Raw genomic sequence first — 57150 nt, 5'->3', positions numbered from 1 at the left:
GGTTGCGAGGCCGAGGTGGTCGGGGTGGTGGTGGGTGACGATCACCCTGCGCACCGGGCGCGGGTCGGCAGCGAAGATCGCCGTCCATGCGGCACGCGTGTCGTCCTGTCCGTAGCCGCAGTCGATGACGGTGAGCGCGTCGCCGTCATCGAGCAGCCACAGGTTGATATGATCGAGGGCGAAGGGCAGCTTCATGCGTACCCAGCGCACGCCGGGTGCAATTTCGAGCGTGTGGCCGGCGTCGGGAAGTTGGTCGATCGGGTAGCTAAGCATGGTTCGCGTTCTTGCGCTCAGGTTGTGGTCGGGGGCGTGGCCGGTGGGTGCCGATTGAAGAATGGCCCGGAATCTGTTTAACTTTTGCGATTGTGTTGTTATTTTCAGACAAAACAAGGGTTTGATGTCGGTCTGCGCAGCTGTTGCCTGCGCCGCGGGCATAACTGAACATGGGTAACGAAGAAACCTATTCCATCACCGAACTTGCGCGCGAGTTCGACATCACCCCGCGTGCCATCCGATTCTACGAGGATCAGGGTTTGTTGACCCCGGCTCGCGCAGGCCGGGCGCGCGTCTATACAAAGGCCGATCGCACCCGCCTCAAGCTCACCTTGCGCGGCAAGCGGCTCGGCCTCTCGCTTGCCGAGATCCGCGAACTGCTCGACATGTACGGCGGCGTGCGCAACTCGAGCACGCAGTTGCAGCGCTTTCTGGGCGTACTTACTGTGCGCCGCGCTGCACTCGAGCAGCAGCGCAAGGACATCGAGGCAGTGCTGGACGAAATCGACATGCTTGAGCAGCAGTGCCAGGCATTGCTCGGCGACAACGCGGAGGGCGCCGCCGCTGCACGCGCCGAACTCGCGCGTCGCATCCAGCGGGCAAGCGTGAGCTGAAAGCGCTCGCCCGCTTTTTTTGCGCTGGAGTTTACGTTAACGTAAACGTCAAGCTCGGGAAAGAGCCCCCAATCGACTGAAGAGGTGACGCATGAGACCGGAGATGCCCCAGTTCCAGCCCAAGGACCCGGGCTACGCCGCGCGTGTGCGTGCCAGCTTTGGCCTGCAGCAGGCAATGCAGCTGATCGGTGCAGAACTGGCGATCGTCGAGCCCGGCTACACCGAGATCCATCTGCCGTTCAAGGCCGAGATCTCGCAGCAGCACGGCTATATCCATGGCGGGGTGGTCGGCATGATCGCCGATTCGGCCGCGGGCTATGCCGCCAACACACTGACCCCCGCTGATACCAGCGTGCTCACCGTTGAGTACAAGCTCAACCTCGTTGCCCCTGCAGACGGCCAGCGCCTGGTAGCACGCGGTGAGGTGATCAAGCCGGGCCGCACGCTGATCATCACGCGTGCCGAGGTGTTCGCCATCCGTGACGAGCAATGGACCTTGTGCGCGATCATGCAGCAGACCATCATGGCCATGCAGGGCAAGAGCGAGCGATCCGGCTGAGGGCAGCCGGGCGTAGCGCCGCCTGAAGAAACCCAGGGGGAAAGTTGAATGAGCAGTCGCATCATCGCACTCGGCGCGTCGGATACCGTCGAAATCGGCCATGTCCGCCAGTTTTTCCGCAACTATGCGGCGTGGCTGGGCGTTGACCTGAGCTACCAGGGCTTTGCTGACGAGGTTGCCAACCTGCCCGGGGCGTATGGAGAAGCCGATGGCCGGCTGTTCTACGCCGAGCTCGATGGCCGGCCGGCCGGTTGCGTAGGCGTTCGCCGCTTCTCGGAGGGCGTGTGCGAGATGAAGCGGCTCTATGTCGATCCCGATGCGCGTGGTCATGGCCTTGGCCGCCAGCTCGCGATGGAGGCGATCAAGGCGGCCCAATCCTTGGGCTACCGGCGCATCCTGCTCGACACCCAGCCGGCGATGCGCATTGCGCTGAAGCTTTACCGCGAGCTCGGCTTCACCGAGGCGCCTGCCTATTACCCCTCACCGATCGAAGGCACGATCTTTCTCGCCCTCGACCTTGCCACCTGGTCCGAGGACGAGGTCCGCAACGAGAACCTGTTCCACCTCTTCGACTACAACCAGGCCTGGTCACGTCAGGTACAGCAACTCGACCCTGGCTTCTTCGAGAAGCTGTCGCATCTGCAGACGCCGGACTATCTGTGGATCGGCTGTTCCGATTCGCGTGTGCCGGCAAACCAGATCGTCGGCTTGCTGCCGGGCGAGGTCTTCGTCCATCGCAATGTAGCCAATGTGGTGGTGCATACCGACCTCAACTGCCTTGCCGTGGTCCAGTACGCGGTCGATGTGCTCAAGGTCAAGCACATCATGGTCGTCGGCCACTATGGCTGCGGCGGCGTCAAGGCCGCGCTCGAGCGTGCCCGCGTCGGCCTCGTCGACCTCTGGCTGCGGCACGTGCAGGACGTCCACGTCCGCCATCTGGACGAGGTCAACGCCTTGCCGCCCGAACTGCGCCACGACCGCCTGTGCGAGCTCAACGTGCTCGAGCAGGTGCTCAACGTTGCCCAGACCGTGGTGGTGCAGGACGCCTGGCAACGCGGCCAGCCACTCACCGTCCACGGCTGGATCTACGGCCTCAAGGACGGCCTGATCCGAGACCTCGGCCTCAACGTCAGTCGTCGCGAAGACCTGCTGCCGCGCTACATGGCAGCGCTCGAGACGCTCGGTAGCTGAGCCTATCCACACTTCATTCGAACAGCCTCAACAGGAGAACTGCATGTCCGATCCCGTCGTCATCGTGTCCGTCGCCCGCACGCCGCTGGGCGGCTTCCAGGGCGAGCTGTCCAGCCTGACCACGCCGCAGCTCGGCGCTATCGCCATCAAGGCGGCGGTGGAGCGCGCCCGCCTGGCACCCGAGCAGGTACAGGAAGTGATCATGGGTTGCGTGCTGCCTGCCGGCCTAGGTCAGGCGCCCGCCCGCCAGGCCGTGCTCGGTGCAGGGCTGCCGCTGTCGGCCGGCTGCACCACCATCAACAAGGTGTGCGGTTCGGGCATGAAGGCCACCATGCTGGCACACGATCTCATCCTCGCCGGCAGCAACGAGGTGATGGTCGCCGGCGGCATGGAGTCGATGTCCAACGCCCCCTACCTGCTGCCGAAGGCGCGTGGCGGCTACCGCCTCGGCCATGGCCAGATGTTCGACCACATGTTCCTCGACGGTCTGGAAGACAGCTACTCGAAGGAAAACAAGGGGCGCCTGATGGGCACCTTTGCAGAGGACTGCGCCAGCCACTTCAGCTTCAGCCGTCAGGCCCAGGACGAGTTCGCAATCGCCTCGACCACCCGTGCCCAGGCAGCAATCAACAACGGAGACTTCACCTGGGAGGTGGCACCGGTCACCGTGCCAGGCCGCAAGGGCGATGTCCTCGTCGACAAGGACGAGCAGCCGCTGAAGGCGCAGATCGACAAGATCCCGGGCCTCAAGCCCGCATTCAAGAAGGACGGCACGGTGACCCCGGCCAACTCGAGCTCGATCTCCGACGGCGCCGCCGCCCTCGTGCTGATGCGGCGGTCCACCGCCGACAAGCTCGGCCTCAAGCCGGTCGCCACCATCGTTGGCCATGCCACTCATGCGCAGGAGCCGCAGTGGTTCACCACCGCGCCGGTGGGCGCGATGCAGAAGGTGCTGGCGAAGGCCGGCTGGAGCACCGACGACGTCGACCTGTGGGAAATCAACGAAGCCTTCGCGGTCGTCACCATGGCCGCGATGCACGAGATGAAGCTGCCGCACGACAAGGTCAACGTGAACGGCGGCGCCTGCTCGCTCGGTCACCCGATCGGCGCCTCGGGTGCGCGCATCCTGGTCACGCTGATCGGCGCGCTGCGCAAGCGCGGCCTCAAGCGCGGTGTGGCCAGCCTGTGCATCGGCGGTGGCGAGGCCACGGCGATGGCGATCGAGGTCGATACCGCGGTGGCCTGCGGCTGATTCCGAACGGCGGCAGTGGGGACGCCCACGAGGTGGCCCTGCTGCGCTCCCAGCAGAGATTTCTACAAGGACAGCAGTGCAATGATTCTTACCCCGGAACAGGAACTCATCCGCGACTCGATGCGCGCCTTTGCGCAGGAGCGCCTGGCCCCCTTCGCCGCCGAATGGGACCGCAACCACACCTTCCCGCGCGAGGCGCTGAATGAGCTCGCTGAACTCGGCGCGCTCGGCATGGTGGTGCCCGAAGAGTGGGGCGGCGCCGGCATGGACTACATGAGCCTGGTGCTGACGCTGGAAGAGATCGCGGCTGGCGACGGCGCCACCTCGACCATCGTCAGCGTGCAGAACTCGCTGCCCTGCGGGATCATCAACCGCTTCGGCAACGATGCGCAGAAGGAGGCCTGGTTGAAGCCGCTCGCCCGTGGCGAGAAGCTCGGCTGCTTCTGCCTTACCGAGCCGCATGTCGGCTCCGATGCCTCGGCGATCCGCACCAGCGCGGTCCGCGAAGGCAACGAATGGGTGCTCAACGGCGTCAAGCAGTTCATCACCACCGGCAAGCATGCCGATGTCGCCATCGTGTTCGCGGTGACCGACAAGAGCGCCGGCAAGAAGGGCATCACCTGCTTCCTGGTGCCGGCTGATGCGCCTGGCTACCAGGTCGGCCGCATCGAGGAGAAGATGGGCCAGAAGGCTTCCGACACCACCCAGATCCTGTTCGAGAACTGCCGCGTCCCGGCCGACTCGGTGATCGGTGCCGAAGGCGAGGGCTACAAGATTGCGCTCTCCAACCTAGAGGCCGGCCGCATCGGCATCGCCGCGCAGTGCCTGGGCATGGCGCGCGCCGCGCTCGAGGCGGCGGTCAAGTATGCGCAGGAGCGCGAGAGCTTCGGCAAGCCGATCTTCGAGCACCAGGCGGTCAACTTCCGCCTCGCCGACATGGCGACTCAGCTCGAAGCCGCGCGCCAGCTCGTGTGGCACGCCGCCACCCTCAAGGACGCCGGTCGCCCCTGCCTCAAGGAGGCTTCGATGGCCAAGCTGTTCGCCTCCGAGATGGCCGAGCGCGTCTGCTCGGATGCCATCCAGGTGCACGGCGGCTATGGCTACGTCACCGACTTCCCGGTCGAGCGCATCTACCGCGACGTGCGCGTGTGCCAGATCTACGAAGGTGCGAGCGACATCCAGAAGCTGGTGATCGGGCGCGCGCTGACGAGCTGATCGCGGCGCCGTCGGCGGCGCGGAGCGGGGGGGGCGGGCAGGCCTGGCCCGGAGGGACTCGGCTGCCCCCTCCCCATTCCAGCTAGAGCACCACCTGCAAGCGGTCGGGCTGACCGATCGCGATCTTGCGGTATGCGCATTGACCGTGTTGGCGCATGAAGAGCGAGTTCGCGATCAGCCAGATCCTGACGACGCGGGTGGCCTGGCCACCGACCAGACGCTGATAGTCGCGGAACAGGTCGCAGCGCTCGTGTAGTTCCTGTCCCAGCGTGTCCGTCCCGCTGCGCTGCACGACGTGCGTCTCGATGGCGTTCCAGCCCGGGATCGGGCAACGGAAGGCCGTGCCGACCGGCAGGGTCGAGCTCCACATGTAGGTGATGTCCTGGCCGTCGTCGAACTCGACGGCGATCGACAGATAGTCGTGGTTCAGCAACGCGTCCTCGGGCAGGGCCGAAGGCAGGCGGTCGACCACCCAGGTCCATTCCAGCTGCAGCCCGGGGCGTAAAGGCTGGTCGGCGAGCGGGTACTGCAGGATGCCGACGTTCTTGTGTGTTTCGCATGCGATGTCGCCCCTTGGCGCCTCGCTGAAGATTCCGCCATCGCCAAAGGCGAAGAAGTTGTGCCAGCCCTTGGGCATCAGGCGTTCCTGGCGCATGCGCTGCAATTCGGAACGAATCATGCCATGCGCGTCGCCGCGCGCAGACAGGGCGAGCAGGCCTTCATGCGCGTCGCCGCTCCATACGATGGCGACGCCTTCCACCTGGCCTTGAGCCGCGAGGTACTGTTCGAGCGGCACCCACAGTTCGCCCTGCGGGCTTGCAAACTCGCCGACGGAGCGCGCGATCTGCAAGGTTCCGGCCCTGTCCGCGGTCAGTGTTCCGGTGTTCTGCATGCAGTTGTGGATGGCGCTGTTGCCCGTTGTTCCAGCTACGCGGGCGAAGAACACGAAGCCCGGCTCCAGCCAGCGTCCATGATCCTTGCTGAACCACCACAGCCCATCGAGGAAAAAGGACACCTGTTGCCCGGCATCAAGCAGCCCCAAGGCCTGCGTCCAAGGCAGATCGGTTGGCGTGATGGTGAACGGCTCGATGCGTGCTACGGCGGAAAGGCCCTCGGCGAGGCTGGTGAAGCGGGCCGCCATCGCCGCTGCGCTCAAGGCGGGCCCCTCTTGAGGCTCGAGACTGCCAGCATAGGCTTGCACGCAGGGCCCGGCCAGGAGTGGCGCGGCGACCAGCCCCTTCGCCCATTGGCGGCGGCTCGCACTGACGAGGCCGTGGCGGGCATGGTCGTGAGTGCAGGGCTCATGCGCGCGCCCATGTGTCTGGGCGGCTGACGGCGGGGCGGTGTTCGCGTGCAGTGGCATCATGTGTCTCCTGGGCGTGGGCTCGGTCCTAGTCGATATGCATCCGAGGTGGCGCTGATCATAGCGTCGGGCCGGTGGGCCGTGCCCCGCACGGCCTGCGGGCGGGCAATTTGCCTGTGCTGCGCCGGTAGCATTGGGCGCCGATGCCGATCAGGGGGAAAATGACGCACCATGCCGCCCGAAGCCGAATCCACGAATCGACTCGATAGGACACCGCCGCCTGCGCCGGATGCGGCCAGGCCGCTTGTCGGCCCCACCCGGGCGGCCCTCGATCTGCAGCGCAGCCTGCTGCAACGGCTACTGGCCTTCGCCTGCCTTTTGACGCTGCTGTTGCTGGCAGCGCACGGCTGGCAGATCCGGCAACAGGCGCTGGCGGACACGCCCGACACTGCAGCCGTCATCCAGCAATTGCTGAACCAGGATCAGCCCCGCCAGGCCGACGTGTTCAACCGAGAATCCATCCGGGTGGATCTTGCCGTGCTGGAACCCCTCGCACGTCGGCTGGCGTTTTGTGTGCAAGTGGAAGACCTCTGGTCGCGGCAGATTGGTGCTGCCTGCGTGCGCCCCGCGCCCCCTCGCTCAGGCGCCGGGGTCGTTGCCCGCTGGCTGGAGGCCCTGCACACACCAGCTGACACCAGCGTCCGCCCCTTGCTGCGTGCGCCCGGCGTCGCGGTGGGCCATATCCATGTCCGCCCGGACTGGCACACCGAAGCCTCACACTGGCTGTCGTCGATGTATCTGGTGCTGGTCGGCTGGGCCGCATTGGCGATGCTGGCAGCGGTGATCGTGCGCCCCGTCCGCCGCGCCTTGCGCCCCGCCGACCAGATCCTTGCCGCCATCGGCCGGCTCGAGGGCGGCGACACCACGGTGCGCCTGCCCGCCTTCGAGCTGGATGAATTCCGCCGGATCGCAAACGAGTTCAACAGTCTTGCCGCCCAACTGGCCACGACCCGAGCCGCCGAGCGCAGGCTTGCAACACATCTGCTCGATGTCCGCGAGGACGAGCGCCACTACCTGGCCCGCGAACTGCATGACGACATGGGGCAACACCTGACCTCGCTGCGTGCCGACGCCGCCTACCTCAGACAGTCGCTAGCCGCGTCGACCGCTCACGCGCCGCTGACGTCCGTGCTGGACAGCCTGTGCGAAACCCTCGCCCGCATGCACGAGAGCATCCAGAACATTGTTCACCGTCTGCGCCCGCCAAGGCTGGAGGCCTTCGGTCTGATCGCCGGACTGGAGCAACTGATTGCCGACTGCAAGCGCATGCACAGTGGCGCGCCCAGCATTCAATTCCATCATCAGGGCCTGCTCGACACGCTCGAGCCAACGCTGATCATCCACCTGTACCGCATCGTTCAGGAAGGGCTGACCAACGCCCTTCGTCACGCCGATGCCAGTCAGATCGAGATCGATCTTCAACGCAATGGCGACCGCTTCCGCCTGTCCATCCGCGATGACGGCAAAGGCGACACCGCCGGTCCGGTACTGGAAGGGCTCGGGCGACTGGGTATCCGCGAACGGGCTTCCGCGCTGGGTGGCACGGTGGAATGGATCAGCGCGCCGGGACGAGGCACGCAGTTACGGGTCGAACTCCTGGCAGGCACGCGGGGCGCCACATGATCCAGTTGCTGCTGATCGACGACCATGCCGTCGTCCGGCAAGGGTATCGCCGCTTGCTGGAACTGCAAGGCACGATGACGGTGATTGGTGAGGCGGGTACCGGCGAAGACGGCATGCGCCTGTGGCGTGAGCGCCAGCCCGACCTCTGTATCGTCGACCTGGCGCTGCCCGATCTTGGCGGATTGGAAGTGATTGCGCGTATCCGCCAGCGCGACCACACCGCCCGCCTGCTTGGCTTCAGCATGCATCGTGATGCACTGTGGGCACTCCGTGCGCTGGAGGCCGGCGCTCTGGGTTATGTCACCAAAAGCAGTCCGCCAGAGGTATTGCTACAGGCCGTCAACACCGTGGCCGGACGGCGCACCTTTATCAGCCCCGACCTTGCGCAGGAAGTTCGCCAACTGCGCGGAGAGGGCGAACGCGGTCCTTCCGACCAACTGACACCACGCGAAAGCGAGATCCTGCGCCTGCTGCTGGACGGCCGGTCGGTTGCCGACATCGCCACCACCTTGTCACTCAGCCCCAAGACCGTGCATAACACCCACTATCAGATCAAGACCAAGCTCGGCGCTGCCAACGACTTCGAACTGGTCCGCCTCGCCCGTCGCATCGGCTTTGGCAACTGACGGGCAGATCACGCGGATACCGATCCGACCGCGCTCAATCCGCTTCGCCCCAGCGCAGCAGGGCGTCTGCGGCCAATACATCGCCCTCGTCCGCGGCGCGCTGCAGCCAATGTCTTGCGCGTGCCGGGTCGGCATCCACGCCTCGTCCCTGCGCCAATGCCATCCCCCAGTGATAGCGCGCCAGGGTCGCATAGCCACCCACCTCATCGCTCATGGCCCCGCGCTCCATGAGCCGCGCGGCACGGGCTTCGTCGCGCGCGACCCCTACGCCCGATTCCAGCATCTGTGCCAGCCAGATCATCGAATACACATCGTTCCAGCGCGCAATGCAGTCCTCGAAAATCCTGACTGCAGATACGTGGTCGCCCGTTTTTTCAGCGACGTAGCCATACAGACACTTGATCCGACGTGGGCTGTCCACAAAGTGGCGGTAGCTGAGATCCCCTTCATCCTCGGCCAGTGCGACGGGCGCCTGCAGCAACAGCAACCACGCAAGCACGCCACGCAGGGCAACGGTTTTCATGGCCGCAGCTCTACGAAATCCGGGTCACGGAACAGGCGTCCATCGATGCGTCGCCACGCTGAATGCGTGCCGGTTCGCAGAAACTCGTCCGCCGCACTGTCACCAAGACTTGCAGCCGTCTGGAACAAGGCCAGCGCGCGGGGCCGATCCACCGGCACGCCAACACCAAAATACAAGGCCGTGGCGTACAGCGTCTTGGCACTGATGTGATACTCGGTATTGTCCGCCGAGGCCGCCCGCGCCAGAAAATGCGTCGCACGTTCCGCGCGCCGGGGCACGGCGGCACCGATCTCGTATAGCTGGGAAATGCGCACCAGACCACCTGCATGATTCTGATGCGAACACAGGCTGAGCAGCTTCAGCGTGGTCTCATGATCGCCACATTTCTCCAGTTCGAGCAATGCGGACGAAAAATTGCCAGTGCTCAGCCCGCAATCGGTCGCGGCCTCGAGGCTCGGTTCCGGCACCTCGTCATGACGCGGATCGGGCTGCAGACCACGACAGTAGCGGTTACGCTGCACCTGCTCCAGCGCGACCCGCTCAACCCCCTCGACCCACCGCCGGAATCCGTCGGAATCTGCGGACTCCCCCATCCCCGCCAGGCGCGTGCCTCCGTCCACCTCATCCCAATCCACCGATACGCTCACTGGCAAGGCGTCGTCCAGCACAATGGTCGCCTCAAAACGCTCATGATCGACCGCCAGCACGGGCACCCCGCTGCCCAGGACGGCAGTCCACACACGCGCCGGTCCGGCGCTCAGCGTACGCTCCACCGTTGCCGCGCCAACCGCCTGCGTCAGCATGGACAACATCGCACCCAGCACCCCTGCCACCCTGATTGCCTTCATCGCCACCTCCCTGGATCGACGCACCGATTCTAGGAAGCCGCACCGCGTCACGTCCCGGGCAAATCGCCTGCACAATACCTCCCGGCTTCTGGCCCCGCTTCATGGTGTGGATAGATCATGGCCGAGATGATCCGGCTGCCATGCAGGCACCGTCCTGCCTCCGTCCGCAACTCCCGCACGGAACATCACATGGCTTACGACAACAACAATGTATTCGCCCGCATCCTGCGCGGAGAACTGCCCTGCGTCCATTGCCCAAACGGCTGCGCCAGATCGATGCGGAACACCTCGTCTATGAAGGCCACTAACCGGGACCGGGCGGGCGCGTCAGCCAGATCCTGACGCCGCTCGAACTCATGGACCGTCTCACTGCGCTGATCCCGCCGCCCCGGCGACACCGACACCGCTACTACGGTGTGCTGGCCCCGAGTTCACCGCTTCGACCGGCGGTCACGGCCCTGGCAGCGGCGCCCAAGCCGCCACCGGCCGAGGTAGATGCCGTGGCGCAGGAAAGTCCCCTCAGCCGGGCGGCAAGGATCGTATGGGCGACGCTGCTGGCGCGCACCTACGAAGTGTTCCCGCTGACGTGTCCGAAGTGCTTTGGGAGGCGGCCGGGCAGGATGGGGACGATGGGGTCCAGCTCACTCCGGCGTTCGAATTCGATCGGTGGATCGCGAGGTAGCGGAAGGCTTCTGAAGTTGCGCGAGGAGATCGTGCATGCCCGCGGCCAGCAAGACGCCTGATAGACGACATCTTACGGGCAGCGGGCACGCAATGGCGACGGGTTCTGCGGAGTGCCGCGGAAATTCCGATGGCGATGTCCGATTTACGATGAGCGACAAGCGCCGGGGTACTCACGGGATAGCGGTTGAATTTCCTATCCTTTTGAAGGCCGCGGCGGCCAAGCGACCACCGCAGCCAACCTACTTACTTCTTCGGTCGCACCGCGTCCGCTGTGCCGAGAATGAAGGCCTTGATCTTCTCCACTTCTCCGGGGGTCAGCTTGCCGGTGAAATCCGGCATGCCGCGCGATACGAACGGTCCTTCGAAGACGAACCGATCGAGATGTTCGATGGTTGTCGCTGCGGAATACCCCAGGTTGGGAATGGCGCCACCTTTGTCCACGCCCGGGACGCCGTGGCAGAAGGCGCAATTCATCACATAGAGCGCAGTTCCTTCGGACACGTCGTCAGGCTTGTATTTGACGCCAGAAACCAAGTTGTTGACCTGATACTCGACGAAGGGAGGCATTTTCGCATTGCCGCCCAGGGCGAAGGTATATACCGTACCCGGCGTGCGACGCTCGGAGGCACGGGCCGACAGGCCATATACCCCACCCCAGCCGACTGCAATGGATACGTACTGCCTGCCGTCGACTTCGTAGGTTACTGGTGCGGCGATGACACCGGTGCCCATTGGTGCCGACCATAGCTCCTTGCCGTCACGTGCGTCGAAGGCCATCAGGCGTGCGTCTGCCGTACCCTGAAACACCACGTTGCTGGCGGTGACCAGGGTGCCACCGTTCCAGGGCGAGACGTGCTCTTTACGCCAGACCTCCTTCTGTGCAACCGGATCCCACGCGATCAGACGGCCAAAAGGCTGACTGGTGGGGGGCCGGGTATTGACCAGCATTCCGAGGTTCCAGCCGATGCCGGACATCGCCTGCCCGGGCTTGGCTTTGTTGTATGCCCAGCTCTTGTCCTCCTGAAGCACCAGTGGAATGTTTTGCGCCGGGAAGTAGGCCAGACCTGTCTGCGGGCTGTAGGACATCGAATGCCAGTTGTGTGCGCCGAAGGGCCCGGGCGTCGCGTCGAAGGGCTTGTCTGGATCGCGTGCGGCAGGATTCTCGATGGGACGGCCATTGGCGTCGTATCCAGTCGCCCAGTTCACCGGGACAAAGTTCTGTGCCGAGATGAACTTGCCATTGGTGCGGTCGATGACGAAGAAGAAGCCGTTCTTTGGCGCATGCAGGATGACCTTGCGCGGTTTGCCCTCCAGTTTGATGTCGGCCAGGATCAGGTCCTGTGTCGAGGTGTAGTCCCAGTTGTCTGCAGGCGTTTGCTGATAATGCCAGACGTATTCGCCAGTGTCAGGTTTGAGTGCGACGATGGACGCGGTGTACAGGTTGTCACCACCGGCCGGGCTGCGTTTGCGGTGTGACCATGGCGAAGGGTTGCCGGTGCCGATGTACATCAGATCAAGCTCGGCGTCATACACCATCGAGTTCCACACCGTGCCACCTCCTCCGGCCTCCCAGTACTTGCCCGCTGGGTCCCAGGTCTTGGCCGCCGCCGCCATGGACGCGTCTTCGAAGGGCTGATCCGGATCTCCCGGCACCGTGAACCAGCGCCAGGCCTGCCTGCCGGTGTCGGTGTCGTAGGCAGTGATATAGCCACGTACGCCATACTCCGCGCCGCCGTTGCCGATGATGACTTTGCCCTTGATCACGCGCGGTGCGCCGGTAATGGTGTAAGGTCTGCTGCTATCGATCAGCGTGTTCTGCTCCCACAGCTTCCTGCCGGTTTTTGCGTCGATTGCGAGCAGCCTGCCGTCCAGCGAACCGACGAAGACCTTGCCGCCATACACCGCCACGCCCCTGTTTACTACGTCACAACACGCGTCCTTACCTTTTTCACGCGGGACTCCCGGGTCGTAGGTCCAGATGTTCCGTCCGCTTCGGACGTCCACTGCATGTACGATGCTCCATGGTGCCGTCACGTACATCACACCATCGACCACGATAGGCGTGGCTTCAACGCCACGCGTCGACTCGAGGTCGTAAGACCAGACAAGGCCCATTTCCTTGACATTGTCCGGGGTGATCTGGGAAAGCGGGCTGAAGCGTGTGCCCGCATCATCATAGCCGTGGCTGGGCCATTCTCCGCCCGCCGCGAACGCGGCGGAACTCAGCATCAGGCAGCCCAGACCAAATGCTGTTTGCTGCAGGCGCTTGCGCACGGGGGCGATGCCACTGCGCGGCTGCACAAATACCGTCGTCAACATAGTGTCTCCTTTCTTCTCTCTTGTAATGGGGGCGCGACACCCCTGATCCCTTGCCAGCGGACGGCTCCGCTCAGAACACCTTGAGTACGCGCAGGTTCAGGCGATCGTTTTCGCGGAAGCCGTTATGTACCGATATGTCACGACCGTAGCTGGCCAATAGCTGCACGTCTGGCGCAATGAACCAGCCGGTGCCGATACTGACCTTGGTCGTACGCAGACGGTCGCCTTGATTGACTCCGGCGATCTCGGTCTCGCCGCCGAAGGTATGGGAGACTCCTGCGCGCAGATCCCAGGCATCGGATATGTGATACCGCAGATAGCTTTGGAACTGCATTGAGGGCTTCTGCTTCATCGTTACCTTGGCGGCACCGAACTTGTCGTTCTTGCCGTACAAGGTGATATCGCCCGCAAGATCGAGCGAAACCCTGTCCGATAGCTTGGTGATGAACCCTGCTTGCAGAGCGAACTTCCAGCGGTTTTCACCCAGGTTCAAGGCATCATCATTGTCGTAGTTGCCGGTCGGTGCGTAGATGAAGGGGGTGATGCCAAAATAGGTACCTGTTTGCGGGCGGTTTACCAGCCACACCGTTGCTGCCAGGATCAGGTCACCCACTCCACTGGTACTGCCCAGCGCCGACAGGTCGTCCTTGCCTTCCAGCCTCCCGAATGGAAGCAGAAACTGTGGATCGACGATATAGCCGCCGATCTCGGTGAAATGTACGCCGCGCAGGATGCCGACCTGCGAATCCAGTCGCATGTCGCCCGGGGTCTTGTGCCCCTTCGCATAGAGTGCATCGCGGGTGGCATATTGGTAATACAGCATCGCCAGGTTGGTACCGGCGGGCAAGGCCGTGTAATCGCCTGCGTCAACGTCAACCGCGTGTGCTTGCGGTATCGTCAGCGCCATGCACAGCGCCGCTGCGCCCCCAAGACCGCACCAACTGTTCTGGTACGTCCTCGCTGTCCACTTGAGTGGCTTCATTCCATTGTCTCCATTAGTAGTAATATTCGGCGGCCGCTTTCCAATGTCGTGGAGCTGGCCCTTCGGCTTCTTGCAGAAGCCGTGCCAATGAAAATAACTACAACAAAAACAGTTGGTTAATGGATTACGAGAACGGCCCTGAACAATAACGGGGTAGCTGCGCTGTATCGTTTCAAGTCAGGCTGTTCCGGCTGTTGGATCGATACACGCCACCCCCGACACAGGAGGAGACATGAGACCCGTCCGGACGGAATTCGACCGCAAGGTGCTGCACGCACGCCAGTTGCTGCGCGAGGCCCGTGACATTCCCGCCAGCTTGGTGGCAGATGAGGTGCAACGCTCGTGGTCACGCTCCATCCGGCATGGCTTGAGCGAACGCGACCGCGTATTGTTCAATCCGGTTTCGGCGGCACAACTGCGCCGAATCAACGAAGTACATCGCACCTTGCTTGGTCACGCCGAACCCGAGATGGAGCGCTTGTTTTCTGCGCTGGACAATGCCCATTGGGTGCTTGCCTGTCTGGAGGTGGGGGGCAACATCATCAAGACTTTGGGCGGACAGAGCGCCGAGTTGCGCGATATCGCCACGGTCTTGCGTCCGGGGTTGAACCTGAGTGAGCGCGTGGCTGGCACCAATGCGCCCGGCTTTGCCCTGGAGGAGAGGCGGGCCATTGCCGTGCGTGGTAGCGAGCATTTTCTCGAAGAGGCCCAAATGTGTGCCTGTGCCGCAGTGCCGATCTTCGAGCCCTCCGGTGCATTGGCCGGGGTGCTGAACGCGTCACGCCATCACCGCAGCGCATCCATTGGCATTATGGAGCCGCTTGCACTTGCTGCCCGCGCAGTCGAGAACCGCATGGTTGCCGCTCTGTCCGCGCCCTTGCGCCTGCGCTTGCATTTCAGCGCCGAGTTGGTCAACTCGCCGATGTGCGGTCTGCTGGCGGTTTCCCGCGACGGCCAGATTCTTGGCGCGAACCCTTTGGCACGCCAACTGCTTGAGTTGGATACACTGATTGAATCGGATCCGTGCATGGAGACGGTATTCCAGCAGAAGGTTGGCCTGTTGCTCGACACGTTGCGTAGGCACGGTAGCACTCCCACGCCGATTCACTGCCACAACGGCGTGCGCATTCATGCTTGTCTGGCTGACGCTGCGCCCACGCGCGTGGTGTCAGTGGCTCCTGCTGCATCGTATGCTGTTGCCCGGGCCAGCATGTCCCCGATGTTGCTTGATCCGGAGCTCGCGCAGCGTGTTCGGCAGGTCGAACGTGCTTTTGCGCACGATATTCCGGTGCTCATCAATGGTGAAACCGGTACAGGCAAGGAGGTACTCGCACGTCATTTGCACGAGGTGGGCCCGCGTGCCTCGGGTCCCTTCGTCGCCATCAATTGCTCGGCGATCCCGGCCAGCCTGATTGAGTCCGAGCTGTTTGGCTACGATGGCGGTGCCTTTACCGGTGCGCGGCGGGGCGGTATGGCTGGGCGTTTCGAGCAGGCCAATGGCGGCACTTTGTTCCTTGACGAAATCGGCGACATGCCGCTCGAACTGCAGGCCCGCCTGTTGCGTGTGCTGCAGGAACGTACGTTGACCCGGCTGGGCAGTGCTCGCAGCATTGCGCTCAACTGTTCAGTGATCTGCGCGACCCACCGCGATCTCGTACAACGTGTCGACAGCGGTGAGTTTCGAGAGGATTTGTACTACCGCATCAATGGCTTGCGTATCACTTTGCCCGCACTGCGTCAGCGCAGCGATCTCGATGACCTTATTGAGCATTTCCTTGCACAGGAATTGGCTTCCGCGGTTCCGCCGCTGACCCTCGCCGCGCGCCACTGTCTGTACCGTCATAACTGGCCGGGCAACATCCGTGAACTTCAGCAGGTACTTCGCCTTGGCGTGGCGCTTTCCGAGGGAGACAGCATTGACCTTATTCACCTGCCAACAGAGCTGACCGCTGCCCCGGCTGCGCTTCCGCCTGACTCAGCCGATAGGCAGACCCACTGCCCGGATGGCAAGGCAACGCTGCGACAGGCTGAGGCGGAAGTGGTCCTGTCTGCCTTTCTGCGAAATGATCGTAATGTTTCTGCCACGGCACGCAATCTCGGCATCGCCCGCGCCACGCTGTATCGAAAGCTACGCAATTATGGTCTGCTGACTGGGGAGGGATGATCAAGGCTCTCCTGTCAGGGATGGCAACTGTGTGCCGAGCTGGTCGGTGGGCACTGCGGGTGAAAACAACCCGCCCTGGAAGCGGTTGCAGCCAAGGGCGGCCAGAAAGCGGTACTGGGCTTCGGTCTCGACACCTTCGGCCACCACCACGCTCAGCGCCAGGTTGCGGGCCAGCGAGAGGATGGTGCTGCATATCTTGCGCGCCTCCTCGGCTTCGGCCATGTCCTTGACGAAGGCGCGGTCGATCTTCAGCGCGCTTGGCATGGTGGTGACCGAAGAGTGGGGCGGCGCCGGCATGGACTACATGAGCCTGGTGCTGACGCTGGAAGAGATCGCGGCTGGCGACGGCGCCACCTCGACCATCGTCAGCGTGCAGAACTCGCTGCCCTGCGGGATCATCAACCGCTTCGGCAACGATGCGCAGAAGGAGGCCTGGTTGAAGCCGCTCGCCCGTGGCGAGAAGCTCGGCTGCTTCTGCCTTACCGAGCCGTATCCCGGCCGCCTCGCCGAGATGGCCGAGCGCGTCTGCTCGGATGCCATCCAGGTGCACGGCGGCTATGGCTACGTCACCGACTTCCCGGTCGAGCGCATCTACCGCGACGTGCGCGTGTGCCAGATCTACGAAGGTGCGAGCGACATCCAGAAGCTGGTGATCGGGCGCGCGCTGACGAGCTGATCGCGGCGCCGTCGGCGGCGCGGAGCGGGGGGGGCGGGCAGGCCTGGCCCGGAGGGACTCGGCTGCCCCCTCCCCATTCCAGCTAGAGCACCACCTGCAAGCGGTCGGGCTGACCGATCGCGATCTTGCGGTATGCGCATTGACCGTGTTGGCGCATGAAGAGCGAGTTCGCGATCAGCCAGATCCTGACGACGCGGGTGGCCTTGCCACCGACCAGGCGCTGAGTATCCTGCCTGCTGCAGACATAGAGCCGTGACGCCGCCCATCCGAACCGCTGACAGCTCGTGCAGTGTGGTATAGAGTGGGTTTCGCCATTCCATGCGCACAAGGATGCCACCGATGAGCAGATCTCGAGACAACGCCGTCGTTTTCGGTACCGAAGACCTCCTGAAAAGCCTGTGCGATTCGGTCGCCAAGGTGCTCACGGCGGCGACGCAAAGCGAGATCCGCTACTCCGGGATGGTCCAGCGCATTTCCAAGACCTGCCTGAAGCCTGACATCGGCTGTTTCGTGCTCTTCGATGGCGGTTTTTCCGGTTTGGTCGTCATTAATTTTTCGGCTCCGGCAGCCATGGAGCTGTACCAGAAGTATCTGCTCAGCATGGGAATGGCGTCGAGCGAACTCGCCGCATCGCACACGTCGGACGAGGTCAGCAATGTCATGGGTGAGCTCATGAACCAGATCGTCGGCGACTTCACCGGCAAGGTGGGGCGCCAGCTCCAGACCCATATCACGCAGAACCAGCCCAAGATGCTGGTGCTCAACAAGCAGGTCATTCTCAGCGTCGACACCAAGCTCGATAACCCGGAGGCACGCCGGGTAACCTTCTACACCGGTGGGCACAACGTTTTCTATCTCGAGCTTGCCGTCGATCGTGCGGAGTTCATTCAGCTCAACGACTTCGATGCCCACGAGGTTCTTGATCCGGATGCGCTGCTCGAGCAGGCTGCGCAGCCTGCCCGCGTTCCGGTTGCGCCCGCGAATGATCACGACGATTTGTTGAAGTCGCTGGGCATGTAGTGCGCAGTGACCGTGACGCCCTTATCGGTCACGGGCGCTCGCGATATGTCACACTGCCAACACGTGTTCCTGGGCGCGCGCCTGCCACGAGCGGGCCGGGCATTCGAAGTGCAGGGAAGCAGACTACAGGAGGGGGTAGGCCATGGATGCGATCAATACTGCGACGGGACTCGCCGTCCGCGATGCAGCACGGCTACCCGAACTGCGCCAGGCGCAAGCCATGCCGCAGGAAGGGCAGGCTGGGCGTGCCGCCGATGCCGCGTTGGCAGATGCCGCCAGAGCCAGTTCCCCAAGCGCCGTCGTGTCCCTCAGTGCCGAGGCACGAAGCGAGGCTGTTCGCCAGTCGGCGCCCAGCCCGGACAACGGCACCCAGGAGGCGCGTGCGGTCGAGCAGGCGCGCGCCGCCGCCGCGAATGCCGATATCCGCAACAACTACTCGGCCCAGCGGGCGTTGTCCAGCTATGAAGCGATGGCGCAGGTCGGTGCAAACGCGGCCGTGCGTCCGGCTCCGCCCGAGCAGACGACGGCGCCGGGCCAGCAGGACCCGAGCGTGCTGCGTACCTGATTCCTGCGCCTCCGGGCGGTACGCCTGGTCCTGAGTGCGGCCATCCTTTGCCCGTCGCCGCAGACGCTTGAAACGCAGTGCCGCGCCCTTGGTGGCGCGGCACGCTTGCGATCAGGCTGGCGCGTCCCTCAGACGGGGCCACCCGAGCCTTCGCCACCCGAGCCTTCCCCACTCGGCGCGGCGCTGCGGCGCTTGCTGCGTGTGTCCACATAGCCGCCGCTGACGACCGGCGATTTCAGCAGCACGTCATAGCCCACGATTGCCGCCGCGTCCTTCCACTGGTAGCCGACGCCAACCGGCAGTCCAACCTTGCTGCCGGTGGCGAACGGGTGGTAGCTGAGGCCGGCGGCCAGGATGCCGCGGTCCTGCTTGCGCGTCGAAGTCGCCTGCACGGTAAAGCCAATACCTTGATTCGAGCCGAAGGCATAGGTGATGCCGACGAACGCCCCGACATCGGCTTGCGCCGTCCCGGTGGCGAGAACGAATGCGCTGGCGAGGAAGACTCTTTTCATGATCACTCCTTGTCATGGTCGATGGGAAACGCTGCTGACCGCCACTACGCCATGGTCGTGCCCAGAAGGCCCCCAGGCGTGTCGGCAAATACCTAAGCTCTCATGTCCAGCATAGACCTGCCGTCGCCCCATGTCATTGCCTGGCCGCTTTCCACGGCGCCGTCTTACTGCTCGTGCTGACGCGGCGCCTGGGCGGGCCTATATTGGATCGAGGCGCGGGCGCCTGCCGAGCGCTGCAGCCAGGAGGGGACGGAGATGAGCAGGGGAGACGAAGCAAGGGTGGGGCTCGCCCTATCGGGCGGGGGGTTTCGCGCAACGCTGTTCGGCCTCGGGAGCCTGTGGAGGCTCAACGAAGCAGGCCTGCTCGGGCGCCTGGCGCGGGTCACGAGCGTTTCCGGCGGGTCGATCCTCGCGGGCGTGCTTGCCCACCGCTGGCGCGCGCTCGCGTTCAGCGAGGGGCGCGCGGACAACTTCGAGACCGTGATCGCGCAGCCGGTGCGTGCCTTCTGCAGCCAGTCCATCGACGTCAAGACGGCCGCGCTGGGCCATCTCGTACCTTTCGTCACCTCGGGAGACTTCCTCGCCCGTCGCTACGCCAAGGACCTGTTCGGCGACACGCTGCTCAGGGAGCTGCCGGATCCAGCGCTGGAGGCTGCGCCGCGTTTCATCTTCTACGCCACCAACATGCAGACCGGGCGGAGTTTCCGCTTTCGCCAGGACTACATCGCCGACTACTACCTCGGTCTGTCGCGCAGTACCGACGTCAGACTGGCGGAAGCCGTTGCTGCATCGAGCGCCTTCCCGCCGATCTTCTCGCCGGTGGTGCTGAAGTCCGACCCTGCCACCTGGGTGCAGCCCGAGCGCGAGCTGCCGAACCTTGAGGCACTGCGGCGGCGAATTGTGCTCGCAGACGGCGGGGTGTACGACAACATGGGGCTGGAGGCCCTGCTGCGCGAGATCGACCTCATTCTCGTGAGCGATGCCGGGGCGCCGTTCGAGATCGACGAGTCGCCGTTCGAGGACGATCTGCTGCAGCTCGGTCGCGTGCGCGACATCCTCATCGACCAGACGCGCGCGCTGCGCAAGCGCTGGCTGGTGGAGGATTTCCAGGCCGGTCGCCGCCGTGGTGCCTACTGGGGGATCGGTACCCGGATCGGCGATTACAAGGATCCACGGGCATTGGTTGCCGACAACACCCTCACCACGACGCTCGAGCACATTCCTACCCGGCTCAAGAAGTTCGAGCCTCGCGACCAGGGCCGCCTGATCAACTGGGGTTATGCGCTGGCCGATGTTGCCCTGCGCATGCGGGCAGGGCTCGCCATTCCCGCCGCGCAGGGCTGGCCCGTACCGGAGTGGCCGCTGGGCTGAACGCAGCGGCCGGTGCGCCCGCTGGCGCCGGTCGCATTGCAGTTACTGACAGGAGCGCGCCGCCATGATCGATCGCGATCGCCTTGCCGCCTGGGGCTTGGGGCTTGATGACGACGACTTTGCGCGAGCGTGTGCGGCCCTCGGGGCGCTCAACGCCGCACAGCGCCGCTTGCGTCGCCGCGTATCGGCGCAGCGCGTGTCCGCAGGCGGCTCGTTTGCGCGGCCGAGGGCGGCCGAATGGTCGATTGCCCAGGCGGCGGACCGCCGCGATGGAGCGCCGCTGGTGGCGTGGGAGCTGCCAGCCCTGCAACGCCTGCCCGCCTTCCCGGCGGCGCTCGAGCTTGCGCAAGCCTGGCAACGCTACCTCGACGACGCGCCCTGGGGTACTCGGCTCGCGGTGTATGGCCGCGGACGGGACTGGCAAGCCCTGCTGCCCTTGCTGCGCGTCCTGCAGCAGCCCGCGGTGAGTGCCGCGGCAGTCTTCGTGGCCGACGCCTTCGCGGCCGACGGCCGCGTGGACTGGGCCTTGCCCTTCCGCCTCTGTGTGCTGGCTGATGATCCGCTTGCCAACGCCTTCGGCGCGTTTCGCGCGCACTGGAGGGAGCCGTGGCCCTACCGTTTCATGCGTGCGGATCGCGCCGTACCAAGGGTGGAGGTGATGGTCTTCAGCGGCTCGCTGCGTGCAGTGGCGGCTCGACTGCTGGCCCGGGGGGCGCCCTGTCGTGCGGCGTTTGCGCTCGTGCTTGGGGGCACGGATGTCGAGGGCGGGCAGGACGGAGGCCAGCTCGAGCGTCTGGTGCGCGTCGTGGCGGACGTGCTGGCGGCCGAGGGTGTTGCCTGCGTGCGCTCGCTCGGCACCGCCGGCGTGGATGTCGAGCAGCGCATGCCTGCCCTGGTACGCCTGGGCGATGAGCTCACCCACAACCTACCGCTCGATATAGCGCTGCGGCAGGCCTTCGGTGCCGATGTCTTGGCCTTTCTCAATCGCGACCTGATCCGACTCAGTCATCTTGCCAGCGCAGCCGACCGCCTTGCAGGGCGGTTGAAGGCGGCTCCTGCCCAGGCCTCGCTGGCGCTCAGCGAGCGTACGCTGGCGCAATTGATCGGTACGCCGGGCGTGGTCGAAGCGCTGGAGCAGGTTCGCCCCAGCCAGGCCCGCGGTCTGGGGCGGGTGGCGCAGGCTGTAGTGGGCGCGGGCGAGAACTTGCGCAGCGTGGCACCACGGGCGCTCGCGCGTGGCATCGATGCGTCGCGCGAGCGCTACCGCTACGTCCGTGAGTCCGACGAAGCTTCATCCCTCACCGAAGCTGTGGCTGCGCTGGCTGCCGTGGAAGCCGTGCAGGCGGCCGAGCAGCCCGAGACACGCTACGTCCAGCACGGCTTCTGGCGCCGGGAGGGTGAAGATCTCGTCGAGGAGCACGAGTGCCTCAGGGTTGGCGAGCAGGTGCTGCTGCGGCTGCGCATCGGCCCGCCGGGCGAAGGCTGGCAGACCGCTTCCGAGGCCTTTCCCGCACATGAGCTGCCGCCCCGGCGACGGCGCCACCGCCTGCAGGTGGTCTTTCACGAGCCGCTCCAGCTCGATGCGCCGCTGACGGGTGTGCTTTGGTTGCCCCGTTCCGGGCCGAGCAGCGTGCTCGAGTTCGTGCTCACGCCGCGCATGGCGGCGGCGTTCGAAGGCCGTATCAGCGTGCTGCACCGTGGGCGTGTGCTGCAGACGGTGCTGATCCATGCCCAGGTGGTCGAGCAGGGGGGGCTGACCGGTCCCCGCCCGGCAATCACCCAACAGGTCGAGGCGCGGGTGCGCGAGCATTGGAGCGACCTCGGTTCGCGGCGGCGCTTCGATGCGTCGTTCGTGCTCAATCACACGCATGGGGCACGCCCGCTGCTCACCGGCATCGCTGGCCGGCGTGCATGGGCGACCGACCTCAGCGGCATCCAGGAGCCGGTCGATGCCATCAACCGACTACTCTCCGAGGTTGCCTACAGCGTGGCCGACTACAGCGCCGGACTGACCACGGGTGACAACCTCACGCTGTTCTTCAGGCTTGCCCGGCTCGGGGGCGACCTCTACTCCGCGCTGGTCATCGACCATCTGCAGGCCCTCAATAGCGGTGGCATGGATGTCGACGAGGCGACCCACATCCAGATTGTCAGTACGCGCGCAGATGCCGTGGTGCCCTTCGAGTTCATCTACCAGTATGTGCCGCCGGACGATGAGGGCGATGTGCGCTTCTGCCCCGACGCGCTCGAGGCCCTGGCCGCGGGCGCCTGTCCGGGCCATTGCGCGGGCCAGCAGGACCCCCGCCGGCATGTATGCCCGATGGGCTTCTGGGGGCTGCGCAAGGTGATCGAACGCCATGTCTTCAATCCCGCGCTGGGCCGGCCGGGAGATGCCGAAGTGCTCGTTCAGGCCGAACCGGCGGGTGACCGTCTGCGCCTGCAGCTCGACCGCTCGGCGCTGGTGGGCTATAGCGCGGAGCTGCGGCAGGAAGAGGTGGGGCCGCTCATCCGCCTGCTCGAGGGCAGGATGCAGGGCGCGGTGCGTGAGGTGAAGGACTGGGACGAGTGGCGGGCTGCGGTCGGCGGGGAACGCCCAACATTGCTGGTGGCGTTTCCTCACAACACGGGCGACAAGCAGGATGTCGCGCTCGAGATTGGTGGCAAGCCGTTCAAGACCTTGCGCCTGCCGCGCGAATACGTGCACATCGATGGACCCTACCCGCTGGTGCTGCTGCTGGGGTGCGATGTCGCCAGTACGGCGCAACAGTACGCCAGCCACATACGCTATTTCCGTCAGGCCGGTGCGGCGGCCGTCGTGTCCACCATCGCTACCGTATTCGGTCCGCATGCCGTCAAGGTGGGCGAGAAGATCCTCGATGGCCTGCTGGCCGCGGCCGCAGGGCGGGATGAGGGCGGGGGTGCCGAGGGCTCACGCTGCCTTGGTGAAGTGCTGCGCGCGGTCAAGCGCCAGGCCCTGCTCGACAGTCTGCCGATGGCGCTCTGCGTGGTGGCGTTCGGCGACGCCGACTGGCGCTTGTGAGCCTGCAACCCATGAGCGCCGCACCATTCTTTCGCATCGAGATGCTGCCGGCACGACACGGTGATTGCCTGTTCGTCGAGTACGGCGATGCGTCGCGCACACGGCGCATGTTGATCGATGGCGGCCCGATCGCGACCTATCCTCACCTGGAGGCCCGCCTGGATGCGCTGCCGCAGGGTGACAGGCGCTTCGAGCTGGTCGTGATGAGTCACGTCGACACCGACCATGTCGAGGGGCTCGTGCGCCTGTTCGCCAACAAGCCCGTACCGGTGCGCGTGGTCGACATCTGGTTCAACGGCTGGAGTCATCTGCAGGCAGGCGGCCGCGTGCTGGGCGGCAAGCAGGGCGAGTTCCTCAGTGCGCTGATCGTGCGACGGTTCGACGCCGGACAGTGGAACAGGGCGTTTGCTGGCAATGCGGTGGTGGTGCCCGATACGGGGGTGTTGCCGGAATGCACCCTGGCTGACGCGCACGGCATGCGTCTTACCCTGCTGTCGCCCACCCGGGCCAAGCTCGACCGCATGCGGGAGCGCTGGAAGAAGGATCTCGGCGCCGACATCAACCCCGGTGACCTCGAGTCGGCGTGGACGAGCCTGTCCAGGCGCAAGGCCTACCTGCCTGGCCAGGGCTTGCTGGGCACGACCGCGGAGCTCGACGCGGTGCTCAGGCGCCAGCTCAAGGTCGACAAGGCTGCCGCCAACGGCAGCTCGATTGCCTTTCTCGCCGAGTTTGGCGGCAAGTCCTGCCTGTTTCTCGCCGACGCCCATCATGATGTGATCACCGCCTCGCTTCGCCGCCTGCTCGCGCAGCGCGGCGAAGCGGTGTTGCGCGTCGATGCGGTCAAGGTGTCGCACCACGGCAGCGCGGGCAACATCAGCGACGAGCTGCTCGCCCTCATCGACAGCCCGCGCTTCCTGTTCAGCACCAATGGCAGCCAGTTCCGCCACCCCGATGCCGAAGCCGTGCAACGCATCATTGCGCGTTCGGTGCATCAGCCGCCAACGCTGTGCTTCAACTACGAAAGCCAGACGACGCTACGCTGGGCTCCGGCGGAAAGGCAGGCCGGGCTCGGCTACATCGCCGAGTACAACCCGACCCCAGGGGAGCCCTACGTGATCGAGCTGTGAGGGGGCAGCAGGCGCCGATCGGGCTGATCTCATTCTCCGCCGCGCACCTCGGCGAACTTGCGCTCCATCTCGCGCCGCATCGCGCGGCGCACTTCGGCTTCGGCGAAGCGGCGGCGTTCGTCCGGCGTATGGGGTTCGAGCGCCGGCACCTTGGTCGGCCGGCCTTCGTCGTCGACCGCAATCATGGTGAAGAAGCAGCTATTGACGTGGCGTACGACCTTGGCGCGGATGTCCTCGGCAACGACCTTGATGCCCACCTCCATCGACGAGTTGCCGGTGTGGTTGACCGAGGCGAGGAAGCTGACCAGTTCGCCAACCTGGATGGGCTGGCGGAACATCACCTGGTCGACGCTGAGGGTGACGACATAGTGGCCGGCGTAGCGCGCAGCACAGGCGTAGGCCACCTGGTCGAGCAGCTTGAGGATGGCGCCGCCGTGAACCTTGCCTGAGAAGTTGGCGGTGTCGGGCGTCATCAGGACGGTCATGGTGAGCTGGTGGGCGGGGAGGTCCATTGCAATGTCTCGCGCTTGAGTGGCTGATCGGGTAGGGGCAGTGTCGGCTTCGGCGAAACAGGGTGCAAGGCTAGAATGCGGGCCCCGAGCCAGCCCGTCCGCACCGATGCACAAGACCCTCACTGCTTTCGCTCACGCTGTTCGTGAGGTGAGGCGAGATGGGCTGCACGCTGCGTGCCCGCTATGCTGCGGAGTCTGCGCCCGTTCGATAGGCACTTGGCGCAGCCCCTGTCCACGCGCGGAATGCCCGCGCAAAGCTCTTCTCGCTGTCGAAACCGACGGCTGCCGCGACCTGCTTGACCGGTTTGCGGGTCTGCAGCAGCAGCCGGGTCGCGTGCTCGCGCCGGGCTTCGTTCTTGAGCTGTTGCAGCGACACGCCTTCCTCCTTCAGTTGCCGGTGCAAGGTTCGTACCGAAAGGTTCAGCTGTGCAGCGACGTCCTCGGCGGTGTGCGCGGCCGCTGGCGTGGCAGCAAGGAGCTGGGCGACGCTGTGCACGAGCAGGCGGTCGCGGCGGTATTGCAGCACGGTGAGCGGGAGCGCGCGTTGCAGCATGGCCTGCAGCGCCTTCTCGTCGCGGCGTACCGGCAGGGTGAGGTAGCGGGCGTCGAAGCTGATCGCTGCAGCAGGGGCCGAGAAGCTTGCAGGCCCGGCGAACAGGTAGGCGTAGGCGTCGGCATGCGCCGGGGCGTCGAAGGGGAAGGCGGCTGCGGTCAGTGCGATACGCGAGTCGACCAGCCAGCAGGCGTAGCCGAGCAGGTAGCGCAGCGTGCTGACCAGGCAGAACTCGCGCAACTCACCCAGTTCAGTGTGTTCGGCAACCCGGATAGTCGCCACGCCGCGCTGGGGCACGAGCTCGAACACGATGTCCTCGGTCAGCAAGCGGTGGTGGCGGCACCAGCGTTTCAGCGCCACCTCCAGCGTCGGCGAGGTGAGTGACGCCCGGCACAGCATGCCATAGCTGCCCCAGGGCAGGCGGCGCGAGAACCAACCCAGCGCTTCGTCGTCGAGCGCCTGCATGGCGATTCCCGAGAGCAGTTCCATCTGTGCAGCGGTGACCCGTGCTGCAGGGTCTTCCAGCACTGCTGCCGGGATCTGCGCCTGCGCAAGTGCGCTGGCCGGATCCATGCCCCGCAGCCGGTACCCTAGGACGATCGCACGGATAAAGGCGATCGGCGTGGCGGCGCGGCCCCGAGTGAGGTCGGCGGGTGAGGGGGCGAGGATCTTCATGTGCTGGAATGCTAGCGGGCATGGCACGAATTGCAACCACGATGGCACTCGGCGGGCGCACGCTGCGCTTAATCTCGTCCTATCTTCGGGCATGCGCCGTCCATAATGGATCTGCGCACTGCCCGCCGCGCCAGGACAACCTCGAGAAGGAGACACCCCATGAACGTGCCCAGCCTGAACTTCAACCTCGGCGAGACCATCGACGCCCTGCGCGACACCTTGCAGGCCTTCTGCGCTGCCGAGATCGCACCGCGCGCGGCCGAGATCGACCGCGTCAACGAGTTCCCCGCAGACCTGTGGAAAAAGCTCGGCGACCTCGGCGTTCACGGCATGACGGTGAGCGAGGAGTACGGCGGTACCGACATGGGCTACCTCGCCCACATCGTGGCGATGGAAGAGATCTCGCGTGCCTCGGCCTCGGTGGGCCTCTCGTACGGCGCGCACTCCAACCTGTGCATCAACCAGATCCGCCGCAACGGCACCGAGGCGCAGAAGCAGAAATACCTCCCCAAGCTGATCTCGGGCGACCACGTCGGCGCGCTGGCGATGTCCGAGCCCAACGCCGGTTCCGACGTGGTGTCGATGAAGCTGCGCGCCGACCGCAAGGGCGACCATTTCGTGCTCAACGGCGCCAAGATGTGGATCACCAACGGCGGCGACGCCGACACCCTGGTGGTCTACGCCAAGACCGACATCAACGCCGGTCCCAAGGGCATCACCGCCTTCATCATCGAGAAGGGCATGAAGGGCTTCTCCTGCGGCACCCACCTCGACAAGCTCGGCATGCGCGGCTCCAACACCTATCCGCTGTTCTTCGACGACGTCGAGGTGCCGGTCGAGAACGTGCTCGGCGGTGAGGCCAACATCGGCCGCGGCGTGCAGGTGCTGATGTCGGGCCTGGACTACGAGCGCGCCGTGCTGTCGGGCGGCCCGCTCGGCATCATGGCGGCGTGCATGGACGCGGTCGTGCCCTACATGCACGAGCGCAAGCAGTTCGACACCCCGATCGGCGAGTTCCAGCTCATGCAGGGCAAGATCGCCGACCTGTACTCCACCTGGAGCGCCTGCCGCGCCTACGCCTACGCCGTGGGCCAGGCCTGCGACCGCGCCGACCACGCGCGCACGCTGCGCAAGGACGCCGCCGGCGTCATCCTCTACACCGCCGAGAAGGCGACCTGGATGGCGGGCGAGGCGATCCAGGCGCTGGGCGGCGTGGGCTACACGAACGAGTATTCGGTGGGCCGTCTGTGGCGCGACGCCAAGCTGTACGAGATCGGCGCCGGCACCAGCGAGATCCGTCGCATGCTGATCGGTCGCGAGCTGTTTTCCGAAACCCGCTGAGCGGAGCGTCTGCGATGAGCGTGATCAAGTCCAGCATCAACACCCGCAGCGAAGACTTCCAGGCCAACGCCGCAAGCCTGCGCGCCCAGGTCGAGGATCTGCGCGCCAAGGCCGCCCAGGTCAGCCTCGGCGGCGGCGAGGCCGCACGTGCCAAGCACACTGCGCGCGGCAAGCTGCTGCCGCGCGACCGTGTCGGTCACCTGCTCGACCCCGGCACCCCCTTCCTCGAAGTCGGCCAGATGGCCGCGTACGGCATGTACGACGACGAGGCGCCGAGCGCCGGCGTGATTACCGGCATCGGCCGCGTGCAGGGCGTCGAATGCATGATCGTGGCCAACGACGCCACGGTGAAGGGCGGCACCTACTACCCGATGACGGTCAAGAAGCACCTGCGCGCGCAGGAGATCGCCGAGCAGAACAACCTGCCCTGCATCTACCTGGTCGACTCGGGTGGCGCCTTTCTGCCGAAACAGGACGAGGTCTTCCCCGATCGTGACCACTTCGGTCGCATCTTCTTCAACCAGGCCAACATGTCGGCCAAGGGTATCCCGCAGGTCGCGGTGGTGATGGGCTCGTGCACCGCCGGCGGCGCCTACGTGCCGGCGATGTCGGACGAGACCGTCATCGTCAAGAACCAGGGCACCATCTTCCTCGGCGGCCCGCCGCTGGTGAAGGCGGCGACCGGCGAAGTGGTGAGCGCCGAGGACCTGGGCGGCGGTGACGTGCATACGCGGCTCTCGGGCGTGGCCGACCACCTGGCCGAGAACGACGCCCATGCGCTCTACATCGCGCGCCGCATCGTCTCCAACCTCAACCGCACGAAGCCGATCAACATGGCGCTCGGGCAGGGCGAGGCGCCGCTTTACGACCCGGAAGAGATCTACGGCATCATCCCCACCGACACCCGCAAGCCCTTCGACGTGCGCGAGATCATCGCCCGCGTGGTCGATGGCTCGCGCTTCGACGAGTTCAAGGCGCGTTACGGCGCCACCCTGGTGTGCGGCTTCGCCCAGCTCCACGGCTACCCGGTGGGCATCGTCGCCAACAACGGCATCCTGTTCGGCGAATCGGCGCAGAAGGGCGCGCACTTCATCGAGCTGTGCGGCCAGCGCGGCATCCCGCTGCTGTTCCTGCAGAACATCACCGGCTTCATGGTCGGCCGCAAGTACGAGAACGGCGGCATCGCCAAGGACGGCGCCAAGATGGTGACTGCCGTGGCGACCGTGCAGGTGCCCAAGATCACCATGCTCATCGGCGGCTCCTTCGGTGCCGGCAACTACGGCATGTGCGGCCGTGCCTACTCGCCGCGCTTCCTGTGGATGTGGCCCAACTCGCGTATCAGCGTGATGGGCGGCGAGCAGGCGGCGAGCGTGCTGTCCACCGTGCGCCGCGACGGCATCGAGGCCAAGGGCGGCAGCTGGAGCAAGGAGGAGGAAGAGGCCTTCAAGGCGCCGATCCGCGACCAGTACGAGTTCCAGGGCCATCCCTACTACGCCACCGCGCGCATGTGGGACGACGGCGTGGTCGACCCGGCGCAGTCGCGTCGCATCCTCGGCCTGTCGCTGTCGGCCGCGCTCAATGCACCGATCCAGCCGACCAAGTTCGGCGTGTTCCGGATGTAAGGGGGCGAGATGAGCTACGAGACCCTGGAGATCGTCCGCGCGGGTGGTGTGGCGACGATCTGGATGAACCGTCCGGACGTGCATAACGCCTTCAACGCGCAGCTGATCGCCGACCTCACCGCCGCCTGCATCGAGCTCGATGCCGACAACGCGGTGCGCGCGGTCGTGCTGGCGGGACGCGGCAAGAGTTTTTCGGCCGGCGCCGACCTCAACTGGATGAGGGCCGCCGGCGAGGCGAGCGAGGCGGAGAACTTCGCCGATGCGATGAAGCTCGCCGGCATGCTGCGCACCCTGGCGGAGATGAACAAGCCCACCATCGCCCGCGTGCATGGTGCGGCGCTGGGTGGCGGCATGGGGCTGGCGAGCGCCTGCGATATCTGCATTGCCGGTGACAAGGCGGTGTTTGCGACTTCGGAGGTCAAGTTCGGGATCATCCCGTCGGCGATCAGCCCCTACGTGATCCGTGCCATCGGCGAGCGCCAGGCCTACCGCTACTTCCAGACTGCCGAGCGCATCAATGCGACACGCGCGGCCGAGCTGGGGCTGGCCCATGAGGCAGTCGCCGCCGAGGCGCTGGATGCCAAGGTCGAGGAAGTGGTCGATGCGCTGCTGCAGGGCGGCCCCAAGTCGCAGGCTGCGGCCAAGGATCTGATCCGTGCGGTGGCCAACCGGCCGGTGAGCGATGCGCTGGTGATGGATACCGCAGGCCGCATCGCCAGCCTGCGCGCAACCCCGGAGGCCAAGGAAGGCCTGGCTGCCTTCCTCGACAAGCGCCCTGCAGCCTGGATCGCGCAGGGCTGAATGCCGAAATTGCGCCTGGCCTCGCGCCGAACCGACACAAGACACGCTGGAGACAACATGTTCGACAAGATCCTGATTGCCAATCGTGGAGAGATCGCCTGCAGGGTGATCAAGACCGCCCGCCGCATGGGCATCAAGACCGTCGCGGTGTATTCCGAGGCCGATGCCAACGCCCGCCACGTACGCCTGGCCGACGAGGCGGTGCTGATCGGCCCCGCGGCGGCGCGCGAGAGCTACCTCGTCATCGACAAGATCATCGCTGCGGCCACGCAGACCGGCGCCCAGGCCATCCACCCGGGCTATGGCTTTCTGTCCGAGAACGAGGACTTCTGCCACGCCTGCGAGCGCGAGGGCATCGTCTTCATCGGCCCGCCGGTGTCGGCGATTCGCGCCATGGGCTCGAAGTCCGAGGCCAAGAAGCTGATGGAAGCGGCCGGCGTGCCGCTCACCCCCGGCTACCACGGCGACGAGCAGGCGCCGGCTTACCTGCACCAGCAGGCCGACGCCATCGGCTACCCGGTGCTGATCAAGGCCGCGGCCGGCGGTGGCGGCAAGGGCATGCGCCTGGTCGAGAAGTCGGAGGACTTCATCGACCTGCTCGCCTCCTGCAAGCGCGAGGCCATCTCCAGCTTCGGCGACGACCATGTGCTGGTCGAGAAGTACATCACCAAGCCTCGCCACATCGAGATCCAGGTCTTCGGTGACACCCACGGCAACGTGGTGTACCTGTTCGAGCGCGACTGCTCGGTGCAGCGCCGCCACCAGAAGGTGCTGGAAGAAGCGCCCGCGCCCGGCATGACGCCCGAGCGGCGTGCGGCGATGGGCAAGGCGGCGGTCGATGCGGCCAAAGCGGTGGGTTACGTCGGCGCTGGCACGGTGGAGTTCATCGCCAACCAGGACGGTTCCTTCTACTTCATGGAGATGAACACCCGCCTGCAGGTCGAGCACCCGGTCACCGAGATGATCACCGGGCTGGATCTGGTCGAGTGGCAGCTGCGCGTCGCCTCGGGCGAGAAGCTGCCGCTGGAGCAGGAGCAACTGCAGATCCGCGGTCATGCACTCGAGGCGCGCATCTACGCCGAAGACCCGGCCAAGGGCTTCCTGCCCTCCACCGGCAAGCTGGTGCACCTGGCGCCGCCCGCCGAGTCGCTGCATGTGCGCGTCGACACCGGCGTCGAGGAGGGTGATGAGATCAGCCCGCACTACGACCCGATGATCGCCAAGCTGATCGTATGGGACATCAACCGCGACCGCGCGCTCGCCCGCATGCTGCAGGCGCTGGCCGACTACCGCGTGGTGGGTGTCGCCAACAACATCGAGTTCCTGTCGCGCCTGACGGCCTGCCCGGCGTTCTCGGCTGCCGACCTCGACACCGGCCTGATCGAGCGCGAGAAGGCCTATCTCTTCCCCGCCGACGTCGGGGTGGCGGACGAAGTGCTGCAGATTGCCGCGCTCGCCGAGCTGCTGCGCGAAGCGGCCCTGGCCGACAAGCGCGCGCAGCGCACGGCGGATGCGCGCTCGCCCTGGCATGCGCGCGACGGCTGGCGGATGAACGCCACCGCACGTCGCACGTTGCTGTTCCGTCATGCCGATACCGACCACGCCGTCGATGTCGCCTACCTGCCGGGGGCCTGGCGGCTCTCCATCGACGGTCGCAGCGTCGAGGCACGCGGTGAGCTGAACGAGCGCGGGCTGCTTCGCGTCGAGCTCGACGGTACGCGCATGGACGCCACCGTGATCGCCGCCGCCGGCCGCCGCCACGTCTTCGCCAAGGGACGCGCCTGGCAACTTGCTGCAGTCGATCCGCTGCACCACGGCGGCGAGGGTGGCGGCGCCGAGGGCGGCCTGCTGGCGCCGATGCCCGGCAAGGTCATCGCGCTCGTTGCCGCTGAGGGTGCCAAGGTAGAGAAGGGCGCGCCGCTGCTGATCCTGGAGGCGATGAAGATGGAGCACACCATCACCGCGCCCGCCGCCGGCACGGTCAAGGCCTTCCGCTTCGGCGTCGGCGACCAGGTGGGCGACGGCGCCGAGTTGGTGGATTTCGAGGCCGCCGCGGCCTGATTCACGCAAGGCCGATTGCTGTAGGAGCGGCGACAGCCGCGAGGGGTTGAAGGCGATGGCGTACGGGTCAGGTGCTTTAAAGGCTCGCGGCTCGCGCCGCTCCTACGGCAAGCCCCGCACGCCTGCGCCCTCCCTGTAGGAGCGGCGCCAGCCGCGAGCCTTTTGTAGTCGAAGTGGTACGCACACAAGAACAGGAGCGAGGACGACACGATGAGCAGCACCGCAAGCTATGTGCACGGCGCATCCGAAAAGCAACTGATCGGCCAGACCATCGGCCGCTTCTTCGACGAGGCTTGCGCCTCCCATGCCGAACGCGAGGCGCTGATCGTGCGCCACCAGGACGTGCGCCTGACCTACGCCCAGCTCAAGCTCAAGGTTGACGCGCTGGCCTGCGGATTGATGCGGCTTGGCCTCGAGCCGGGCGATCGCATCGGGATCTGGTCGCAGAACAACATGGAATGGGCGCTGACCCAGTTCGCCACCGCCAAGGCCGGGCTGGTGCTGGTGAACATCAACCCGGCCTATCGCCGCTCCGAACTCGAGTACGCGCTCAACAAGGTCGGCTGCCGTGCGCTGATCCTGTCGCCCGCTTTCAAGACCAGCAACTACCTCGAGATGATCGCCGACCTCGCACCCGAGCTCGGCCACTGCGAGCCTGGCCTGCTGCGCAGCCACCGCCTGCCCGCGCTCGAGATGGTGATCCGCATGGGCGCGGACAGGTCGCCCGGTATGCTCAACTTCGACGAGCTGCTGCGTGCGCCCGCTCGCGAGGAGTTCGCTGCGCTGGCTGTATTGTCCGAGAGGCTGCAGTTCGACGACCCGATCAACATCCAGTTCACCTCCGGCACCACCGGCCATCCCAAGGGCGCGACGCTGTCGCACCACAACATCCTCAACAACGGCTACTTCGTCGGCGAAGCGATCAAGCTCGTGCCGGGCGACCGCCTGTGCATCCCGGTGCCGCTGTACCACTGCTTCGGCATGGTGATGGGCAACCTCGGCTGCCTGACCCACGGCGCGACCATGGTCTACCCGGCCGAGGCCTTCGAGCCGCTGGCCGTGCTGGAGACGGTCGCGCAGGAGCGGTGCTCCGCGCTTTACGGCGTACCGACGATGTTCATCGCCGCGCTCGACCATCCGCGCTTCGCCGAGTTCGATCTCTCCAGCCTGCGCACCGGCATCATGGCTGGCAGTCCGTGCCCGATCGAGGTCATGAAGCGGGTGATCGGCAAGATGAACATGTCGGAGGTGACCATTGCCTACGGCATGACCGAGACCTCGCCGGTGAGCTTCCAGAGCGGTACCGACGACCCCATCGACCGCCGTGTATCGACCGTCGGCCGCGTCCAGCCCCATCTGGAAGTGAAGATCGTCGATACCGACGGCCGCATCGTGCCGCGTGGCACGCCGGGCGAGCTGTGCACGCGCGGTTACTCGGTGATGCTTGGCTACTGGGGCGACGAGGCCAAGACCCGGGAGGCGATCGACGCTGGCGGCTGGATGCATACCGGCGACCTTGCGATCATCGACGACGAGGGCTATTGCAACATCGTCGGTCGTATCAAGGACATGGTGATCCGCGGTGGCGAGAACATCTATCCGCGCGAGATCGAGGAGTTCCTCTACGCTCACCCCAAGGTGCTCGATGTCCAGGTGGTCGGCATTCCCGATCAGAGGTTCGGCGAGGAACTGTGCGCCTGGATCATCGTGCGCGAGGGCGAGGGCCTGACCGAGGACGAGGTGCGCGCCTATTGCCAGGGGCAGATCGCGCACTACAAGATCCCGCGCTACATCCGTTTCGTCGACAGCTTCCCGATGACGGTGACCGGCAAGATCCAGAAGTTCCAGATCCGTCAGAAGATGAAGGAGGAACTCGGCCTCGACGAAGCGAAGACCGCCTGACCAGGAGCGTGCATACATGACCACACCGAAGCTGCCCAACGCCGTGCGCATTGTCGAGATGGGGCCGCGCGACGGCTTGCAGAACGAGAAGCAACTGGTTCCCACCGAGACCAAGGTCGAACTCGTGCGTCGTCTTGAGCGTGCCGGGCTCAAGGCGATCGAGACCACTTCCTTCGTGTCGCCCAAGTGGGTGCCGCAGATGGGTGACAACGCCGAGGTACTCGCGCGCGTGCTCGCGCAGCCAGCGGCTGGTGTCGCGTATCCGGTGCTGACGCCCAACCTCAAGGGCTTCGAGGCGGCGCTTGCTGCCGGGGCGAAGGAGGTGGCGGTGTTTGGCGCCGCGTCCGAGTCCTTCAGCCAGAAGAACATCAACTGCTCGATCGCCGAGTCGCTGGCGCGCTTCCGTCCGGTCACCGAGGCGGCGCACGCGGCCGGCGTGCGCGTGCGCGGCTACGTGTCCTGCGTGGTCGGCTGCCCCTACGAGGGTGCAGTGGTGCCGCAGGCAGTGGCCGAGGTCGCGGCCACCCTGCGCGACATGGGCTGCTACGAGATCTCGCTTGGCGACACGATCGGTGTCGGTAACCCGGCGAGCATCCAGCGCATGCTCGAGGCCGTGGCGATGCGTGTGCCGGTCGAACTGCTTGCCGGCCACTATCACGACACCTACGGCATGGCGGTCGCCAACGTGCATGCCTCGCTGCAGATGGGCGTGGCGGTGTTCGACGCTTCGGTTGGTGGCCTGGGCGGCTGCCCGTATGCAGCGGGGGCATCGGGGAACGTTGCGACCGAGGATGTGGTCTGGCTGCTGCACGGCCTGGGCATCGATACCGGCATCGAACTCGACGCCCTCGTCGACACCGCGGCCTGGATCAGCGGTCAGCTCGGCCGCGAGCCGGCATCGCGCGTGGCGCGTGCGGTGCTCGCCAAGCGCGCGCAGCGCGCGCCGGCTGGTCCATAATCCAGGCTTTGGATCATGAGCCTGCCCGCACGCACGGGCGGCCGACCTGCCAACAGAGAGCTTCGCATGAGTGTTCCTTCCCCCTGTATCAACATCTGCCGCATGTGTCCGGACACCGGCTGGTGCGAGGGCTGCCAGCGCACGATCGACGAGATCACGCGCTGGAGCCGCAGCAGCGACGACGAGCGCCGCACCATCCTGGCCGCGGTTGCCGAGCGTCGTGAATGGCTGGGTGCGACTGCGCCGATAGCGGAGACACGTGCATGAGCGGCGACGCCCTGTGTGTCGGCGTGTGCATGATCGACTGGGATTCCGGCGTCTGCCTCGGTTGTGGGCGCACCGCCGACGAGATCAACGGGGTGCCGGTTGCACCGCCGCCGCCGGCACTCAAGGCCGATGACGCGCCGGTACCGCTGCCGGCCAATGTCGCCGCCGAGCTCGGGGAGGGCAGCGATTGACCCAGCGCCCCCGTCTGCCGCGTACGCTGCAGGTGCTCGAGCGTGGCTGGCTGTCGGCGAACAACGTGGTGCTGGTCGACGGCGACGAGGCGACGCTGGTCGACTCAGGCTACGTGAGTCATGCCGCGCAGACGGTAGAACTGCTGCGCGACGCGCTCGATGGCCGCAGGCTGGGTCGGCTGCTCAACACGCACTCGCATTCGGACCACATTGGCGGCAACGCCAGCGTGCAGCGTGCCTTCGGCTGCTCGATCACCGTGCCCGTCGGCATGGCGCCGGCGGTGAATGAGTGGGACGAGCAGGCCTTGCTGCTGAGCACTGCAGCGCAATCGGGCGAGCGCTTCCATGCCGATGCCACGCTCAGCCCGGGCGAGCGCTTCGTCGCCGGCGAACTCGAGTGGGAGGCGATTGCAGTCCCTGGGCACGACATGGATGCGCTGGCCTACTACAACGCCGAGCGCCGCATCCTGATGTCGGGCGACGCGCTGTGGCGCGACGGCTTCGGCATCCTGTTCGCGGACGTGCTCGGCACCGGAGACGGCCTTGGCGAGGCGCGGCGGACGTTGGAGGAGATAGGCCGGCTGGCGGTGGATGTCGTCATCCCCGGCCACGGCGCACCGTTTGCCGAGTTCGACGATGCGCTCGGACGCGCCTTCGCCCGCTTGCGCGCCTTCGAGGCCGACAGCGCGCGCATGGCGCGCAACGCCATCCGCGCATGCATGACCTTCAAGCTGCTCGAGGTGCGCAGCATGGCGCTCGACGAGTTGCCGCGGCATCTTGCCGAGACGCCGCTCTACCGCGAGGCCAATGCGCGTTTTCTTGGACTGGACCCGGATGCGCTTGCTGCCTGGCTGGTGAAGGAGCTGGAGCGTGCCGGCGTTGCCCGCCGTGAGCATGGTGAGCTGGTTGCGCACTGAGCCATGCTTGCCCGCCTGATCCGCTCCGATCGGCCCGACGAACTGCAGCGCGGCCTGCGCTGGCTCTACGGTTTCGTGCGGCCGCAGCGACGCGCGATCGCGGGCCTGCTGTTGCTGTCGTTCGCAGCGACGCTGCTCGTGCTGCTGCAGCCCTGGCTGATCAAGCTGCTCATCGACGAAGGCCTGCTCGCGCGGGACTACGGCATGCTGCTGGCCGTCGCCGGGACGATGGTCTTGGTCGGCATCGTCGGCACCGTCCTTGCCGGCATCAACCGGCTGCTCCACACGCGGCTCTCCGGCACCATCCTGTTCGCCTTGCGCAGTGATCTCTACGGCCACCTGCAGCGCCTGTCGCCCGCATTCTATGGTCGTCAGCGCATGGGCGACCTGATGTCGCGCATCGATGGCGACGTCGCCGAGATCCAGCGCTTTGCGGTCGATAGCCTGTTCGCGGCCGTCAGCAGTCTGATCGGCCTCGCCGGGGCGGTGTTGCTGATGCTCAGCCTGTCCTGGGAACTGTCCCTGCTTGTTCTGGTGCTGGTGCCGCTCGAGGTGGTATGGCTGCGCTGGATGCGGCGCAAGGTGGAGGTCGATACGCGGCGCGTACGCGAGCGCGCTGCCGATGTGTCGAGCTTCCTGGTCGAGACCCTGCCGGCGATGAAGTTCATCCAGGCCTCCAGCCGCGAGGCCGACGAACGCGCACGCCTGGACGCGCTGGGCGCGCACTACCTGGGCGGGCTGCTGCGCCTGCAGCGCACCGAATTCCTGACTCATGCCGTGCCGGCGACCCTGACCTCGCTGACACGCGCTGCCGCATTCGTGATCGGCGGCTGGTGGGTGATCAACGACGCCTGGCAGCTCGGCGCGCTGATTGCGTTCTCGACCTACCTCGGCATGGCGACCGGCCCGGTCAACAGCCTGCTCGGCCTGTACGTGGCCGTGCAGCGCATGAGCGTAAGCCTGATGCGGGTGAGCGAGTTGCGCGAGGCGCCGGTGGACGTCGAAATGCGCGTCGGGCTGCATGCGCCGGACGCCGCATGGCGGGGCGGGATCGAGCTCGACGGTGTGGTCTTTCGCCACCCTGGGCGTCAGGAAGCCGTGCTCGATGGCGCTTCGGTGAGCATTCCGGCCGGCAGCAAGGTGGCGCTGACCGGCGCCTCGGGCGTGGGCAAGTCCACGCTCATCGATCTGTTGCATCGCCATTACGATCCTGCCGCCGGTGCAATCAGGATCGACGGCGTGGACCTGCGCGCGCTCGCCCTCAATGAGCTGCGTCGCGCAGTGGCGGTCGTCAGCCAGGACATCGTGCTGTTCCGCGGCTCGCTCGCGGCCAACATCCGCTATGCAGCGCCGCAGGCCGACGATGCCGCTGTACGCGAGGCGGCGCGGCGGGCGCAGCTCGATGTGCTGATCGCGCAGTTGCCGCAAGGGCTCGATACGCCCTTGGGCGAGCGCGGCCAGCAGTTGTCGGGCGGCCAGCGCCAGCGTATCGCGATCGCCCGTGCGCTGTTGCAGGACCCCTGCGTCCTGGTCCTCGACGAGGCGACCTCGGCGGTCGACGAAGCGACCGAGGCCGCGGTGATCGCCGAGGTCGATGCCCTGTTCGCTGGGCGTACGCGCATCCTGATCAGTCATCGTGCAGCCACGCTGTGCGGGTGCGATCTGCGCCTGCGCCTGGAGGGCGGCCGGATCGACGTCCTCGACCTGCCTGCGGAGCTCGCCTAGGTGGCGGCCGCGGCGCTGCGGGTGGCGTTCGTCGATAGCGGCTGCGCCCCCAGACACCAGAACTGCGTTGCGGCCGCGGCAGCCTTCGTGCTCGATGACCGCGGCGTGCGGCGCATCGAAGCGGCGCCCGACGCGCTCGGACACGGCAGCCGCGTCGCCGATATCCTGCTGCATTGCGCACCCCGGATCGAACTCCTGGTCGCCCAGGTGTTCCGCGAGCGTCTCGGTACCACGCCGCTGCAGGTGGCTGCCGCGATCGACTGGGCGGTCGAGTGCGGTGCCGGCCTGATCAACCTCAGCCTTGGCCTGCGTGAGCCGCGCCCCGTGCTCGCCGCCGCCTGCGCGCGCGCGCGCGCCGCGGGCGTGGTGCTGTGTGCGGCTGCACCGGCACGGGGCCCGGCGGTGTATCCCGCAGGCTTCGCGGGTGTGCTGCGGGTGACCGGCGATGCGCGTTGCGCGCCGTCCGAAATCGCGGCCCTGGGCGCGGAGCATGCCGATTTCGGCTCCCATGTGCGGCCGCTCGACGGCACACCACTGCCCGGCGCCGGCGCCAGCATGGCTTGTGCCTGGCTGAGTGGCCTCGCTGCCCGTCACCTGGCGGCGGCAGGCAGTGCCGACCAGCTGCATGCATGGTTGCGTGCGCAGGCTCGCCACCATGGTGCGGACAATCCGGGGAGCAGGACGCATGAGCAATGAGGGAATCGTGGTCATCGGCGCCGGGCCGGCGGGTGCGGCGACCGCGCTGGGGCTGGCGCGGCTCGGCGAGCCCGTCGTGCTGGTCGGTGAGCCGCGCCGGTTTGCCGCTGTCGAGGGGGTGTCGTCGCGGGTCATCGAGGCCCTCCGCAGTCTGGGTTTCGAGCGCGCGCTCGATGCCTTCGCGCCGCCCTCCCCGCGGCGAGCGAACTGGAACGGGGTGCATGCCGAGGCCAACTCCGAGAGCCTTGTCGATCGGCAGTGCTTCGATCGCGCCATGCTCGTGGATCTGGAGCGCCTGGGGGTGCAGGTGGTGCGCGGGCGCGTTACCGCCGTGCACGCGGAGCAGGGGCGCTACCGGATCGGCGTGGACGCCGCCGATCGCCGTCTTGCCCTGGCTGCGGACTTCGTGGTCGAGGCCCGTGGCCGTGCTGCCCCTGCGGGCGGGCGGCCGCGGCTGCGTGGGGTGGAGACGGTGTCGCTGCTGCAGTACTGGAGAGGCCCGGAAACCTCACCGGGTTCGACGGTGCAGAGCTGCGAGGATGGCTGGATGTGGATGGCTGCACTGGCAGATGGGCGGCGCTATCTGCAGCTGACCCTGGATGTCGCCACCGCAAGCCTGCCTGCCAAGAAGGCGCTCGGCGACTACTGTCGTGCCCGCTTCGAGGCTGTCGACGCGGCTGCAGCCTTCATGGCCGATGCGGCGCCGGTCGGCGAGCCCCATGCGCGTACCAGCACGGCCGTGCTCGGTGGCGAGGTCGCCGGCGACGACTGGCTTCGCGTCGGCGATGCGGCGATGGCGGTCGATCCGCTATCGGGCAACGGCATCTTCCAGGCGCTGTCTTCCGCCTTGCAGGCGCCGGCGGTGGTGGCGACGCTGCGCCATGACCCCGAGCATGGCGGACTTGCCCGGCGCTTCCACCAGCAGCGCATCGAACACCTTTTTCACCGCTTCGCCCGCATTGGCCGGGACTTCTACGCGCAGGAGTCGCGCTGGTCCGATGCGCCATTCTGGGCGGCGCGGCGCAGCTGGCCCGACGCCGCACCAGTGCACGCGGCGGTGACGCCGGAGACGGTGGGCATCGACAGCCGTCCGGTGGTCAAGGACGGCCGTATCGTCGAGCGGATGGTGGTGGTGACGCCCGAGCAGCCGCTCGGCGTGTGGCATCTGGACGGGGTGGAGCTTGCGCCGGCGCTGTGCGCGCTGCGTGCGGCGGGCGCGGGGGTGTCTCCTGAGGCGGTGCTGGAGGCCCGGCTGGGCCTTGCCGCGCCCCGGGCTTCGCAGATCGTGGGCTGGATGAAGGGTCAGGGGTGGATTTCCTGAGGCTGCGCGTTGCCAATTTGGGCTAATGGGCGTAGCAAAAAAACTAATTGGCGTGCAGCCAGAGTCAGATCCGGCGCTTGAGCGTTTCGGAGGGCAGTTCGTCGAACATGGCCTTGTACTCGGCGGCGAAGTGCGACAGGTGCCAGAACCCCCAGCGTGCGGCAATGTCCGCGACCGTCTCGCGGCCGTTCGCGTCTGCGCTCTTGAGTGCCCGCCGCACGGCGTTGAGTCGGATCGCGCGCAGGAACTTGACCGGGTTGAGGTTGAGCACGTCCTGGAAGCTGTACTGCAGCGTGCGTCGCGATACGCCGAGCTCGATGCACAGGTCGGCCACCGTGATCGGCTCGTCGATGTGGGCCTCCATGTAGGCGCGTGCTTGTGCGACCACGAGCTGGCGGGTGCGACATGATGCGGGGCTGGCCGATGCGGTGGTGGCGGACGCAAGGGTGTCGAGCAGCGTGGCGAACAGGGCCTGCTCCATCGCCTTGCGCATCTGCGCGTGGTGGAGGAGCGCAGGCGTGGCCCGCAGGCTTGCCATCATCGTCGCCAGCAGCTTGCCGAGGGCGGTGACCTGCTCGGGGCTGGCGGGCGCAATGCTGCGTGCCGCGAGTTCGGCCTCGATGTTGCGGTGATCGACCTGCTGCGCGTAGTCGCACAGTGCCCTGGCGTCCGCCGTACAGGCCAGGATCTCGAGCCGGCGGGGAGTGCGGAAGTCCAGCTCGTCGGCGCCGCCCAGCGTCAGCATCGAATGCGCGTCATAGACCTCGCCGCCAAACCAGCCCGTGCCTTCGATCACAACCGGTACCGCGAAGGTGCGCGATCCAGGCCAGGCGATCCCGGATTGGTGAACGGACTGGTTCAGCCCCTCGCGGAACAACTGAACGTTGCCGAAGCAGAATTCCTCGAACACGCCGGAAAAGCTGCCGGCGCTCAGTTGATCGTAGCGCTGTTGCCAGTTGCTCAGGCATGCGGCGTGATCGTCCGCGTCTTTCGTTTCGCGTGAGGAATGCGAGTAGGGGAGGCGGTCCGTCCTGGTGGCGGCCGGGCTCATTGCCGGTACTCCCCCGGGGGGCTCCCGGTGGTGCTGGCCAACATGTCTCTTCCTTGTCCGATCGGTGTGCGATCGCCATTGTCGTTATGTGATCCAGTCAGGGGCGGGCGTGGCCTTCACCGCAGCCTTGCCCCCGGTCTGTGCCTGGAGCATGGCACGTCGGTGTCCGCGATGGCAAGCCGGAGCCCGAGCCTGCCCTTGCCGTTTTCGGATAACAGGACCGGCGGTCCGACGCCTAGGATGAATCGAACCCTTCACAGGAGCCCGGCGGCGATCGGGTGCGGCAAGGGCTTCATCAGAGGACACAAGAGGAGATCCGGTCTTGAAGATCAAAACGATTACGGCTGCGCTGGGCAGCCTGGCGGCCCTTGGTGCAGCGCTGGCGCCGGCGCCGGCCCTGGCATCGGCCGAGGCGCTGATACGTGCGAAGTGCCTGCCCTGTCACACCGAGGGCGATGAGGGAATCAGTCGCATCAGTCAGCAGCGCAAGAGTCCCGAAGGGTGGCTGATGTCGGTGGCACGCATGCAGATCGTCCATGGCCTGAAGGTCACGGACGACGAGCGGCGCACCGTGGTCAAGTACCTCGCCGACACGCAGGGCCTGGCGCCCTCCGAGACCGACGGCGTGCGTTACGCGCTCGAGCGACGCTTGAATGCGGTCGAGCAGTTCGAATCCGAGCAGTTCACCCAGATGTGCGCGCGCTGCCATTCCGGCGCCCGGGTGATGCTGCAGCGCCGGCCTGCGGAAGAGTGGGAGCATCTGGTGCATTTCCATCTCGGTCAGTACCCGACTACCGAGTACCAGGCGCTGGGGCGTGACCGCGACTGGTTCGGCATCGCGCTCAAGGAAATGGTCCCCGAGCTGGCGCGCACCCTGCCCTTGCAGACGGAGGCCTGGACGCAATGGCAGGCGCGTGCACCGCAGGTGGTGAAGGGCGAGTGGAGCATGAGCGGCCACATGAGCGGGCGCGGCGGCTTCTCGGGTGTCATGAAGGTCAGCGCCGGCAAGGGCAAGGACCTGTACGCGCTGAGCTTCGACGGGCGCTGGGATGACGGCAGTGCGATGAGCGGCAAGGGGCAGGCGCTGCTGTACACCGGTTATGAGTGGCGCGGCGATCTGGTCGTCGATGGCACGCCGATGCGCCAGGTGTTTGCGCTCGAGGACGGCGTGCTGCGCGGACGCATGTTCCTGCGGGATCAGGACGAGATCGGCGCCGATGTCGTGGCCAGCCTGCAGCAACCCGGAAACAGCCGTGTGCTGGCGGTGCACCCGGCCCACCTCAAGGCCGGCATGGCGGCCGAGTTGCGCATCGTCGGTTCCGGCCTGCAGGGTGAGGTGAGCCTGCCCCCGGGGGTGCGCTTGCTGGAGACGATCCGGCGCTCCAATGCCGAAGTCGTGTTGCGCGTGGAGGCGGCGGATGACGCGCGTGGCGTGCACCAGGTCGCAGTGGGTGAGGCGCGTGGCGGCACGCTCGCTGTGTATGACAGCATCGCGGCGGTGAAGGTGATGCCGGCGTTCGCGGTGGCCCGCATCGGTGGCAATGGCACACCGACGGCGAAGGTGGAGGCCCGCTTCGACGCCGAGGCCTGGGCGGCCGGGCCGGATGGAAAGATCGGTACCGAGGACGACTTCCGCATCGGCTTCGTGCCGGCGAACTGGTCGGTCGAGCCCTTCGACGAGGTTGCCGTGCGCGACGAGGACGTCAAGTTCGCCGGCTTGATGGACGCGGCGAGCGGCGTGTTCGTGCCGGGTGACGCCGGGCCCAATCCGGCGCGCCGGATGTCGGCCAGCAATGTGGGCAATCTCAAGGTCGTGGCCGAGGTGGCTCAGGGTGCCGAGCGCCTGCGCGGCGAGGGCCAGGTGATCGTGGCGCCGCCGCGCTGGAACAACCCGCCGATTCCGTGAGCGGGTCCGCTGTCCGTGCCTGCAGGCGTTTGCCTGCACCCCGAAACCCGCGATTCACGAGGAGTTCCCCATGAGTGCGGTCCTGAATCTCGTGCATGACAACCTGCACGAAGTGCGCGTCGATGGTACGCGCATGCTCTTCCATATCCCCAGCAGTTCGCTGTTCGCGCTCGACACGCTGACCGCGGCCTTGCTCGACCGTATCCGCCGCCAGAGCCTGAGTGCCGAGGCCCTGATCGACGGCCTGCGTACGGAGTTCGAGGCCCATGAGGTGGCCGAGGCGATCCGCGAGCTGGTCGCGCTCGAGCTCATCGACGACGGCCGCCCGGCCGGCGCCACCGCGCTCGCGCACACCTTCGAGCGTTTCCCGCTCACCACGGTGGTGCTCAACGTCAACACCGGCTGCAACCTGAGCTGCACCTACTGCTACAAGGAAGATCTCGACAAGCCCTCGGCGGGTCGCAAGATGGCCTTCGAGACCGCACGCGACGCGATCGAGATGATGCTGCGCGAGTCGCCCGACGAACCCCGCTACACCGTCGTCTTCTTCGGCGGCGAGCCACTCAGCAACCTGCCGCTGATCAAGGACGTGGTGGCGTACTGCGAGACGCGCTTCCCCGAGCTCGGCAAGCAGGTCGATTTCGTCATGACGACGAACGCCACGCTGCTTGCAGACGACACCATCGACTGGCTCAACGCCCACCGCTTCGGCCTGTCGATCAGCATCGACGGTCCCAAGGCGATCCATGACCGCAACCGGCTCACGGTCGGCGGTCAGGGCACCTACGAGACCGTGCGCCGCAAGGCCGAGCGCCTGCTGTCGCGCTATCGCGCGCGGCCGGTCGGCGCGCGTGTCACGCTGACCCATGGCACCACCGAAGTCGAGCGCATCTGGGATCACCTGTTCAACGAGCTCGGCTTTGCCGAAGTCGGCTTCGCGCCGGTGACCTCGGGCGACATCAGCACCTTCAACCTCACGGGCGAGGAGCTGGTCGAGGTCTTCGCCGGGCTCAAGCGGCTTGGCCAGCGCTACCTGGAGGCAGCGCTGGAAGGTCGCAACATCGGCTTCTCCAACATGCACCAGCTGATCACCGACCTGCACGAAGGCCACAAGAAGGCGCTGCCCTGCGGCGCCGGGCTGAAGATGCTGGCGGTCGATCACAAGGGCGAACTGAACCTGTGCCACCGCTTCACCGGCTCCACGCTGCCGACTTTCGGCGATGTGAAGAACGGTATCAAGCGCGAGCAGCTCGGCGACTTCCTGTCCCAGCGCCTGGATCGCACCGATACCGGCTGCGCCAGCTGCCGCATCCGCAACCTGTGCTCGGGCGGCTGCTACCACGAGAGCTACGCGCGCTACGGCGATCCGGCACACCCCACCTACCACTACTGCGATCTGATGCGCGACTGGGTGGACTTCGGCATCGAGGTCTACAGCCGCATCATGGCCGGCAACCCGGCCTTCATCGAACAGCATATTTCCCCGAGGAGGGCGTCATGAAACATCTCAAGGCGATCAATAACAAGGCGCGGCTGCTGGACAAGGCGGTTGCGGAGGACCGGATCGAGGAGGTGGTGGCGATGAGCGCCCTCGCCGGCTGCACGGCGACGGTGGACCCGGGCTGGGAAGTAGACGCCTTCGGCGGCGTGGCCTCGCTGTGCCAGCCGATGGAGTCCGACCTCTACGGCTGTGCTGATCCGTGCTGGTGGCCGGCCCAGGTGCCCGATGTGATGAACACCTACCCGGATTGGAACAAGGACGCGGCCAACACCCGCGAGGACTGGCGCAATCTCGGCTCGGTCTTCCCGGGCGACAAGCTGTAAGGGGGCGGACATGAAGACAACGATGACCGGCGGCGCGCTGCGCCGCACCGCGGCCGCGCTCGCCTGCCTGGCCGCCAGCACCCTGCCTGCGGCTGCAGGCAACGAGGCGCTGGCGCTCAAGCCCGGCAACGAGTACCTGATGGTGGCGAACTATCCGAACAACCTGAATGTGGTCGACCTGGCCAGCGACAGTGTCTACAAGACCTGCAAGCTGCCCGACGCCTTCGGGCCGGGGATCACGCAGATCGCACCTGACCGCCGCACGGCCTATGTCCTCAACAACCGCTTCGGCACGATCTACGGCGTAGACCTCGATACCTGCAAGGTGACTTTCCGCGCCGAGATGTCGCAGGGCGAGAACGAACGCGCCAAGTCGATCGGGTCGTTCACCATCAGCCCCGACGGCAAGGAGCTGTACGCGGTGCAGAACCCCACCCGGATCAACCGCGACCACTATCGCGTCGGCGAGCCGCGCTTCGTCGCCTATGACACCCAGGCCGGTCTTGAGGCCAAGCCGATACGTACGTTTCCGGCGCCGCGCCAGCTCAACATCATGCTTGCAGGCGACGACGGTGCCGTCTATGTGGCGGGTCCCAACCTCTACAAGGTGGATGTGAAGACGGGCGAGATGACGGTCGCGCTGCCGATCCGCGACTGGCAGCGGCCCACCCATGCCCCGCTCGACGTGCTCTACCTGTGGCCGGTACAGACGCCTACGCGCGACTTCACCATCCTCTACACCACGGCGAAGTTCCAGGATGACAAGCAGGACATGGAGACGGCCGAGTACCAGTACGGCTTCCTCAACGTCGACCTCAAGAGCGGCGAGACCGAGGCGCGCGAATTCGGCCCGCTGACCGAGATCTATTTCACCGGGATCCGCTCGCCGAAGGATCGCAACATCATCTACGGCCTGCTCCATCGCCTCACCAAGTACGACATCGCGCAGCAGAAGCTGGTGGAGGCGGCCGAGCTCGATCACACCTACTACACGTTGCTGACCAACCAGGCGGGGAGCCGGCTGTATCTCACCGGAACCTTCAACGACATCTCCATCCACGACGCCGACACGCTGGCGAAGGTCGGCCAGGTGAAGCTGCCAGGCGGCGACATGTCGCTCGGCACCGGGCAGGTCTTCGTGCGCTGAGTCCGCACACCCAAGCACTGATCCGCTGATCCGCGTGGCGGGGCGTTCATCGGGACCTCACGGGTCCTGAGGGGCCCCCGCACGCCAAAACAATCAATCAGGAGACGAACATCATGCGCATTCACACGACCGTGGTCGCCTTGCTCGCAGGGCTGGCCACACTGGGCAGCGCACAGGCCGCCGACTTCTACGAGCGCGACGGCACCACCCTGGGCTTCAACGTCGACGGCATGGCGGGTGCCTTCTCGACACGCGAGGACTACCTCGGCGAGGGCGGCAAGAAGTGGCGAGAAGCCTTCGTGCACGGCGTCCTGGTCGGCAAGACTCGCGCCGGCAACGGTGAACTGTACGGCGGGTTGGGCGCGATCGCCCAGGGCTCCTGGGGCGACGGCGATGCTGGCGGCTATACCACCGGGCGTGAGCGCGACATCGACCTCGAGGATGCCTACCTCGGCTGGCGCAGCGCCGGCGGCCTGCTCGACTTCTCCTTCGGCCGCCAGCAGTTCCAGCTCGGTGACGGCTTTCTGATCGCGGGCGACCGCATCAACCTCGGCAAGGGCCTCGACGTGCTCGGTGTCGATGTCGATCGCGGTGGCGCCTACTACCTTGCTGCGAAGAAGAGCTTCGGCAATACCGCCATCCTGCGTGTCGACCCCGACGGCCCGTTGCGCGGCGACGCGTTCTGGCTGCAGTCGGACAACCCCTATCACCAGGACACCGAGCTCGGCGGCCTGAACGTGGAGTACGTGTCGGAGACGCACGGCACGCTTGGCCTGAGCTGGATGAAGGTGCTCGATGTGGACAAGGGCACGGGGCTGGGCATCTTCGACCGCCGCGATGGCATGCGCATCACCAGCGTTCGCGGTCAGGGCAGCCTGGGGGTGGAGAACCTGTTCCTGTCCTTCGAGTACGTCGACCAGCGCGGTGGCAGCACGGATGTGAAGAACGACGCCGACGCGTGGACCGTCGAGGGCGGGTGGACCTTTGCCGATCTGCCGTGGAGTCCGACGCTCAACTACCGCCATGCGCGCTTCTCGGCCGACAAGGCCGGAACGGCCCGCAACGAGGCCTTCGATCCGCTGTTCTTCGGTCTCAGCCGAGGCCTGGGGACCTGGTTCCAGGGCGAGGTTGCCGCCAACTATGCCGGACCGGCCAACAGCGGCAACAAAGTGGACCGACTTGAGCTGACCCTGTCGCCGCGTGCCGATCTGTCGGTGACCCTCCAGTACTGGGACATCAAGTCCATCGGTGATGGCGCCGAGCTCGATGGGCGCGAAATCGACCTCTTCGCCTTCTGGCAGATCAACGACAACTTCACCTTTGTGCCGCTGCTCGGCCTCTATGAGCCGCGCGGCGGGGACGTGAAGGCGCTGCAGGGCAACGACCGCCGCAATGTCTATCTGCAGGCCGTGCTGCTGTTCAACTTCTGAGCGCGCCGCAGTTCGCGCCCAAACCGATACCTGATCAAACCAGACCCAAACCTACATACGGAGACGAACGATGGATCGATACAAGGGTGAGTTGCTGAGTGCCAACACGCGCCGCTTCCTGGCCCAGCCCAAGCGCATGCTGATTGGCAGTGAGTGGCTGGAGGCCGTCGGCGGTGGTGTGCTGGAGGTGGTCGACCCGGCCAGCGCACAGGTGTTTGCCAGCGTGCCGGCCGGCGAGGCGGCCGATATCGACCGCGCAGTGGCAGCGGCGCGCAAGGCCTTCGAGCAGGGGGAGTGGCCGCGCATGCGTCCGGTGGACCGCGAGCGCCTGCTGCTGCGCCTGGCCGACCTGGTCGAGGCGAACGCGCAGGAGCTGGCCGAGATCGAGGCCCTCGACAACGGCAAGCCGGTGACCATGGCGCGCGCGGTTGACGTGGCGCTGGTGGTGGATTTCCTGCGCTACATGGCGGGCTGGGCGACCAAGCTGGAAGGCTCGACGATGGAAGTCTCGGTGCCGCTGGTGCGCAACCGCGAGTTCTTCGGCTTTACCCGGCGCGAGCCGGTGGGGGTGGTGGGTGCGATCATCCCGTGGAACTTCCCGCTTCTGATGGTGGCCTGGAAAGCGGGGCCGGCGCTGGCCTCGGGCTGCACCATGGTGCTCAAGCCGGCCGAAGAGACGCCGTTGTCGGCGCTGCGCTTTGCAGAGCTGGTGCTGGAGGCGGGCTACCCGGCCGGCGTGTTCAACGTGGTCACCGGTCATGGCCATACCGCGGGCGCAGCGCTGGCCTCGCACACCGGCATCGAGAAGGTTGCCTTCACCGGCTCGACCGAGATCGGCAAGCTGGTGGGCAAGGCGGCGCTCGACAACATGACGCGGGTGTCGCTGGAACTCGGTGGCAAGAGCCCGGTGATCGTGCTCGACGACGCCGATCCGGCGGTGGCGGCGGCGGGTGCGGCGCAGGCGATCTTCTTCAACCAGGGGCAGGTGTGCTGCGCGGGTTCGCGCCTGTATGTGCACAAGAGCCGCTTCGAGCGCGTGGTCGAGGGCCTGTCCGAGATCGCCGCCGGCATGAAGCTCGGTGCCGGCATCGATCCCACGACCCAGATCGGTCCGCTGGTGTCGGCCACCCAGCAGCAGCGTGTGCTCGGCTACATCCGCAGCGGTTTCGAGCAGGGCGCGCGCGCCCTGGCGGGCGGTGCGGCAGGCGAGGGCGAGGGCTACTTCGTCAAGCCCACCGTGCTGGTGGACACCCGCGACGACATGAAGGTGGTGCGCGAGGAGATCTTCGGTCCGGTGGTGGTGGCAATGCCGTATGACGACCTCGACGAGGTCGCCCGCCGCGCCAACGACACCCCGTTCGGCCTGGGCGCCAGCATCTGGTCGAACGACCTGTCGCGGGTGCATCGGCTGGTGCCGAAGATCAAGGCCGGAACGGTGTGGGTCAACTGCCACAACATCCTCGACGCCTCGATGCCCTTCGGCGGCTACAAGCAATCGGGCATCGGTCGCGAGATGGGGCGCGCGGTGCTCGATCTCTACACCGAGAGCAAATCGGTGATCATGGCCCTGTAAGCACCCTGTGCGCCGTCGGCCTTGCCGCGGCGCACAGGACGGGGGCCTGCGGGCTGGTTGCCCGCGACCCCTGCGGCCGCGAGGAGGAGCGGGAATGAATGCCCCTGAACTGGCGGTGGCGGCCTGCCATGCGCTCGATCTGGCGTGGACAGCGGCTGCAACTGCGGAACGCGCAGAACACTGGCAGCGTCTCCATGGCGATGCGGAGCTTGCGACCTGGCTGGCGCCGCTGCAGCCCACCCATCTGTATTTCGGCAGCGAGTTCTGCGAGCACCTGCTGCCTTCCGCACGGGCGTTGCGCGAGGCCCTGAGCCAGGCTAAGAGCGCCGGGCTGCGTCTGGTCCTGCTCACTCCAGTGGCCTCGCCCGAGGTTCTGGCGCAGCTCGATGTGCTGCTGCCGACGCTGCCCGCCGGCAGCGAGGTGGTGGTCAATGACTGGGGTGTCGCACACGAGCTTGCGAGCCGGTTCGGGGACTTGCGTCCGGTGGCCGGGCGCGTGCTGTGCCGCATGACCAAGGATCCCCGTATCGACGCGGGCTGGGCGGGGCGCTGCGGCCATGGCCTCGCCGCACCGACGATGCACGCCCTTTTCTCGCGCCTGGGCATTCGGCGCCTGGAGATCGACGTGCCCTTGTTCGCCGATGAGGAAGTATTCGCCGACCTGCCGCTGCCTGCCGCGGTACATCTGCCCTACGTCTATGTGGCCAAGGGCCGGATGTGCCGGGCGGGTTCGCTGTCGGTGACAGGAACGGAGCGCTTCGCCGTCGGGCGGCGCTGCCAGAAGGAATGCCTGCGCTTTTCGGCGCTGGCGTCGCGGCCCGGGCGGGCGGATGCGGCTGCCAGCGTGCAGCTTGGCAACACCTTGTTCAGCCGCCATTCGGCGGCGATGGCGAGCAGTCTGCGGCAGGCGGTCGACAGCAAGCGTGTCGCCCGCCTGGTCGTTCCGGGAGCGCCGCTATGAGGATCGTTGCCCCGGTGTCGCGCGTTGCCGAGATCGAGCCGCTGGCGCAGGCGGGCGCCAGCGAGTTCTACTGCGGCCTGGTGCCGTCCGATTGGCTCGGCCGTTTTCACGCCATCAATGCCAATCGTCGCCCGTCGGGCAACCTGACTCGCTACGAGGACCTGGCGCGTGCGATCGACATTGCCCACGCCCATGAGGCCACCGTGTCGCTCGTGCTCAACGCCCAGCACTATTCCGCCGCCCAGATCGGTGCCGCGGAGGATATCGCCGGGCGCTTCGCGGCGCTGGGCGGCGATGCGCTGATCGTCAGCGATCTCGGCCTGCTCCATGCGCTGGCGCTGCGCTTTCCGGCGCTGCGCATGCACGTCAGCTCGGTGGCGACCTGTCGCAACGCCGGTGCGGCGCGGCTGTGCCGCGAGCTCGGCGCGCAGCGCCTGATCCTGCCGCGTGACGTCACCCTGGCCGAGGCCGCCAGCATTGCCGCCGAGGTCCCTGACATCGAGATCGAAGCCTTCGTACTCAACGACGGCTGCATCTTCGAGGAAGGCGCTTGCCACACCATTCACCTGCCGGGCCAGCTCGGCGGCCCGATCTGTCTCGACCGCTTCGAATACCGCTACCGCCGCCGCGATGGCGGGGCGGTGTCGCCGCGGCTGGCGGCGCGCCTGCAGCAGAATGACGCAGAGTACGAGCGCTGGCTGTGGTACCGCTTCTCCTGCGGCTTCAGCACCACGCCCGAAGGCCTGCCCTACGGGCCGTGCGGCCTGTGTGCGGTGCCGGTGCTGCGGCGCGGGCGGGTGGCGGCGATCAAGATTGCCGGGCGTGAAGCGCCCACCGCGCGCAAGCTGGCGAGCGTGCGCATGGTCCGGTCGGTGCTCGAGCGCGTGCGTGCGGGCGAGGACGATGCGGCGGTGCGCGCGTTCGCAATCGGGCTGCGGCCTTCCGAGTCGCACTGCGCAACGGGCTACATGTGCTATTACCCCGAAGTGCTGTGCGCGGAGGGGCGCTGAGATGGACGCCATCTCCCGCCGCACGCCGAGCGGGGCGGTCATGGCACTGGCCGCGCTCGCGGTCGCGATCTGGCCCGAACTCGGCCAGCCGGTTCTCGCAGTAGTGGTGGCGCTCGCCGTACATGCCGCGCTGAGGCCGCGTGGGCGGGCTCTTGCGTTGACCCTGTCGGCGGCGCTGGCGTGGGCGTGTGTGTTGGCCCTCGGCTGGCATTTTGCCAGCGACCGTTTCGAGGTGCGCTATGTCTGGCTGTACAGCAGCGCGGAACTGCCGCTCCACCTCAAGCTCGCCAACCTGTGGGGCGGTGATGAGGGCACGACGCTGCTGCTCGCAGCCCTGTGCATCAGTCTCGCGGCAGGCGGTGCGCTGCGTGCGCGGGTCGGGCCCAACCTGTCGCCGACCGCGGCGATCGCGGCGTGGCTTGTGTTGACCGCGCTGTGGCTCGCGCCCTTTGCGGAGACACCCCCGGAATGGTTGGTGCAATCGGCATCGCAGGGCATGAATGCGCATCTGATGAAGCTGTGGATGCTGTTCCATGCGCCCCTGGTGCTGGCGGCCTACGCCTGGACGCTCGCACTCGCGGAGCCGGCGCTCGAGGCGCTGTGCGGTCGCCCGGCGCCATGGCCGATGCTGGCCAGAACGCGGGCGCGGCGGGCGTGGGTGGTGCTTACCGCCGGCATTGGCTTCGGCATGCTGTGGGCGTTCGAGGATGCGATGTATGGCCAGGTCTGGCACTGGGATCCGGTGCAGACTGCGGTGTTCTGCACCTGGTGCCTGCTGGGCGCTCACCTCCACGGATTCGGGGGCTGGGCAGTCGGACGGCGGCGCTGGCAGGTCATGCCGTGGGCGGCGGTGCTTGCCGCAGTCACGATACCGCTTGCGATGGTCGTGACGCGCAACCCGCTGCTTGCGAGTTCGCACCGTTACGTGGGTGCAGACTCGTGGGTCAGCCATGTCGTTCTCGCTTCGATCCTGCTGCTCGCGGCGGTCGGCGCGGGGATTGCGGGCAGGCGGGGCCGCGCCGACCGCCTGCCGGCTACCGACCGTGGCACGCAGCGGCTGGGGATGTGGCTTGTGCAGATCTGCTTTCTGGGCGCGGCCGCGATTGCCGCTGCGCAACTCTTGCTCGCTTTCGGCGCTACCGCGCTTGATCTGCCACGAGCGGAACATCACAAGCCCTTCCTCGCGATGCTTGCCAACCTGACTACCGGTGCCGAGCTCGCGGCCCTGCGCGCGGCCTTCGAGCAATGGGATGTCGACGGTCACGCCGTTGGGCGCATGCTGTCGCTCCCGCTCGTGGCCGTGGGGCTGATCGGCGGCTGGTACTTCTGCCGCCGGGCATCTGCGCGGGTGGCTGCGGTGTCCTTGCCGCTTGCGGTCGCGGTGGTGGCAGGAAATGCAGTGTCTGGCGGTCTGCTGACGGGGGGCTACCAGGGCACGGGTGTCCTGTCGCAGCAGATCGTCGCCGTCCTGCCCTTCCTGGATGCCGGATTGGCCAGTGGCGCCTACTTCGCGCTCGGGTGTGGCGCCTGGCTGCTGGCGAGTCTGCGCCGGCAGGGGGCAAGGGGGGTGTCGGCAGCATTGCCCGTGGTAGCGATCCATGCCGGGCTGGTTCTTGCACTGTGGGGCGGGCTGCTGGCAACCGCGCTCAACAGCTACACGCAGCATGAGATCGTCTTCGCTGGCGAGCCGACGGAGTGGGTTCGGGATCGCCATGGCTTTGCCTTGCGCCTGACTGGCCTTGACATGGCACCGCTGCGCGATGGCGGGGTCGGAACGACTGGCGGTGTGCATGCGCTTACCCGCATTGAGCTGCGCGAGCCGGGAGGTACGCTGGTGGATGGGCAGACGCTGTATCGGGACAGTCGTGCGCCGCCCGAGCGCTACGATGGCCCCCTGCGCCAGGTCTGTGAGTTGCTCGACTACCGCTATGCGCGCCATACGGCAACGCCGGGTTACCTGTTGCAGCCCCTGGTCGACCAGGGCTTGTGGCGCACGACCCAGTTCTGGATTGCCCCGGGTGCGGTGGTCGAGTCGCTGGCTGCGGGCGGCAGCGGCGGGGAGGTCATCGTCGTGGTGAAGACCTTCCCCTTCCTGTCGCTGCTGTGGGGAGGGCTGTTGATCATGCTGGCGGGCAGCGCCTGGCTCGCTTTCCGCACTCCTGGCAGGGATGGTCTGACGCCACAGGCGCGGCCGAGGTGATCGCATCGTCGTAAGCGCCGTCGATAAGAAGCCTTTTCATTGACCTGCAACAAGCGGATACAATCGAGCCTTCAATTTTTGGCAAGCGTGGTCATGCAAGAAACCGTCGATTGGATCAATGGCTGGGTGTGGAGCCCGGCCCTGGTGTATCTGTGCCTTCTGGTCGGGCTTTACTTCTCGATCCGCACGCGCTTCATGCAGGTTCGCCATATCGGTGAGATGGTGCAGGCGATGTTCCGCGGCAAGAGCTCTGCAGCCGGGGTGTCGTCGTTCCAGGCCTTGACGATCGCGCTGTCGGGCCGTGTTGGCACCGGTAACATCGCCGGCGTGGCGACGGCGATCGGTTTTGGCGGTCCGGGAGCGATCTTCTGGATGTGGATGGTCGCCTTCCTGGGCGCGGCGACGGCCTATATCGAGTCTGCGCTCGGCCAGATCTACAAGACCGAGCAGCATGGGCTCTACCGCGGCGGACCGGCCTACTACATCGAGAAGGGGCTGGGCTGGCGGGTGTATGCGATCGTGTTTGCCGTCGCCACGCTCTTTGCCTGCGGCGTCCTGCTTCCTGGGGTGCAGACCAACAGCATCGCTGCGGGCATGCAGAACGCCTTCGGCGTTGCGCCTGCAGTGACCGGCACCATCATCGTCATTCTGCTCGGCCTGATCATCTTCGGTGGCGTGCGTCGTATCGCGCAAGTGACCCAGGTGGTGGTGCCCTTCATGGCGCTGGGCTACATCCTCGCTGCAGCAGTGGTGGTCGCACTCAATGTCGAGAAGGTGCCCGAGGTCGTGCGCCTGATCGTGTCCTCGGCCTTCGGCCTGGAGGCTGGGTTCGGCGCCATGATCGGCCTGGCGATCCAGTGGGGCGTCAAGCGCGGCGTGTATTCGAACGAGGCCGGCCAGGGCTCCGGCCCGCACGCCGCCGCCGCGGCCGAGGTGCCCCACCCGGCGGCGCAAGGCCTGGTGCAGGCCTTCTCGGTCTATGTGGATACCTTGTTCGTATGCTCGGCAACCGCCTTCATGATCCTCGTGACTGGCACCTACAACGTGATGGGCGCGGACGGCCAACCGGTGTTCACCGGGCTTGCCAACATCGCCGCCGGTACCGGCTACACCCAGGCCGCGATGGAGGCCGTACTGCCCGGCTTTGGCGCGGTGTTCGTCGCCGTGGCGCTGTTCTTCTTCGCCTTCACGACGGTGCTTGCCTACTACTACATTGCCGAGACCAATCTCGCCTACCTCACCCGCAACCTGCGCTCGGATGCACTGATCTTCGTGCTCAGGGTCGCGCTCATCGGCTCCGCCCTGTACGGCTGCGTGCGCACCAGCGACCTGGCCTGGGGGCTTGGCGACATCGGCGTGGGCATCATGGCCTGGCTCAACATCGTTGCGATCCTGGTGCTGCAGAAGCCGGCCCTGCTTGCGCTCAAGGACTATGAGTCGCAGCAGGCCAAGGGCCGGCTCGTGCCCGAATTCGATCCGCGCCCGCTCGGTATCGAGAATGCCGATTTCTGGGTGCGGCGTGCGGAGCGGCGCAAGCACGAGGGCTGACACCCAGCCTCAGGTTCAGGCCCGCCCTCACTGCGCTATAGTGTCGGCGGGCCTTTTCACATGTGCAGGACCATGCAGATCGTACTCATCAGCGGCTTGTCCGGCTCGGGCAAGAGCATCGCGCTCAACGTACTCGAGGATGCGGGCTATTACGTCGTCGACAACCTGCCCGCAGCATTGCTGCCGCAGTTGGTGGCACACCTGCGCGGTGCAGGGTGGCGGCGGGTGGCGGTCGCGGTGGACATGCGCTCCGGCGCCAGCATCGCGGCGCTGCCGCAGCAGGTGGAGGCACTGCGCGCCACGGTGCGCGACCTGCGGGTGATCTTCCTGGAGGCACGTGACGATGCCTTGATCGCGCGCTTTTCCGAAACGCGGCGCAGACACCCGCTGGCAATCGACGACGTCAGTCTCGAGGAGGCCATCCAGCGCGAGCGCGATGCCCTGGAGCCCATCGCCGCGCTTGGTCACCGTATCGATACCAGCGAGCTGCATCCCAATACCCTGCGTGCCTGGGTGAAGGATTTCATCCAGATGTCGGCGGGCGAGGGCATGACGCTGATGTTCGAGTCCTTCGGCTTCAAGTACGGCATTCCGCTCGATGCCGACCTGGTGTTCGACGTGCGCTGCCTGCCCAATCCCTACTACGATCCCAGGCTGCGCCCACTCACCGGGCGTGACCAGCCGGTGGTGGATTTCCTCGAGAAGCTGCCCGAGGTCGAGCGCATGGCGGGTGATATCCGTCGGTTCATCGCCGACTGGTTGCCGGCATACATGCGTGACAACCGCAGTTATCTCACAGTGGCGATCGGCTGTACCGGCGGCCAGCACCGCTCGGTGTATCTTGCCGAGTGGCTGGCCGTACAGTTTCGTGACCAGGTGGATGTGCTCGTGCGCCATCGTTCGGCGGCGCGCCGCGCTGCGGATCGCGCGGCGGGCAGTGTCCATGACGCGGCGTCTGGCGCAGGCGATGCCCGGGGAGGCGGGGCGGCCGGGACCGTACGCGGCGCCAGCGTGTGAAGCGCAAGCTTGGCGACTGGTGGGCGCTGCTGCGTCCGGGCGATGTGCTGGTCGTGCTTGCCGGCCTGGCGGTGTGCGGGCTCGCAGTGCGCAGCCTGTGGCAGGGCGGTGCGCCGGATGGCGCCGTGGTACGCGCCGGTGGAAGGGTCGTGGCCGAGGTCGACCTCGGGCGCGAGCGCTTGATTGAAGTGCCCGGCCCGCTCGGAGTGACGGTGATCGAGATCCAGCCCGGGCGTGCCCGCGTGGCTTCCGACCCGGGGCCGCGTCAGTACTGCGTGCGTCAGGGCTGGCTGACCCAGGCCGGCGCTGTTGCGATCTGTGCGCCCAACGAGGTCAGCCTGAGCCTTACGGGGCGCTCGGCAAACTATGACTCCCTCAACTATTGAACTGACGCCGACGCCGGAAGATCGACGGATCGCGCGCCATGCTGCTGCCGCGATCGTGCTCACCGTGGCCGAGGCCGCCATTCCGCTGCCCCTGCCGGGTGTGAAGCCAGGGCTGGCCAATATCGTCACCCTGGTGGTGCTGGCACGCTGGGGTTGGCGCGAGGCGGTGTGGGTGTCCTTGCTGCGCGTGCTCGCCGGTAGCCTGCTGCTCGGGCAGTTCCTTGCGCCCGGCTTTTTCCTCAGCCTGTCGGGTGCAGTCGCCAGCCTGCTGGTGTTGGGCATTGCAGTGCGCTTGCCCAAACGGTGGTTCGGGCCGGTGAGCCAGAGCATCCTGGCCGCTTTCGCCCATATTGGCGCCCAGCTCGTCGTGGCCCGTCTGTGGCTTGTGCCCCATGATGGTGTGTTCTATCTGTTGCCCGTCTTTGCGCTCGCAGCGGTCGTGTTCGGGTTGGTCAATGGCCTGATTGCAGCTCGATTGCTCAGGGAACTGGGGGCGCGCTCGAGCAAGGGTGGGGCCAGCGCGACGGGCGAGGGCGTGGAGAAATAGCCGGAACGCTGCCGCCGAGTTTGCGTCCAACATCGCGTCTGAGCCCCTTGCGGGCGAGAACCATGGGCGCGGAGGAGAGATGCGGGGAAGCTGGTGGCGATGGCTGAGTGCGCTGCTTGCGACGCTATGCGGGCTTGCCTTCGGCTGGGTTGCCGGCATGGGGCTGGTGAATGCCGCCGCGCACGCCGATCACCCGTCCGGGACCGTAATCGGCGATGTGATGGGGCGGCCGCTGCCGCCCGTGGGGTGTGATGCTCAGCCGAGGTGGGAGGATAGCCACTCGAGCAGCCGTTTCCAGCCGTCCTCCGCCTCTTCCTGGCGATAGCTCGGCCGGTAGTCGGCATGGAAGGCGTGGGGTGCGTCCGGGTAGATGTGGATCGTACTCGGGCTACCGGCCTTGCGCAGCGCTTCCTGCATCATCTGCACGCCCTCGAGGGGAATGCCCTGGTCCTGTCCGCCGT

The 57150-nt window shown here is 66.4% G+C and carries 50 protein-coding genes and 3 pseudogenes (2 of these 53 cut by a window edge); 41 read left to right on the top strand and 12 right to left on the bottom strand.

Annotation, left to right across the window (positions count from 1 at the left end; all coding sequences use genetic code 11):
- A protein-coding gene (locus LQF09_RS17395) for an MBL fold metallo-hydrolase (protein ID WP_002931305.1) crosses the window boundary here: on the bottom strand, window positions 1-273 show its 5' end (the start). The gene continues 741 nt to the left of window position 1, outside the view; only the first 273 of its 1014 coding nucleotides appear in the window; the start codon lies at window positions 271-273; the stop codon falls past the left edge of the window.
- 170 nt (window positions 274-443) lie between these two features.
- On the opposite strand from LQF09_RS17395, the gene LQF09_RS17390 reads away from it, so the two are divergent.
- The 5 genes from LQF09_RS17390 (at window position 444) to LQF09_RS17370 (ending at window position 5104) form a co-directional block, all read left to right on the top strand.
- Window positions 444-887 carry a MerR family transcriptional regulator gene (locus tag LQF09_RS17390; protein ID WP_002931301.1) on the top strand — a complete coding sequence of 148 codons (444 nt, stop codon included), beginning with the start codon at window positions 444-446 and terminating at the stop codon, window positions 885-887.
- A gap of 91 nt (window positions 888-978) precedes the next feature.
- The gene (locus tag LQF09_RS17385; RefSeq protein WP_198291784.1) at window positions 979-1446 is read left to right on the top strand and encodes a PaaI family thioesterase; all 468 of its coding nucleotides are present in this window, start codon (window positions 979-981) and stop codon (window positions 1444-1446) included.
- Between the two features lie 48 nt (window positions 1447-1494).
- On the top strand, window positions 1495-2637 hold the full coding sequence (can, locus tag LQF09_RS17380) for a carbonate dehydratase (RefSeq protein ID WP_002931298.1): 1143 nt from the start codon (window positions 1495-1497) through the stop codon (window positions 2635-2637).
- Window positions 2638-2680: 43 nt separating this feature from the next.
- A complete protein-coding gene (locus LQF09_RS17375) occupies window positions 2681-3889 on the top strand; it encodes an acetyl-CoA C-acetyltransferase (RefSeq protein ID WP_002931297.1) in 1209 nt (402 codons plus the stop codon).
- Window positions 3890-3970: 81 nt separating this feature from the next.
- Complete coding sequence (locus tag LQF09_RS17370; protein WP_002931296.1) at window positions 3971-5104, top strand: acyl-CoA dehydrogenase; 1134 nt, start codon at window positions 3971-3973, stop codon at window positions 5102-5104.
- An 82-nt stretch (window positions 5105-5186) separates the two neighbouring features.
- Here LQF09_RS17370 and LQF09_RS17365 read toward each other — a convergent pair whose 3' ends face one another.
- Window positions 5187-6470: a DUF3047 domain-containing protein gene (locus tag LQF09_RS17365; protein WP_270068558.1), complete on the bottom strand. Its 1284-nt coding sequence runs from the start codon at window positions 6468-6470 to the stop codon at window positions 5187-5189.
- Between the two features lie 168 nt (window positions 6471-6638).
- Between LQF09_RS17365 and LQF09_RS17360 the strand changes: the two genes are divergently transcribed.
- Together LQF09_RS17360 and LQF09_RS17355 are read left to right on the top strand one after the other, a co-directional pair.
- Window positions 6639-8090, top strand: coding sequence for a sensor histidine kinase (locus LQF09_RS17360; RefSeq protein ID WP_270068557.1), 1452 nt, complete (start codon window positions 6639-6641; stop codon window positions 8088-8090).
- On the top strand, window positions 8087-8716 hold the full coding sequence (locus LQF09_RS17355) for a response regulator (RefSeq protein WP_002940303.1): 630 nt from the start codon (window positions 8087-8089) through the stop codon (window positions 8714-8716). Before LQF09_RS17360 ends, LQF09_RS17355 begins: the two co-directional genes overlap by 4 nt.
- A 34-nt stretch (window positions 8717-8750) precedes the next feature.
- Here the strand turns inward: LQF09_RS17355 and LQF09_RS17350 are convergent, their stop codons facing one another.
- Window positions 8751-9239 carry a tetratricopeptide repeat protein gene (locus LQF09_RS17350; RefSeq protein WP_270068556.1) on the bottom strand — a complete coding sequence of 163 codons (489 nt, stop codon included), beginning with the start codon at window positions 9237-9239 and terminating at the stop codon, window positions 8751-8753.
- Window positions 9236-10087: a tetratricopeptide repeat protein gene (locus LQF09_RS17345; RefSeq protein ID WP_270069895.1), complete on the bottom strand. Its 852-nt coding sequence runs from the start codon at window positions 10085-10087 to the stop codon at window positions 9236-9238. The genes LQF09_RS17350 and LQF09_RS17345 overlap by 4 nt, the downstream gene beginning before the upstream one ends.
- 338 nt (window positions 10088-10425) lie before the next feature.
- On the opposite strand from LQF09_RS17345, the pseudogene LQF09_RS17340 reads away from it, so the two are divergent.
- Window positions 10426-10695, top strand: a pseudogene (locus LQF09_RS17340) (transposase); the annotation flags it as partial.
- Window positions 10696-11014: 319 nt separating this feature from the next.
- Here the strand turns inward: LQF09_RS17340 and LQF09_RS17335 are convergent.
- Entirely contained in the window at window positions 11015-13090 is a 2076-nt protein-coding gene (locus LQF09_RS17335) for a PQQ-dependent dehydrogenase, methanol/ethanol family (protein ID WP_270068555.1), read from the bottom strand.
- 70 nt (window positions 13091-13160) lie between these two features.
- The gene (locus LQF09_RS17330; RefSeq protein WP_270068554.1) at window positions 13161-14072 is read right to left on the bottom strand and encodes a transporter; all 912 of its coding nucleotides are present in this window, start codon (window positions 14070-14072) and stop codon (window positions 13161-13163) included.
- A 232-nt stretch (window positions 14073-14304) separates the two neighbouring features.
- Between LQF09_RS17330 and LQF09_RS17325 the strand changes: the two genes are divergently transcribed.
- The gene (locus tag LQF09_RS17325; protein WP_270068553.1) at window positions 14305-16236 is read left to right on the top strand and encodes a sigma-54-dependent Fis family transcriptional regulator; all 1932 of its coding nucleotides are present in this window, start codon (window positions 14305-14307) and stop codon (window positions 16234-16236) included.
- On the opposite strand, the gene LQF09_RS17320 is transcribed toward LQF09_RS17325, so the two are convergent.
- Complete coding sequence (locus LQF09_RS17320) at window positions 16237-16500, bottom strand: EAL domain-containing protein (RefSeq protein WP_443081765.1); 264 nt, start codon at window positions 16498-16500, stop codon at window positions 16237-16239.
- Between LQF09_RS17320 and LQF09_RS19705 the strand changes: the two are divergent.
- From LQF09_RS19705 to LQF09_RS17305, 4 genes and pseudogenes are all read left to right on the top strand, one after another.
- Window positions 16418-16636, top strand: a pseudogene (locus LQF09_RS19705) (acyl-CoA dehydrogenase family protein); the annotation flags it as partial. The gene LQF09_RS17320 and the pseudogene LQF09_RS19705 overlap by 83 nt on opposite strands.
- 105 nt (window positions 16637-16741) lie before the next feature.
- Window positions 16742-16912 (top strand): annotated as a pseudogene (locus tag LQF09_RS19700) (acyl-CoA dehydrogenase family protein); the annotation flags it as partial.
- A 339-nt stretch (window positions 16913-17251) separates the two neighbouring features.
- The gene (locus LQF09_RS17310) at window positions 17252-17932 is read left to right on the top strand and encodes a DUF3334 family protein (RefSeq protein ID WP_002931285.1); all 681 of its coding nucleotides are present in this window, start codon (window positions 17252-17254) and stop codon (window positions 17930-17932) included.
- Between the two features lie 142 nt (window positions 17933-18074).
- A complete protein-coding gene (locus LQF09_RS17305; protein WP_002931283.1) occupies window positions 18075-18497 on the top strand; it encodes a hypothetical protein in 423 nt (140 codons plus the stop codon).
- Window positions 18498-18625: 128 nt separating this feature from the next.
- Here the strand turns inward: LQF09_RS17305 and LQF09_RS17300 are convergent, their stop codons facing one another.
- A complete protein-coding gene (locus LQF09_RS17300; RefSeq protein ID WP_002931277.1) occupies window positions 18626-19009 on the bottom strand; it encodes a hypothetical protein in 384 nt (127 codons plus the stop codon).
- A 255-nt stretch (window positions 19010-19264) separates the two neighbouring features.
- Here LQF09_RS17300 and LQF09_RS17295 point away from each other — a divergent pair, with 255 nt between their 5' ends.
- The 3 genes from LQF09_RS17295 (at window position 19265) to LQF09_RS17285 (ending at window position 24547) form a co-directional block, all read left to right on the top strand.
- The gene (locus LQF09_RS17295; protein WP_002931275.1) at window positions 19265-20380 is read left to right on the top strand and encodes a patatin-like phospholipase family protein; all 1116 of its coding nucleotides are present in this window, start codon (window positions 19265-19267) and stop codon (window positions 20378-20380) included.
- Window positions 20381-20444: 64 nt separating this feature from the next.
- Window positions 20445-23420 carry a hypothetical protein gene (locus LQF09_RS17290; protein WP_002931273.1) on the top strand — a complete coding sequence of 992 codons (2976 nt, stop codon included), beginning with the start codon at window positions 20445-20447 and terminating at the stop codon, window positions 23418-23420.
- An 11-nt stretch (window positions 23421-23431) separates the two neighbouring features.
- A complete protein-coding gene (locus LQF09_RS17285) occupies window positions 23432-24547 on the top strand; it encodes a ComEC/Rec2 family competence protein (protein ID WP_002931271.1) in 1116 nt (371 codons plus the stop codon).
- A gap of 29 nt (window positions 24548-24576) precedes the next feature.
- Here LQF09_RS17285 and LQF09_RS17280 read toward each other — a convergent pair whose 3' ends face one another.
- Together LQF09_RS17280 and LQF09_RS17275 are read right to left on the bottom strand one after the other, a co-directional pair.
- Entirely contained in the window at window positions 24577-25059 is a 483-nt protein-coding gene (locus tag LQF09_RS17280; protein WP_002931268.1) for an acyl-CoA thioesterase, read from the bottom strand.
- 181 nt (window positions 25060-25240) lie between these two features.
- Entirely contained in the window at window positions 25241-26287 is a 1047-nt protein-coding gene (locus LQF09_RS17275) for an AraC family transcriptional regulator (RefSeq protein ID WP_002931266.1), read from the bottom strand.
- 159 nt (window positions 26288-26446) lie between these two features.
- Here LQF09_RS17275 and LQF09_RS17270 point away from each other — a divergent pair, with 159 nt between their 5' ends.
- The 12 genes from LQF09_RS17270 to qhpG all read left to right on the top strand — a co-directional run bounded on the left by LQF09_RS17270 (window position 26447) and on the right by qhpG (window position 40089).
- Complete coding sequence (locus LQF09_RS17270; protein WP_002931264.1) at window positions 26447-27628, top strand: isovaleryl-CoA dehydrogenase; 1182 nt, start codon at window positions 26447-26449, stop codon at window positions 27626-27628.
- Window positions 27629-27642: 14 nt separating this feature from the next.
- Window positions 27643-29250: a carboxyl transferase domain-containing protein gene (locus tag LQF09_RS17265; protein WP_002931262.1), complete on the top strand. Its 1608-nt coding sequence runs from the start codon at window positions 27643-27645 to the stop codon at window positions 29248-29250.
- Window positions 29251-29259: 9 nt separating this feature from the next.
- Complete coding sequence (locus tag LQF09_RS17260; RefSeq protein ID WP_002931260.1) at window positions 29260-30051, top strand: enoyl-CoA hydratase/isomerase family protein; 792 nt, start codon at window positions 29260-29262, stop codon at window positions 30049-30051.
- Window positions 30052-30108: 57 nt separating this feature from the next.
- Entirely contained in the window at window positions 30109-32112 is a 2004-nt protein-coding gene (locus tag LQF09_RS17255) for an acetyl/propionyl/methylcrotonyl-CoA carboxylase subunit alpha (protein WP_270068552.1), read from the top strand.
- A gap of 210 nt (window positions 32113-32322) precedes the next feature.
- Window positions 32323-34014 carry an AMP-binding protein gene (locus LQF09_RS17250; RefSeq protein WP_002925631.1) on the top strand — a complete coding sequence of 564 codons (1692 nt, stop codon included), beginning with the start codon at window positions 32323-32325 and terminating at the stop codon, window positions 34012-34014.
- 16 nt (window positions 34015-34030) lie between these two features.
- A complete protein-coding gene (locus LQF09_RS17245) occupies window positions 34031-34972 on the top strand; it encodes a hydroxymethylglutaryl-CoA lyase (protein WP_002940316.1) in 942 nt (313 codons plus the stop codon).
- Between the two features lie 66 nt (window positions 34973-35038).
- Window positions 35039-35239 carry a DUF1289 domain-containing protein gene (locus LQF09_RS17240; RefSeq protein WP_083485734.1) on the top strand — a complete coding sequence of 67 codons (201 nt, stop codon included), beginning with the start codon at window positions 35039-35041 and terminating at the stop codon, window positions 35237-35239.
- Window positions 35236-35430 carry a DUF1289 domain-containing protein gene (locus tag LQF09_RS17235; protein WP_002925636.1) on the top strand — a complete coding sequence of 65 codons (195 nt, stop codon included), beginning with the start codon at window positions 35236-35238 and terminating at the stop codon, window positions 35428-35430. Before LQF09_RS17240 ends, LQF09_RS17235 begins: the two co-directional genes overlap by 4 nt.
- Entirely contained in the window at window positions 35427-36347 is a 921-nt protein-coding gene (locus tag LQF09_RS17230; protein WP_002925637.1) for an MBL fold metallo-hydrolase, read from the top strand. The genes LQF09_RS17235 and LQF09_RS17230 overlap by 4 nt, the downstream gene beginning before the upstream one ends.
- Window positions 36348-36350: 3 nt before the next feature.
- On the top strand, window positions 36351-38072 hold the full coding sequence (locus tag LQF09_RS17225) for an ABC transporter ATP-binding protein (RefSeq protein WP_270068551.1): 1722 nt from the start codon (window positions 36351-36353) through the stop codon (window positions 38070-38072).
- A complete protein-coding gene (gene qhpE, locus LQF09_RS17220; RefSeq protein ID WP_270068550.1) occupies window positions 38073-38768 on the top strand; it encodes a subtilisin-like serine protease QhpE in 696 nt (231 codons plus the stop codon).
- The gene (qhpG, locus tag LQF09_RS17215) at window positions 38758-40089 is read left to right on the top strand and encodes a flavin-dependent monooxygenase QhpG (RefSeq protein WP_270068549.1); all 1332 of its coding nucleotides are present in this window, start codon (window positions 38758-38760) and stop codon (window positions 40087-40089) included. The genes qhpE and qhpG overlap by 11 nt, the downstream gene beginning before the upstream one ends.
- A gap of 64 nt (window positions 40090-40153) precedes the next feature.
- Here qhpG and LQF09_RS17210 read toward each other — a convergent pair whose 3' ends face one another.
- Window positions 40154-41140 carry a helix-turn-helix domain-containing protein gene (locus tag LQF09_RS17210; protein ID WP_270068548.1) on the bottom strand — a complete coding sequence of 329 codons (987 nt, stop codon included), beginning with the start codon at window positions 41138-41140 and terminating at the stop codon, window positions 40154-40156.
- Window positions 41141-41462: 322 nt separating this feature from the next.
- Between LQF09_RS17210 and peaA the strand changes: the two genes are divergently transcribed.
- The 13 genes from peaA (at window position 41463) to LQF09_RS17145 (ending at window position 56689) form a co-directional block, all read left to right on the top strand.
- On the top strand, window positions 41463-43046 hold the full coding sequence (gene peaA, locus LQF09_RS17205; protein WP_270068547.1) for a quinohemoprotein amine dehydrogenase subunit alpha: 1584 nt from the start codon (window positions 41463-41465) through the stop codon (window positions 43044-43046).
- Window positions 43047-43116: 70 nt separating this feature from the next.
- Window positions 43117-44547, top strand: coding sequence for a quinohemoprotein amine dehydrogenase maturation protein (gene peaB, locus LQF09_RS17200; protein WP_002925647.1), 1431 nt, complete (start codon window positions 43117-43119; stop codon window positions 44545-44547).
- A complete protein-coding gene (qhpC, locus tag LQF09_RS17195) occupies window positions 44544-44870 on the top strand; it encodes a quinohemoprotein amine dehydrogenase subunit gamma (RefSeq protein WP_002925648.1) in 327 nt (108 codons plus the stop codon). Before peaB ends, qhpC begins: the two co-directional genes overlap by 4 nt.
- Before the next feature lie 10 nt (window positions 44871-44880).
- Window positions 44881-46017 (top strand): quinohemoprotein amine dehydrogenase subunit beta, encoded by a 1137-nt coding sequence (peaD, locus tag LQF09_RS17190; RefSeq protein WP_270068546.1) that lies wholly within the window; start codon window positions 44881-44883, stop codon window positions 46015-46017.
- A 113-nt stretch (window positions 46018-46130) separates the two neighbouring features.
- Window positions 46131-47447: an alginate export family protein gene (locus LQF09_RS17185; RefSeq protein ID WP_002940347.1), complete on the top strand. Its 1317-nt coding sequence runs from the start codon at window positions 46131-46133 to the stop codon at window positions 47445-47447.
- A 70-nt stretch (window positions 47448-47517) separates the two neighbouring features.
- A complete protein-coding gene (locus LQF09_RS17180) occupies window positions 47518-49020 on the top strand; it encodes an aldehyde dehydrogenase family protein (RefSeq protein ID WP_002925651.1) in 1503 nt (500 codons plus the stop codon).
- 94 nt (window positions 49021-49114) lie between these two features.
- Entirely contained in the window at window positions 49115-49981 is an 867-nt protein-coding gene (locus tag LQF09_RS17175) for a hypothetical protein (protein WP_270068545.1), read from the top strand.
- Window positions 49978-50991: a U32 family peptidase gene (locus LQF09_RS17170; protein ID WP_002940360.1), complete on the top strand. Its 1014-nt coding sequence runs from the start codon at window positions 49978-49980 to the stop codon at window positions 50989-50991. The genes LQF09_RS17175 and LQF09_RS17170 overlap by 4 nt, the downstream gene beginning before the upstream one ends.
- A gap of 1 nt (window position 50992) precedes the next feature.
- On the top strand, window positions 50993-53191 hold the full coding sequence (ccsA, locus tag LQF09_RS17165) for a cytochrome c biogenesis protein CcsA (RefSeq protein WP_270068544.1): 2199 nt from the start codon (window positions 50993-50995) through the stop codon (window positions 53189-53191).
- 93 nt (window positions 53192-53284) lie between these two features.
- Entirely contained in the window at window positions 53285-54739 is a 1455-nt protein-coding gene (locus LQF09_RS17160) for an alanine/glycine:cation symporter family protein (protein WP_270068543.1), read from the top strand.
- Between the two features lie 72 nt (window positions 54740-54811).
- Window positions 54812-55756, top strand: a complete 945-nt coding sequence (gene rapZ / locus LQF09_RS17155; protein ID WP_002925656.1) for an RNase adapter RapZ — start codon at window positions 54812-54814, stop codon at window positions 55754-55756.
- Complete coding sequence (locus LQF09_RS17150; protein ID WP_270068542.1) at window positions 55753-56142, top strand: NusG domain II-containing protein; 390 nt, start codon at window positions 55753-55755, stop codon at window positions 56140-56142. The genes rapZ and LQF09_RS17150 overlap by 4 nt, the downstream gene beginning before the upstream one ends.
- Complete coding sequence (locus LQF09_RS17145) at window positions 56123-56689, top strand: Gx transporter family protein (protein ID WP_270068541.1); 567 nt, start codon at window positions 56123-56125, stop codon at window positions 56687-56689. The genes LQF09_RS17150 and LQF09_RS17145 overlap by 20 nt, the downstream gene beginning before the upstream one ends.
- 255 nt (window positions 56690-56944) lie before the next feature.
- On the opposite strand, the gene LQF09_RS17140 is transcribed toward LQF09_RS17145, so the two are convergent.
- A protein-coding gene (locus LQF09_RS17140) for a dienelactone hydrolase family protein (protein ID WP_270068540.1) crosses the window boundary here: on the bottom strand, window positions 56945-57150 show its final stretch. It continues 685 nt past the right edge of the window; 206 of the gene's 891 nt are visible here — the last part of the coding sequence; its start codon lies beyond the right edge, outside the window; the stop codon is at window positions 56945-56947.

Source organism: Thauera sp. WB-2 (assembly GCF_027594845.1).
Taxonomy (GTDB): domain Bacteria; phylum Pseudomonadota; class Gammaproteobacteria; order Burkholderiales; family Rhodocyclaceae; genus Thauera; species Thauera mechernichensis.
This window is presented reverse-complemented; position numbering and strand designations above follow the sequence as displayed.

Bases quoted from the DNA above. Each gene is read 5' to 3' on its own strand.
- LQF09_RS17355 (WP_002940303.1), top strand. From the start codon at position 8,087: ATGATCCAGTTGCTGCTGATCGACGACCATGCCGTCGTCCGGCAAGGG.
- LQF09_RS17335 (WP_270068555.1), bottom strand. From the start codon at position 13,090: ATGTTGACGACGGTATTTGTGCAGCCGCGCAGTGGCATCGCCCCCGTG.
- LQF09_RS17240 (WP_083485734.1), top strand. From the start codon at position 35,039: ATGAGTGTTCCTTCCCCCTGTATCAACATCTGCCGCATGTGTCCGGAC.
- LQF09_RS17310 (WP_002931285.1), top strand. From the start codon at position 17,252: ATGAGCAGATCTCGAGACAACGCCGTCGTTTTCGGTACCGAAGACCTC.
- LQF09_RS17255 (WP_270068552.1), top strand. From the start codon at position 30,109: ATGTTCGACAAGATCCTGATTGCCAATCGTGGAGAGATCGCCTGCAGG.
- LQF09_RS17225 (WP_270068551.1), top strand. From the start codon at position 36,351: ATGCTTGCCCGCCTGATCCGCTCCGATCGGCCCGACGAACTGCAGCGC.
- LQF09_RS17170 (WP_002940360.1), top strand. From the start codon at position 49,978: ATGAGGATCGTTGCCCCGGTGTCGCGCGTTGCCGAGATCGAGCCGCTG.
- LQF09_RS17145 (WP_270068541.1), top strand. From the start codon at position 56,123: ATGACTCCCTCAACTATTGAACTGACGCCGACGCCGGAAGATCGACGG.
- LQF09_RS17250 (WP_002925631.1), top strand. From the start codon at position 32,323: ATGAGCAGCACCGCAAGCTATGTGCACGGCGCATCCGAAAAGCAACTG.
- LQF09_RS17270 (WP_002931264.1), top strand. From the start codon at position 26,447: ATGAACGTGCCCAGCCTGAACTTCAACCTCGGCGAGACCATCGACGCC.
- LQF09_RS17265 (WP_002931262.1), top strand. From the start codon at position 27,643: ATGAGCGTGATCAAGTCCAGCATCAACACCCGCAGCGAAGACTTCCAG.
- LQF09_RS17375 (WP_002931297.1), top strand. From the start codon at position 2,681: ATGTCCGATCCCGTCGTCATCGTGTCCGTCGCCCGCACGCCGCTGGGC.
- LQF09_RS17275 (WP_002931266.1), bottom strand. From the start codon at position 26,287: ATGAAGATCCTCGCCCCCTCACCCGCCGACCTCACTCGGGGCCGCGCC.
- LQF09_RS17245 (WP_002940316.1), top strand. From the start codon at position 34,031: ATGACCACACCGAAGCTGCCCAACGCCGTGCGCATTGTCGAGATGGGG.
- LQF09_RS17290 (WP_002931273.1), top strand. From the start codon at position 20,445: ATGATCGATCGCGATCGCCTTGCCGCCTGGGGCTTGGGGCTTGATGAC.
- LQF09_RS17210 (WP_270068548.1), bottom strand. From the start codon at position 41,140: ATGAGCCCGGCCGCCACCAGGACGGACCGCCTCCCCTACTCGCATTCC.
- LQF09_RS17160 (WP_270068543.1), top strand. From the start codon at position 53,285: ATGCAAGAAACCGTCGATTGGATCAATGGCTGGGTGTGGAGCCCGGCC.
- LQF09_RS17180 (WP_002925651.1), top strand. From the start codon at position 47,518: ATGGATCGATACAAGGGTGAGTTGCTGAGTGCCAACACGCGCCGCTTC.
- LQF09_RS17260 (WP_002931260.1), top strand. From the start codon at position 29,260: ATGAGCTACGAGACCCTGGAGATCGTCCGCGCGGGTGGTGTGGCGACG.
- LQF09_RS17175 (WP_270068545.1), top strand. From the start codon at position 49,115: ATGAATGCCCCTGAACTGGCGGTGGCGGCCTGCCATGCGCTCGATCTG.
- LQF09_RS17325 (WP_270068553.1), top strand. From the start codon at position 14,305: ATGAGACCCGTCCGGACGGAATTCGACCGCAAGGTGCTGCACGCACGC.
- LQF09_RS17295 (WP_002931275.1), top strand. From the start codon at position 19,265: ATGAGCAGGGGAGACGAAGCAAGGGTGGGGCTCGCCCTATCGGGCGGG.
- LQF09_RS17345 (WP_270069895.1), bottom strand. From the start codon at position 10,087: ATGAAGGCAATCAGGGTGGCAGGGGTGCTGGGTGCGATGTTGTCCATG.
- qhpG (WP_270068549.1), top strand. From the start codon at position 38,758: ATGAGCAATGAGGGAATCGTGGTCATCGGCGCCGGGCCGGCGGGTGCG.
- LQF09_RS17320 (WP_443081765.1), bottom strand. From the start codon at position 16,500: ATGCCAAGCGCGCTGAAGATCGACCGCGCCTTCGTCAAGGACATGGCC.
- ccsA (WP_270068544.1), top strand. From the start codon at position 50,993: ATGGACGCCATCTCCCGCCGCACGCCGAGCGGGGCGGTCATGGCACTG.
- rapZ (WP_002925656.1), top strand. From the start codon at position 54,812: ATGCAGATCGTACTCATCAGCGGCTTGTCCGGCTCGGGCAAGAGCATC.
- can (WP_002931298.1), top strand. From the start codon at position 1,495: ATGAGCAGTCGCATCATCGCACTCGGCGCGTCGGATACCGTCGAAATC.
- peaB (WP_002925647.1), top strand. From the start codon at position 43,117: ATGAGTGCGGTCCTGAATCTCGTGCATGACAACCTGCACGAAGTGCGC.
- qhpC (WP_002925648.1), top strand. From the start codon at position 44,544: ATGAAACATCTCAAGGCGATCAATAACAAGGCGCGGCTGCTGGACAAG.
- LQF09_RS17235 (WP_002925636.1), top strand. From the start codon at position 35,236: ATGAGCGGCGACGCCCTGTGTGTCGGCGTGTGCATGATCGACTGGGAT.
- LQF09_RS17390 (WP_002931301.1), top strand. From the start codon at position 444: ATGGGTAACGAAGAAACCTATTCCATCACCGAACTTGCGCGCGAGTTC.
- LQF09_RS17370 (WP_002931296.1), top strand. From the start codon at position 3,971: ATGATTCTTACCCCGGAACAGGAACTCATCCGCGACTCGATGCGCGCC.
- LQF09_RS17285 (WP_002931271.1), top strand. From the start codon at position 23,432: ATGAGCGCCGCACCATTCTTTCGCATCGAGATGCTGCCGGCACGACAC.
- LQF09_RS17330 (WP_270068554.1), bottom strand. From the start codon at position 14,072: ATGAAGCCACTCAAGTGGACAGCGAGGACGTACCAGAACAGTTGGTGC.
- LQF09_RS17305 (WP_002931283.1), top strand. From the start codon at position 18,075: ATGGATGCGATCAATACTGCGACGGGACTCGCCGTCCGCGATGCAGCA.
- LQF09_RS17365 (WP_270068558.1), bottom strand. From the start codon at position 6,470: ATGATGCCACTGCACGCGAACACCGCCCCGCCGTCAGCCGCCCAGACA.
- LQF09_RS17385 (WP_198291784.1), top strand. From the start codon at position 979: ATGAGACCGGAGATGCCCCAGTTCCAGCCCAAGGACCCGGGCTACGCC.
- LQF09_RS17185 (WP_002940347.1), top strand. From the start codon at position 46,131: ATGCGCATTCACACGACCGTGGTCGCCTTGCTCGCAGGGCTGGCCACA.
- LQF09_RS17350 (WP_270068556.1), bottom strand. From the start codon at position 9,239: ATGAAAACCGTTGCCCTGCGTGGCGTGCTTGCGTGGTTGCTGTTGCTG.
- peaD (WP_270068546.1), top strand. From the start codon at position 44,881: ATGAAGACAACGATGACCGGCGGCGCGCTGCGCCGCACCGCGGCCGCG.
- LQF09_RS17300 (WP_002931277.1), bottom strand. From the start codon at position 19,009: ATGAAAAGAGTCTTCCTCGCCAGCGCATTCGTTCTCGCCACCGGGACG.
- LQF09_RS17360 (WP_270068557.1), top strand. From the start codon at position 6,639: ATGCCGCCCGAAGCCGAATCCACGAATCGACTCGATAGGACACCGCCG.
- LQF09_RS17280 (WP_002931268.1), bottom strand. From the start codon at position 25,059: ATGGACCTCCCCGCCCACCAGCTCACCATGACCGTCCTGATGACGCCC.